Raw genomic sequence first — 54851 nt, 5'->3', positions numbered from 1 at the left:
GCGCTTGAGGCGTTGAAAATCTCGTCTAACAAGGCGAAGTCGGCCTCTACGATAGAGTTTGTATATATCCTCTTGACATTGCCTTTGAGAAGCTCTACTATGTCTATGGGGCCTATTACTTCCTCTATTTCGGTAAATTTTGTTAAAAGACGATAGAACCACCTCGCCTTTAGAAGTTTAGATATTGACGCCACTAGCATAGTTTTGGCTGTGCCAGGCGGGCCTATGAGTATGAAGTTCTCTCTTACGAACACAGCTGTTAGACTTGCAGTTATTTCATCGCTAAATTTGTAGAATAGTGAGTCTAAGGTCTTCCTTACCTGGACAACCTTTGCTATCAGCTCTTCCACATTTCATCTTGATTGCATCTTAAAAATCTTTAGGGCATCCCCTATCTTTCTCTTGGCCCCTCCCCAGGGGACTCAGGGGCCTGTCTCAGGTGTGCCAAGACGAGGGGGCTCATACGGGGTTGGGCGCCCGATTGTTCGTCTTGCAACAGTCTGGCGCCCCTGTCTGCCGCCCTAGGGGCCAGACGTTGTTCATGAGAAAAGTGTGGTTGAGGGGTCAAAAGTAAGATGGTTGTGGGACGTAGTTTTCTCTACTGAAAGTTTTAGATTACTCTCCTGCTGTATGCTTACATCGTAGCTATATAAGCACTGTAGATAAAATATGTGTGGACCACTTTTTCGATATGTTTATAACATCTGCGAGCAAGAAGTTACGAGAGTATTTAGATAGCCGTATTTACCAAGAATATCCAGTTGGAGAACTCGCCGACAGAGTTCTAAAGAGAAGTATCACGCCTGCAGATAAAGAGTTTAGAATCGCAGGGGTAGACGGCGGGGTTGGCGTTGTAAGATTAGCCAATGGACATCAGGTAATTTTGGCCAGGGCTGTTGCAGTAGGGCCGGATTTTGTAGAAAGAGAGTTTATCATCGATGTGGCTACTGTAGACTCCGCCTCTCTTCCCTGGGCGTATTTAATTATGGCGGAGTCGCTTGTTGGGATTAAAGCTTTGGAAAAACACGGCGTAGATATCTTATTAATGGACGGCTCTCTCTACGCCAAATCGCTTAGACTTGTCCACAACCTCATCTTGACTAGGGAATTCCAGAACTTGTACTACGTGCCTGAGCTTGCAACTGCTCTCTACAGCTTGGCTAAACTTGTAGAAACAGCAAGAAACCGCGGGGGTAGACTGGTCTTTGTCTCTAAAGATTACAATTTTAAATTATTGAAGGAGCATATACTTTTTGAAAAACTGAGCGAGAGATATCGAGAGGATATTTTTCACAAGGGGCTCCTCTGGTATTCTATTCTTTGGATTAGGAAGTTTAGGAAAGAGTTGCTAAAGTTGTATAAAATGGCTAAGAGACAGGATTACGAAGGGGCGCGGCTTATGGCTCTTCTCGTAGCTCAGTCTGTCACCGACTCGGAGCTTTTGTCTAGTCTCCTCCCAGCGGGTTACTACACAATGCCTATGCTTGTAGGGGGGTGCGATGCGTATATAAACTATAAGGGGCTTGCGACAGTAGATAAGTTGGTAAAAGCCGCCGAGGATAGACTTGAAGATTCCATGATTTTTAGGCTTAAGGAGAGTTTTAACAGTGATATAATTGGAGTTATTAGAGAAGCACTTGAAGCCATACCAAAGGTATATTTCTTCTACGTGAGATTTAACGCCGAAGACATGCCCATACTTGTAGAGGTGCCGGCTGAAGATACAAAGATGTTCGACGGCTCGTCCGTCAAGGCGTTTTACCCAGCGGCGCCTATAGATGACGTAGTAGCTATATTAGCAAGTCAGTATAGAGATCCTATACATTACAATACCTGGCTTTGGTATGCACATACTATGGCGTCTTTTAAATCTAGCCAACTGTCTGAATACGCCGTCTATCTCAAAAAAATGACCGAAGAGGTAGGCGTCGCTAGGAGGATTAAGCTGGCGTGGGGATTATGAGAATTGGTTACGTCGTCGCCACCGCCACGCCTTTTGAATTTATCGCCACTCTCGACCCCGAGAGACCAGTCAGCCTATATGACTATGTGGCTGTCGATCATGTTGAATATGATGCGACAAACGGCGAATATATCAATGTGAGACTCCTCGGTCAGATTGTAAAACTTTTTAGAGACCCCTATTCAGCCAAGAGGGACCTCCCTCTCTATAGTGTGATGAAAGAGGTGTCAGACAACATTCTTGAGGTACAAATTGCAAAAGTCAAGGTGTTGGGTTATATATACAATGGAGAATTAAGACAACCGAAACATCCGCCTAGAATTGGGACGCCTGTCTATTTAGCAGAAAACGAGGAGATTGCAGAGTTATTTAAAATAGATGGCGGACTCTGCGTAGGGCGGTTGGCAAGTCGCGATTTAGAAATCTGCCTAGATTTAAATGGAGTTAAACGCCATATTGCCGTCATCGCGGCAACTGGAAGTGGAAAAACGTGGTTTTCTGTTGTGTTTATAGAGGAGTTGTTGAAAAAAGGCGCCAAGATCGTAGTAGTTGACCCCCATGGCGAATATGTCCCCATTAAGGATAGTATATATAAGCTAGGCCCCTACTCGGCGACTGTTGTAAAATTATCTAGGCACCACGTAGGCGATTTGATGTATAAAATTGGCGTATTAGACAGCGATCCAGACGCGTTAGCAAATGCGGCGGGGGTCCCTCCAGGCGCTAAAAAAATACGCTACGCCATATATCTAGCCTGGTCCTATGCCAAGAAGGTTAAAAAGACAACAGGCAAAGCCTTAGGCCTTTCATTTCTCAGACAGGTGTTACATACGGCGCTTAGAGGGGAGACTGCGTTAAATAAGCTTTTTCAACAATACAAAGTTGAGGGAGATTTCCCAATGGAGGATTTAAAGCAGCTGGCAAAAAAAGACCGCCACTCTATATTCAGCGCGTTGATGTATCTAAAGAAGTTGCAGAGACTCGGCGTCTTCTCTTCAAAATCGACGCCGCTTTCTAAAATATTAGCTGATATTACAATTGTAAATCTGGCTGGAGTAAACGAGGAGGTCCAGGACTATGTCGTGTCTCATATTGTAAATCGTATATTTCAAGCTAGAGTGAGACATGTTAGATCTCTCAAAGGGTTGAAAATACCTTGGCCCGTCGTACTTGTAGTAGAAGAAGCCCACCGTTTTGCCCCACCTAAGACGCTTAGGAAGACTAAATCCTATGAAGCTCTATCTAGAGTGGCCTCTGAGGGGAGGAAATTCGGCGTCTATCTGGTGATAGTTAGCCAGAGGCCGAGCAAGGTGGATCCAGACGTCATCAGTCAGTGTCAAAGCCAAGTCATTATGCGTATTGTAAATCCCAAGGACCAAGAGGCTGTGAGAGAAAGTAGCGAACTTTTAGCACAAGAGTTTCTAGAGAATCTACCAGGCTTAGATGTGGGAGAGGCTGTAGTGTTAGGCCCTCTCACCAGACTGCCGGTGGTAATTAGACTACGTGATAGAGTTTTAGAATACGGCGGGGCCGATATAGATCTCGCCAAAGTGTGGAGAATTGATAAGACAGCAGACGTGTTACAACTCTGGAGGAGGATATATAACACACCGCCGTCTCCCAGCGTTATATTATCCGCCTCCAGGTTGAAGATATTACATAAGAGGAGGGAGAAGAATCGTATAGAGGTGTTGTTGCTAGACGGAGATAGAGAGGTGTCTGTAGTTATTGAAGATGGGAGACCGATATGTAGTGTCTGTGGCGTTGGCAAGCCATGTCCTCACGTATATAAGGCGTTGGAGGAGACTGTGGAAATTATATGAAAATTCTCCATATATCAGACGCCCACTTGGGCAGAGCCCAGTACCACCTCCCTGAAAGAGAGGAGGATTATTTCAAGGCTTTTGACGAGGCGTTAAAGAGGGGGAAGGGGGCAGATGCCGTGTTGATAACAGGCGACCTCTTCGACCTAAAAAGACCATCTACAAAAGCGCTTGTCAAATTTGTAGAGGCAATAGAGGCCGTCGATATCCCTATATATATAATTGGGGGGAACCACGACTTTAGCTACGTGCGGTATAGAGCGGAGGCGGGGAAATGTCAACGGCCGGCAGAGTGTCTCTACGACACGGCACTGAGACTTTTAGACCGGCTGAAGTTGGCAAAGCTCCTCTGTTGGGAGTCTGTAGACGCCGGTGGGGTTTACATATTTGGGGCATGTGCGACGCCTAGAGAATACACGGCGGAGTACCGCCGGGCTCTCCAGAAGATGCCGCCGGGCGCTATCCTTGCCGTACATCAAGCAATTGAAGGAGTCAAAGCGAGGTACCCTGCTGAAGACGACGAATACACCATGCCTCAGGAGGTGTACCACGGATTGCCATACATACACATCGCCGCGGGCCATATACACGACCACATGGCGAAGCATCCAATAGGCGCCGTGTGGGCGGGGTCGCTGGAGGTGTGGGACGTTGGAGAGTTTGAGACCTGGGACTATAGAGGGGGCTTTGAGAAGGCGCAAGACAGAGCTGAGAAAGGCGCAGTCTTAATAGACGTGGCAGGGAAGGCGGTTTCTCTCAGAGATATCCCGCTCTCGCCGGGGAGGCCTCTGTACAGGGTTAGGCTGTACGTCCGGGAGAGGAAAGAGGCCTATGGGGCTGTGGAGGAAGCGACGAAGCTGTTTGACAAACCGGGCGCAGTGGTTAGGGTCGAAGTGTGGGGGACTTTGGAGGAGGCTCTGAGGCCTAGGCAATTGGCTACTCTGTTTACAAAAGCCCTCTACGTCGACGTAGTAGATAGGACTGTTACTCCGCAAAGGGCTGTGGCTCTAAGGGGGTCGGCCGTGGAGGAGCTATGGCAGATAATGAAAGAGAAGCTGGGGCAGCACGCCGAGGTGGTGCTCAGAGCTATGGAGCTCCTTAGAGACGGGGAGAGGGAGGCGGCCTACAGGCTTATCTTGAAGACGCTCTATGATTAGGAAGATAGAGCTGTACAACTTCAAGGCACATGCAAAAGCCGTCTTTAAATTTGGAGAGGGAGTAAACTTTATCTACGGCCCTAACGGCTCTGGCAAAACCTCAATAATGGAGGCTGTGTCAATTGCCCTTTTTGGATCTCAGTGGGTTAGAAGGGTGGGGGGTAGGTGGTCTGATTATCTAAAGAGGGGGGCGTCGGTGGGGGAGGTAAGGCTTTTTTTAAACCATATGGGGCAAGAGGTTCTTATAGTGAGAAGATTCGGCGAGGAGGGGAGTTCAACATCTGGCACATATCTCGCCATAGATGGCGCCGTTGTGGCTAGAGGCGATATAGATGTTACCAACGCTGTTGTAACAAAATTGGGCATTAGAATTGACGAGTATAGACATCTTTTATATATCAGACAGGGGGAGTTGAGACGGATTTTACAAGAGCCTGAGTATATAGACCATATATTACGCATTGACGAATTTGATAAAGTAGATGAAGTAGTTAAAGATGTACTTAAAGAACTTGAGAGGAGACGTGAGCGAGTTGGAGGGAGAGTTGAAGAGCTTGAGAAAAGAGCGCCACAACTTAAGGCGAAAGCCGACGCGCTTAGGCAAAGGCTTGCAGAAGCTGAAAGAAAAATAAAGGAGCTTGAAGACGCCGAGATAAAATTTAGAGAGGTTGAGAAAAGGTTTTTCGAATTGAGAGAGCGCTATATATCGTTGACAAAAGAAAAGGAGTCTTTAGAACGTGGGCTTGAAGAAACAGCAAGCATGGCTCTTGAGGTCGAAAAAGACATAGAGCGGTTAGAAGAGGAGCTAGAGTTCATACGCCGTGCTGAAGAGGAGCTAAGTACACTCCCAGAGCTCGGCGATGTGGAAAGAGAGTACTATGAGGTTAAACAACTAGTCGCCACTGTTGAAAAAATCCCACCTGAGGTACGTAGTTATGACCCAAAGCTACTTGAGGAAACAAGACGTAAATATGAAGAGGTAAGTAGGAGATATGTAGAGGTGAGGTCTAGACTCGGCTTGTTAAGAGATGTATTAAGAGTTGCAAAAGCCGCTGAGAGAGGCCGTTGCCCCGTCTGTGGAGCCCCTCTGACTGAAGAAACTGTGAAGAGACACGAGCTTGAGGCTTTAGGACTTGAGAAAGAAGAGCAACGTCTCTCTAGGCTCATGGAACAGTTACAAACAGAGATTAAACAGCTGGAAACTCTAGACAAGACATATAGAGCCTACGCCCAATATCTCTCTATAGATCTACAAGCTTTAAAAAAGAGGTTAGCAGAACTGGAGACTCTATATCAGAGGAAGAGAGAAGTTGAAAAAAAGAGGGCATATCTCTCGGGAGTTGTAGCTAGGAGGGGGGAGGTAGAGAGACGACTGGAAGAGCTAAAGGCTCGGAAAGCCGCATTAGAGAAGCGCATAGGGGAAATTAACGGGAGACTAAACGTTGTTGAGACTGAGTTAAAAACGCTTGCGACCGTATTGACAAATATAGAGGCTGAATATACCGCTCTCAAAGTAAAACATGAAGAGTTTCTAGCGGCAAAGACGTTTGTCTCAGAGCTAAAACGCCAACTAGAAGATATAGAGAGAGAACTTATAGAAGTTGAGAAAGAACTTGAAAAAAATAGATATGAGGTTCAGAAATTAGATAAAGCGTTAGGCATTGCCAGAAATATTAGAGTTGTAATTGGCGAACTTAAGCCTCTAGCTAGACAGATATTGACCAAGGCAATTAACGAAGAGCTTAATTCAATATTTCTAAAACTGAGACATAAGGAGGTTTTTAGATCTGTACAACTTGTAGAGATAGATGGGAAATATAGCATTAGGGTAAATACGCCCGCCGGCTATATAGACCACAGACTTCTATCGCTTGGGGAGCAGAATCTCCTCGCTATATCCCTCCGGGTGGCGCTCGCCAGAGCCCTCCTCGGCGGTGCGCCCTTTATGATGTTTGACGAACCTACTGAGCACCTAGACGAGGAACACAGGAGAAAGATCGTGGAACTCATAAGAGACCTCACCTCTATCGTGCCGACGGTTGTCGTTACATCGCACCTCGGGGAATTCGAGGAGGTGGCTGACGTGGTAATACAGCTGTAAGCACTACGCCGCCTCTGCCTGGATCTGTTGCTCCAATACCCACACTGGAGTGGAGAGAAGCGCCACGTATCCGCCGAAGGCTTGCATCAGCGTTTTAGACTCCTCGACGCCCTTTGGCACAACCTCTACCTTAACTCCCTTCTCCTCCGCCTTCATGATCACCTCTAGAACTGCGTCTTCGCCGAGTTCCTCTGCCACTACTAGAACCTCTGCCATCCCCATCTCTAGAGCTTTAAGCGCCCTCTCTTTGCCGTATACTATATAGTCGCTCTTTCTCACTGCATAGTACATCACCTTTTCCATGACCTCCTTGGCGTGGACATATTCGCTCTCCTTGAGCTGCTCCTGGGCGTTTTTTATCGCCTCTATCACGCCGTATTCGTTGGCGCAACAAGCCGGCACCACCGCTAGAACTTTGTCCTTGAGCCTGTAGTCGAGACCTCCCTCCTCTAGGAAGTCCTCCTTGGTGGGGCCTGGCCCTGCCACTATTATGCCCTTCAGCGTCGGTATCTGGAGGAAGATCTTGTTCACCTCCTCGGCCAGCACCTTGTAGAAGGTCTCCGCCAAGTGCTCCGTCTGCCGCTTGAAGCGATTCGCCGACTGGCCGCCGGCGTGGTGTTTACCCGGCACGAAGAACTCCACAGTCTTCACAACCTCCCACTGCCCTCCCTTTAGAAGCGCAATGACAGCCTCCCCCCTCTCTACGACGACAATACCGTATACAACGCCGGCGTGTATCTGGTCCTCCAGTATCTCGGTATGGAAAGCCGTATCGCATATGTACTTAAAAGTGTAGATCGGCTGAGGAGGCACGACGACGTAATAGACCCACTCGTAATTTCCCTGATTTATCATATGGAACCCCGCGAAAATAGCCATGCCGTTTTCAGGTGCTTTAGCCTCCCCCTTCAGGTTGTTTATTATACGCTCTAGTGTGTCCTGGACATGGGTCCTGGTGGTCTTGTCTTTGATGTTAGAAGCAGTAGACCACTCCGACCTGAGAAGGTTGACCACGTCTGGTATCGGCCTCTCCGAGTTTATATAGAGGGTGATCAACGTCGTGGCGTAGCCTCTAAATTTCTTCAAGAGATTTATGAAAGCCCTAAGTTCCACTGGCGTCTTGATGTAGTAAACGCCATTTGGCGGCCTTTTAAAACTCATGGCACACACTCACAACCCCTTATAAATAATTTTGGGAAAAAAGATTTAAAAAGTCTCCTTCTAGGAGTTCCCATGTCTTTAGCCGCTAGAAGAAAAGTGAGAATTAGGCTCTATGGCACTAACCCCGCCGATGTGGAACAAGTTGCTAGGGAGATTGTAGACTTGGCAAAGAAAATGGGTGTCCAAGTGAAGGGGCCTATCCCATTGCCGACGCGAAGACTTGTGGTAACTGTGAGAAGAGCGCCGTCTGGCCAAGGCTATCACACATTTGACCACTGGGAGCTGAGAATTTCGAAACGTCTTATTGATATAGAGGCTTCTGAGAGAGTTCTTAGAAGACTTATGACAATTAGAGTGCCGGATACTGTAAAAATAGAGCTCCAACTTATATAACTAAATAAATACCTCTAGTGACGTTATTACGTGATACTCGTTACAAACGATGACGGAATTCACAGCCCTGGCCTCCGCCTTCTCTACCAATTTGTCTCAAGTCTAGACGAGGTAGACGTCGTTGCGCCAGAATCTCCTAAATCTGCCGTAGGCTTAGGTATAACGTTACACAAGCCACTCCGTATGTATAAAGTCGACATCTGCGGCTTTGTGGCATATGCGACTTCGGGCACGCCCTCGGATACAATATACCTAGCCACATACGGCCTAGGCCGTAGCTACGACCTAGTGCTCTCTGGCATAAACCAAGGAGACAACACCTCACTTCAAGTCATACTATCCTCTGGGACTTTAGGCGCCGCCTTCCAAGCGGCGCTATTGGGGATACCGGCAGTTGCATATTCTGCCTATATCGAAGATTGGGGAGAGATCTTAAACGACAAAACTGCGATAGAGATTATGGAGACTGTCGTACGGACAACCGCAGAGTATGTGCTAAAGCGAGGTATGCCCAAAGGCGTTGACGTAATAAGTGTAAACTTCCCACGTAAGTTAAGAAGAGGGGTGAAGGCACGTTTAGTAAAGGCGGCGAAAATGCGATATGCCCAACAGATAGAGCGGCGAGTAGATCCACGTGGCGCTTATTACTACTGGCTATATGGAGTAAATCTAGATCCAGAGCCTAATACAGATGTATATGTTGTGTTAAAAGAGGGCAACATAGCCGTGACCCCCCTCACTTTAAACCTAAATATTTTCGATAGCGAAAGATATGTAGATCTAGAGAGCTTAAAAGAGCTCATGGAGTTAATAAATAGCGTCATATGACTACTGTTGTAAATTACGCAATAGCTATAGCCGCTACTATATTAATCGCCGCAGTTGCTGTGTTGATGTATATCTTGTATTTACAAGCCGCAACTTCGGCCTTTGGATCTGTTACTACAATGCCAGTAGTCACAACTACAACACCTACGACGCCTATGACTACCGTCACTACGCCAGAGACATCGAGTTCACACATAATCTCAACAGTTCTCTACATAGCCACACCAAATGTGACAGAGTGTGTAAATTTGGGAAGACAGTACATTTACTATTTCAATATAACAGTAGATAGGAAAAGACTAGAGGATCCAGTTGGCCATTATATTTTCAAAGCTGTAGTTAGAAATGTCACATATAACCTCACGACAGCAACCCTACTCCCCCTCAAGAGTGTGTATTTCAAGCCGTATAGCCAGGCCGATGTTAGACGCTTAGGTATCATCAACATTTACCTAGAGCTCACTAGTAGAACCCCTCTCCAGATAGATGCCGTAGAGTACCTAGGCAAGAGATACCCAATAGATAAGATTGTCTACATTGTTTGCATAAATGGGATAAGGTTTAGTGGAGCTTTTAACAAAATTGTATCCAATTCTACGATCCTCATCCCTACTGACATCCCATATGCGATAAACGTCGCCTTACCGTCGGGCACCTACCGAATAGCAGCGCCGCCAGACGTTGAGGTATCTCCACAGATGTTACAAGGTGGCAACATCACAGTGATGATAAAGTTCGTCAATAAGCCGCTTGTCTACAACCCGCTTATTCTAGAAGTAAGTCGATAGACGCATTAGCTGAGACATAGTAGGTTACGCCGTCTTTTACGACCCTCCTCACCTTCCTATCTCTCTCTAAGACGTAGAGGTGCCACTGCACTTGTCCCCACGTCATGCCCATCGCCTTGGCGATCTGGCCCTGGGTTAAGGGGCCGTTTTCCTCAATCAACTTCAGGATTTCGGCCCTCCTCGGGTCCGAAAGCGAAGTTGCCGACTTTGCCCTCGCCATGTGTACGGCGTGTATCCATTTTAAAAAATTTTGCGTAGCGCCGTTACCCGAGGCAGTTTGCCGCTCGGCGGATGGCCCTCCTGATCTCGTCGCTCTCCGGCGCCTCTAAGCCGAAGAGCTCCGCCTCTAGGCGGGCCGCCAGCCAGTACAGCCGTAGCTTTGCCAACACCAGAGTTTTGTTGGCCATATCTACCGCCGTCTCTAGGTCTGACACGTAGACACCGCCTCTCTTTAACGGTACGTCAAGTCTCTCCTCACCCAGTATCTCGACAAAGATCCCGCCTCTGTTTATTGCTATTATGCCGCTGTGTTTATGCCCTGTCTCCCTACCCACCTCAACCAGCCGGTAGGCTGTCTTGGCGTCGACGGCCGCCAGATGTAGTATAGCCCCCCTCACCATGAGCCACGCGTTGTCCACCTGGTCGGCGGCCGCCCTCACCAGGTCGGGCGGCACTGGATGGTGCCACTTAGCCACCGGCCTAAACCCCTTGCCCTTGCTGTAGCTCGGCCTCACCGCCTCGGCCACCATTATCCTCCCGCTGCAGCTGGAAGTAGTGTATATAGCTGGGTGCCGGTTCAGGAGACGGAGGAGTGGGAGGATATCGCCGTCTACCCTCTCCTGGAGGGCCTCTCTCTCAAGCCGCTCTATGAATACGCGCTTCCGGGCCTCAAAAATCTTCCTATCTACAACTCCCATTAGATAAGGCCTAGGTCTTTGAGCAACTTCTCTAGCTCCCTTCTATCTTTGTCGTCTATCGGCGGCAGCGGCTCTCTAGGCGGCCCCATGTCTATCCCCCGCACTATCTGGGTGGCCACCTTGTAGAGGGTGGGCCATTTGCCGCCGAGCTTCCCCACGAGGCCGCAACCGCCCATGAACCTCCATAGGGGCATGAGCTTGTTGTGGAGCGCTACTGCCTCTGCGATTTTGCCCTCCTTCACCAGTCTGTACTGCTCTAGCGTGATTCTGCCGAGGAAGTTTGGCCCCGCCAGAACGCCCCCGTGTGCCCCCATGAGGAGGGAGGGGACAAACAGGAGGTCTAGGCCTTGTAGCACCGAAAGTCTCTTGCCGAGGAGGTGTATAAGGTCTAGGTGATAGCGGAAGTCCCCCGAGCTGTCTTTCACCCCCACCACCTGGCTGTACTCGTTAGCAACTAGCTCGAAGACCTCCACGGGTATGTTGTATCCGGTGGCGAGGGGGATGGTGTAGAGGATGATGGGCATATCCACCTTGTCCAACACCCTCTTATAAAAGGCGTAGATGGCGGCCCAGTCGTACTGTATGTAGTACGGCGGCGTGATGAGAAGGGCGTCTACGCCCACGTCTTTGTACCTCCTGGCAATTTCGATTGTGGAGAGGTGGTCCCCCGTGCCGGTGCCAGCAACTACTAAAGCCCTCCCCCCGGCCACCTCTTTGGCTACCTCCATCACCTTGACCCTTTCCTCGAAGGTCAACTTTGTGACCTCTCCAGTTGACGAGGTGGGGAAGACACCTTGGTACCCCTCAGACACAATTTTAGACAGGAGGGTTCTTAGACTTTCATAATTTACGCCGTCTTTTGTAAATGGAGTTACTGTTGCCACAATTACACCCTCGATACGCATAGACACTACATCTACCCTCCTTATTAAAGTTTTAATTATAGAAGATGTGATTGGTTTGTGAATCCCTATATAGTTTTACTTAAACCGAGAGTGATATGGCTTCTTATTCTTTCCAGCGTAGCTGGGTATATATACGCGGCGCAGACAGTAGATTGGAGTAAACTCATAGCGCTTATCGCTGTTGCTACCCTCGCCGTCGGGGGCTCCGCCGCATTCAACCACTATTGGGAACGCGATATAGACGCCGCAATGTCTAGAACAGCGAGGCGGCCTCTGCCGGCTGGCCTAATACCTGAGTTTAACGCCCTCGTATACTCCCTAGCTCTTTCAGCCGCTGGGATTACCCTCAGCTTTTACCTCCTCGGGCCTCTTCCCGGCTTATTTGTAGCCCTGGGGTGGTTTTTCTACGCCGTAGTCTATACGATTTGGCTCAAGAGGAAGACATGGCTAAATATCCTAGGTGGGGGGTTCGCTGGAAATGCAACATTTCTCGGCGGCTATGCCCTGGGCAAGGGAACTGTGGACCTCCCCGCTGTGCTCATCTCTTTCGCCATATATCTGTGGATACCCTCACATATATGGGCTCTGGCGTATAAATACCGACATGACTATAGAAAAGCCGGCGTGCCTATGTTACCGGCTATCATAGACGAGAAAAAATCTGTAGTTATAATCTCTATCTTAAATATAGCAAGCGCCGTATATATCCTCTGGCTTTATCTAGCCTTTGGACAGAGCCTTCTGGGACTTGCGTTAGTGTTTGCCGGCGTCGCCGGGACAGTAGCCACGAGCATTTTGGCGTTAAAAGAAAAAAGCGATAGAGCAATGTGGAAAATGTACAAGGCGTCTAGCCCCATCCTCACTCTTTTCCTACTCGCCCTGGTATTCTCATAGAGGCGGATAGTACTTCTCTCTCAGCGAGCGCACAGCCACATAAATGACAAGCGCTATTGTAAGCAAGGCGGAGGCCCACATCACCTCTATGTTTCTCAACAGATAAGCGGCGGCAGCTGTTGCGACTAGCTCCCACTTGTAGTTAGGCACCTGGCGGTAGAGTATGGCTGGTATAAAATATGGTACACAAAGCGCTGACATAACTACTGCAAACGCCATATAGACAAAATGTGCGCCCAAGGGGGCCAGCGCTATTGCCCAACGGAAGAAGAAGGCCCCAATGCCGTAGGCATCATTCAGCCGCGGTCTGGCATAGAGCGTTAGTGCTAACGATGGCAAAGCCATAGCCCAACTAAGGCCCACTTTTGTAGCCACGTATGCCGCTAGATATAGCGCCGTCAATAACAACGCGCTTGGCGCAGTAAATCTCTTTCTTGCCCGAGAGAGCTCTATCCTATAGAGTAGAGAATATACAGACGCCAGCGGGAAGGAAAATACCGCGTCTAAATGCGATGTAGATAGCGGCAATAAGAACAAGCCGGCGGCTGTTATTACATTGGGATAGTAGGTAGGTTTTCCCCAAAGCCCTCTTAAATACAACACTATGTGTAGAAGAGAATAGGGCAGATATGCCAAATAGCCAAAGCTGATATAGCCGATAAGACCTAGGAAAAAGAGAGCGAGGAGAAGCCATGTGAAAACTCTGCGGGGCGTTGCGTTTATAAAACCAGGTAGTTGCATATACATCACAGCGTGGTAAAAGGCGAGAAGGCCGGCGATCATTAAATAACCATGGAGTTGTTGCATATGGCCGGCTGTAGATACGCCAAGTATAAACAACGCCCCGGAAAGAAACAACGTTATACGTGTAGATAGAACTAAGTCGAGAGTTGCCTTGAAAAAGGCAGATTCGTCAGATTTGCCGATTACATACCACATCGACATCACAATAAGCTATATTTTTTATACATAAATCAATACTCTCGACTATGGAGCTACTTGTAAAAGCGCTCGACTACGGTCGTTCTCTAGGTGCTACATATGTTGAAGTGAGGTGGCAAAAAGACTATGGCTCCGTGGCGGCTGTGAGAAACGGCCAGTTTGAATTCTTAGCTACGTTCTCTTCCGAGGGGATTGCAATAAGAGCAATTGCAGAAGGCGGCTTGGGATTTGCGGCTACTCCAGAACTAGAGCTAGACAAAGTTCTAAAAGCTGTTGAAAAAGCTGTAAAACTTGCTAAAGCCGCCGGCAGAGTTAGAAAAACGCCTGTGACTTTGAGCGAGGAGAAACTAGCAAAAATCAACTACAGCCTACCTGAGCTAGATCTAGACCCTCTAGACCTCGTAAAAACTCTTGATAGCCACACAGCGCCGGGATTGTCAGTGAGAAGATTCTATGCCTCTGTTTGGATAACTGAAAAACATATTTTAACAAGTGATGGGGCGGATGTATACAGCAGGGTGCCCAGGGTGTATCTCTTCGGCATGTTTATAGCCCATGAGCCCTCTCTAGGTAGTCTCCAGAGGGATATATTCCTCGGCGGGACCTCCCCCGACTCCCTTAGAAACGCTGAAAAAATAGTAGAAGAAGAGTCAAAGAAGACTCTAGTCCTTCTAGAGAAGGCCAGATCTGTTTCGCCGGGGAGATACGACATTGTTTTTGGCCCCGAGATGACTGGCATATTAGTACATGAATCAGTGGGGCACCCCTTTGAGTTAGATAGAATCTACGGCCGCGAGGGCGCCGAGGCCGGCGAGTCATATATAAAACCAAACAATCTAAAAGTTAGAATAGGTAGCGAGTTTGTTAATATCACAGACTACCCAGCTGTGCCAGGTACATACGGCTTTTATCTTGTCGACGATGAGGGGGTTGTAGCAAGACCAAAGAAACTCGTCAGCAACGGGTGGGCCACGGAGTTTATTACAAATAGACAATATGCGGCGGCAATCGGCGCCCATAGCAACGCAGGAGCTAGAGCCTCGGCATTTGACAGAGAGCCTATCCCCAGGATGTCTAACACATATCTAGAGCCAGGCGATTGGCGCCCCGATGAAATAATTAGAGACACACGCCGCGGGATTTATGTAGTGTCTTACACAGAGTGGAATATCAACGACACTAGATACTCTGGGAGGTACGGAATTTTTGAGGGATATTTAATCGAGGGGGGCGAGCTTAAACAGCCAGTGAAGGGCTTTATAGAGGTGGACACGCCAGAGCTTTGGGGCGGCGTAGACGCCGTCGGCAGAGACTTCCAACTGTTTATAGGTACATGTGGCAAAGGCAACCCGCCCCAAGGCGTGCCAGTTACAATGGGAGGCCCCACGTTTAGAAGTAGGGGGCTTAGGGTAGTGGTATGATGTTACTTAAGTTCATTAGGGAGAGAGTAGACGAGGCGGCAGTTGTAAAAACCGTAGTAGAAAACTATATGGCTAGATTTGCCAATAATGAAATTACTGTATTTAAAAACTGGACTATAGAAAATACATATCTATACCTTGCAAAAGGTAGAAAAACGACATTTCTTAGCGCCACCGGGTCTCTCTCTGTAGACCAAGTGGAGAAAGCCATCTCCCGTCTCATGTCGTTACCTGAGGACCCTCTATATGTGCCAGTAGGCGGGCCTAAGCCGTCTGACTACAGCGAGCCGCCTGAGGATTTTGAAAAAATACCTGATCTTGTCAAAAAGGCGATAGACGCCGCCGAAGGAGTTGAGAGAAACGCCGGAGTTATCCACTTAACATATACCAAGGCCTGGTATGAAGATACAACTGGGCGTGAGGGGTCTTATTCGGTGAATAGAGTATATATGACTGTTAGGTCTTTCCTCGGAGAGCTCTCTGCGACTGGCGCCATCGCCGGCCGTAGGCTTTCTGAAATCAGAGCCGAGGCTGTGGGTAGGGAGAATTCACAAATTCTCTCACTGGCGAGAGGCCTACCACATATACGTGTAGAGTCTGGCGTCGTTGATCTTGTACTTTCGCCGCTTGTCCTCGGCCACTTAATAGGACAAGTTGTCCAAATGTGGGCAAATGGGCTTGAGATCTTGAGCGGAAGCTCGCGATATTCAAAAGAAGATTTGGGGAAGGAGACAGCGTCTCCCCTTCTCACTGTAGTAGAGAAGACATATGACCCCTCTGTATATGGTTATGTACCTTTTGATTTTGAAGGCATAACGCCGAGACTTGTGGAGGTATATAAACGCGGCATACTCGGCGGATTTATACACAACAGAAGGACAGCTAATGCGTTTGGCACAGAATCTACAGGACACGCCTTATATGGCTGGGCGAGGCCAGCTGCTGGACATATAGATATAGCGCCGGGAGACGGGCCTAGAGAGCTAGACGCGCTTTTCTTAGATCTAAAAAACGGCTTCTATATCCACAATAATTGGTATACTAGGTATCAAAATGTAAAAACAGGCCAGTTTTCAACTGTAGGTAGAGATATAGTTCTACAGATAAAAGATGGAAAGCCGGCGGCTGTTGTTAAATACATCAGGATTGCAGACACGCTTGAAAACGTAGTAAAAAACGTGGCAGAGCTTTCTAAAGAGGCGAGACAGATATATTGGTGGGACATGCCAGTCCCCTCGACAGCCCCCTACGCAGTTCTGAGAAATATCGGCGTAACTACTTAATAAACCCTAGGTAAAGTCTCCCCAACTCTTTTTCCTCCAGAAGTTTGTCTGCTGGGCCTACCCAATGGACGCGGCCGCTGACTAATAAATAGGCTTTATCTGAAACCTCAAGCGCCTTTTTCGCATTTTGCTCTACTAAAACAACAGTATAGCCCGCTTCTCTTAGTTTCAAAACCACGTCCAAAACTTGGTTTGCCATCTTAGGCGCTAGTTGTGCCGTCGGTTCATCTAACATAAAAATAGTGGCACGTCTTACAAGAGCCATAGCTATTGCCACAAGCTGTCTCCAACCGCCGCTTAACTCGCCGGCACGTCTATTTAGAATTTCGCGAAGCGGCACGATATCTGAGACTTCTCTTAGCCTTTCTTCAAACTCTACGCTAGACATCTGATAGGCAGCCATACGTAAGTTTTCTAATACCGTAAGTGTGGAGAATACGTTTCTAAGTTGAGAGACGTACGCAACTCCCAGCCTCGCTCTCTCATGTGTCGGAAGTTTTGTCACATCTCTATCTCCTATGTATATGCGGCCGTTGTATACCCTTGCTATACCGAATATTGCTTTAAGTAGTGTAGATTTTCCAGAGCCATTTGGGCCTAGTACTGCGGTTATCTCCCCCGGAAATGCCTCGAAATTTACATCGAATAACACTTGTAGCTTTCCATATCCTGCCTCTAAGTTTACAGTCTTGATCATAGCATAAACGCCTGAATTACCTGTGGATTAGATAAGACTTCGGCCGGCTCTCCCTCTGCTAACACTCTGCCGTTGTAAAGCACATACATATAATCGCCATAATCAGCTGCTATATCTAGCCTATGTTCCACAACAAGGAGAGAAAGACCTCGGCGTGATAAATCACGCATAAATTGGAAAAGCTCATGTGCAAGAGTGGGGTTCAGCCCTGCGCCAGGCTCGTCCATTAATATAAGCTTAGAGTTAGCCATTAAAGCCCTAGCTATTTCCAAAAGCTTTAACTGGCCGCCACTTAATTGACTTGCCGGCCTATCCCACATATGGTCAAGTTTTACTAATTTTAAAACCTCAAATGCCCTCTTGACAAGTTCTCTCTCTCTCGCTTTCCACTTAAAGTCAAGAGGAGTATCTTTACTTACATAGCCAAATATAACGTTGTCAAGCACAGACATTTTATATGCAACACGCGGCGTTTGAAAAGTTCTCGCGATGCCGAGTTGCGCCCTTATATACGGCTTTGTGTATGTGATATCACGCCCTTCAAATATCACCTTGCCTCTGTCTGGTTGATAAATACCGGAGATTACATTAAGTAAGGTAGTTTTACCAGAGCCATTGGGGCCTGCTAAAATAACAAAAGAGTTGGGGGGTACTGCGATGGTTGCACCGTCAAGCGCCGTAAGCCCGCCGAATTTTTTTACTATGTCACTAGCTACCAACAAGTGCCCAGAGTGCATAATCTGCGGTGTCTCTATCGTGGTTTTGGTTAAGCTTTGTTAATCCAGAGGCGCCAAAGTAGTTGGCGGCTACCTCTGGGAATTTGGCAAAGAACTTCGTCGTGTCCGGATCTCCACCGTTTTGTAATATAGTGTATGTTATTAGCCAAACTGCATCATATGCATTATAGGCATACGCGTCTGGCTCCCTACCGTATTTGCTTAATATATAGTTTCTAACACGGTCGTAATACTGGCTTTTTGCTGGGGCAAATTTCGTGCTAACAAAACCGCCAACTTTCAATACAAATTGACAAACCTTGGGGTCTGTCAACTCTTTTAGGCCTGTAGAGCCGTCAGTGCCGTACCATCTCACTTGACTTAATACTGGATAGTTAGCTGCAGTTAGAAAGATCGCTTGTAATTCTGCAAAACCTGGCGCCACAACAGCTACTTTATCCGCGCCGTATTTATTAACTGCGTAAGATACCTTTTCTGCCAAAGTGCTTACCTCTGCAGAAAATTCTGACTTCTGAGGGTCATATGCGGCCGCGGCGATAACTTCCATTTCGTCTTTTAGGAGATTCTGCAACTGTGTGGCTATGCCGCGCCCCCAGTCGTCGTTGCGGAATATTAACACAACGGCCTTAGCGCCTTGTTGTTTAAGCACCGCGGCTAAAGCCTTTGCTTGTCTTGTGTCATCTGGCGGCAGACGGAAGACATAGTCGCTCGATGTTACTAAGCCAGGCGCTGTAGAAGAAACAGATATTAAAACTAATTTGTTCTCATTTGCATAAGGCTTCATTTGTCTAACTTCGCCAGAGGTTCTCACGATATAATACTTCACGCCTTTTGCATGTAGCGACTTTAACTTCTCTAGTGCTAGAGCGGGATCTGCCTGTGTGTCATCTGCCAAAATTCTAACTCTAAACGGCGCGCCAATTTTAGTAAGATAGCGGTTGACGTCTTCAGCCGCTAATTCAGCCGCAGCTCTCGCAAGCTCGCCTAACGAACCAAGCCTACCTGAGAGAGGTTGAAGCACGCCAATGTCAATAAACTTGTCGGCAGGTGTTACAGTGATATTTACAATGACCGGCGTCAATACGCCCTGAGGCGGTGTTACTGGTTGAGGTTCGCCATATATAACTCTGTCCTGAGATGCTATATACATGCCGACGAGCTTCCATGTACAATTCGTAGTAGGCTGTGGAGGCGTAGTGGTTTGTTTGGCGGCAGGTGGTGTGCCAATTAGTAAAAATATCGCTACTGCTAGAATTACTAATATACCAATTATTATGCCTAGAGTTTTTGAACTCATAGAAAGGATAATGAAAAATATTTTAAAGTATTTTCTTCTTTCGCGCACTTATGAACAAATCTACTGTCTTTTGGCTTATTGTTATTCTACTGGCGGCGGGTTGGCTTTTCTCACTTATATATTCCACACGTTTGGCGGTCGACGGCGTGATGTACTCAAGCATATTGGCATTAGCTGCCGTAGGTTTGGCAATGACCTACATCACTACAAAAGTTCCCAACTTTGCACACGGCGCTATAATGGGAGTAGGCACACTTACCGCGCTTGCGTTAAGCCAGAAATTTGGAATCTCGCCCTACGTCGCTGGACTTATTGCATTGCCTTTTTCTATCACCATCTCGGTTGTATTGTATTATACACTCATGCCAATATATAAGCGCGGCGCCTCTCCCACAATTCTCATGATGGCGTCTATGGCGTATAACATCATAATTCTAGGCGCGTTAAATGCAATAGCAGATTACCTCGGCAGAATATGGGGTATCTTCACCAGAGGCTATACGCTTAGGAGTATGGATTTTAACATAGGAGACTTTCCAGGCCTTGCAATTATTGGCCCGCTTTCTGTTGCCCTCACCTCAGCGGTTTTATATATTTTTCTCGTAAAAACTAAGCTTGGCATAGCGTTAAGAGCTGCTGTAGAAAACGAAGAACTCGCCAGGTCTTTAGGTATAGACGTAGATAGAGCCTATCTAGTGGCTTGGATTATCGCCGGCGTATTAGCTGGATACTCCGGTGCTGTGTTAACTCTTTATCTCTCCGTAGAGCCAGATACAGGTTGGATGATTCTTGCAAATATCTTCGCCGCTAGTATAGCTGGCGGCCTTAGTAATATATTTGGAGCTGTATTAGGCGCCTTCTTCATGGGCTTTGTGGAAGTACCACTTGCCACATATATTGCGTCTATTGTTGCCATAGAGCCGTATGTAGTACTTCAGTATAGGCCTCTCCTACCGCTTATAGCAGTGGCTCTTTTCCTAATTATAATACCACAGGGATTGACCTCTCTTAGAAGGAGATGAAGCCGCTTAGTTTAATTGGGCTGTATATTTACCTCCTTTCGGTTCTAGCCGTCGCTTTAACGGGTTTAGACGTCGTATCGTATGTATTAGGTACTATCATAGATGTGGCAATATTCACAATTATAGCACTTTCAGTAAATCTAGAGGCGGGAATTGGTGGGATACCAAATTTTGGAAAAGTTCTAACAGTAACAGCAGGCGCTTTTATAGTCGGCGGAGTTATATCTAGGATAGCTATGGCTATGTATGGCGTAAGTGGCGACTTTGTCTACGACAATCCAACTATCGTATCTACTTTGTCGAGAGTAATGGACTTCCAAGGCGCTTTTCTATTGCTTCTAACCTCACTCGTAATATCGCTTATTGTAGGCGCTGTTATCGGCGTCGCTATGTCAGCGCCGGCGGTTAGACTTCGCGAAGATTATCTCGCAATTACTCTACTTGCCTTTGGCGATTTTCTATTCTACATCGGGAGGTATTATGAACCTCTCGTGGGAGGTACTTTTGGCGTATCAATTCCGCCTATATTTGAAAAAATCTTTGGCGGCGGCGTTGCTAGATATATAGGTGCTGCAGCTTTAAGCGGCGCTATCGCACTCCTCATATATCTAGCGCTAGAGAGAATTATACAATCTCCCTACGGCAGAGCTCTCAAAGTACATAGAGAAGATCCTGAACTTGTAGAGGTATTCGGCCGCAAAGCCACGGCGCTGAGACTATGGGCTATGGCTATAGGCGGTGCTGTGTCTGCTGTAGCAGGGGCTTTATATGCACTTTATGCGGGGGCTGTGCACCCGAGTTCTTTTACTAGAATAACCTTCACCTTCTACCCATGGCTTATAATGATCCTAGGCGGCATGGGTAATAACCTCGGTGTCGTAAATGGGGTTTTCATTTTTGTAACTATGCGCCGCCTGGTAGACATGTATAAATATGAGCTATCTGCAGTGTTGGGCTTCGACCCCGTGTGGTTGGCGTATATGGTTTTCGGCGCACTTGCGCTAGCGATAATAGCCATAAAGCCAGAGGGCTTGGTGCCAGAAGAATCCACGCCACTTGCAGTTAAGAGGAAAGTAACAAAATTAGATAGACAAGGAGGTGGTGCGGCCGCCGGGATTTGAACCCGGGCCCGCCCGTTGAAGGCTCGGCGAGCTGTCTTCAGCCGGGCGCTCTCCCGCTGAGCTACGGCCGCCTATGTGTTTAAATCTTGTAGATTTTTAAGCTTTTTACGCCAATTTATAACTCAAGCCGCCGAAAGTTTTGTAATTTGGCATACGACGAGCGACAGCTAAACCTCTTTTATCTATAGTGATATTTCATTCAAATATTCTCAGTTGGCCACTATCTATTTTTCGAAATGTATTTAGACGAATTTTTAAACAGATCTTTGAGAGTCACCATGCTCTGGGTTTTTCTAGTTACTACGGTACTTTTAGTCGCCGCGGTTTTAAAAACCAGAGATAATATACTGGCCTCTATCTCCTTAACTTTTCTAGGGGTAGTTGTAGCAGGAGCTGTCTGGGCTTTTCATCCTGCGCTATCTATAGCGTTTATACTTATAGCTCTAGTGTATATAGTTGCTGCTTTAACTCTTGTAATTATCGCCGCTGCGTCAATTGCCGAAGATAGAAGACCTACCGAGGCAAGAGCCATCGCGCTTGCCTCATTGGCTGCCATTCCCTTAGTTCTATTGCCCACTTACCCCATTCAAAAAACGCCAAATGTCACACTAGACATTTGGCTTATCCCTCTTCTAGCGGTGTTACTTCTCTACTCCTTCATAATAGCCGCTAGGTTAACTCATGATTGAGGTGGCGTTAATTATAGTGCTTTTGGTCGGCGGCATGGCTGTTGTAGCAACAGCCGTATCACTTGTACGTGTCATAATCGGCGTTGAGATGGCGGTAATGGCCGGCATATTGGGCGCCGCTATGTCTGAAGATATCTCGCTTGTGGCTATAGCATCTGTAGCCGGGGTTGCCGAGACTGTGCTCATGGTAGCCGTATTATTTAAAATGGCAAAGGAGGGCTATGTATAGCGAATTGTTCATATTGGCTACAGCACTATCGGTATTGTTAGCACTTGTCGCATTAAGGCTGGGACACTTGGCGGCTCTCGTGTCTATAGCGTTAATGCTACTCTTCCTAACCCCCGGCTCCGCCGTCTTAACCACTCTGCCGTATGTAGGACAAGTTGCAGTAGCCATGGATGGACATAAACTACCCTTTATAGCCACCGCAATACTGTTGGGTCTGCTTGTGACTTTCTACGCGCCTCGGTATCTAAAACACTTGGGCGCCCCCAACTGGTACTACGGCGTCCACGCGTTATACGTCCTCTCCTTCGTCTACATTATACTGTTTGAGAATCTCTTCTTCGTCTTCCTGGCGCTGGAGCTCAGCATCGTCACTAGCTTCCTCCTCATATGGTACTTCGGCTACGGCAACAGAAGGTTTGTGGGACTGCTATACTTCATATGGGCCCAGATTGGGTCGATACTATTCTTAATAGGGGTCGCCCTCACTGGCAGATTTACGGCGGGAGAATTCACGGCAACTAGCCTAGCCTCTTTCCTCGTGTTGCTGGGCCTTCTGGTTAAGATGGGCACGGCGGGCGTCCACTTCTGGCTTCCATATGCACACGCCGAGGCGCCCACTCCCCTCAGCGCGCTCTTGTCGCCTATACACGTGGGTCTCATGGCCTACTGGATATGGCGTCTTAAGACCGGCGTCGGGTGGCCGCTTGAGGCCTTGTTTTTATACGGCTTGGCCACCGCCGTCTACGGCTCCCTACTTGTGTTTAGAGAGGCCGACTTCAAACGCGCGCTGGCGGACTCAACAATCGCCAACATGGGCCTACTGCTAGCGGCGGCCTCTATTAAGGCGGACTTCGGCTACACGGCCGTTGCTCTCCTCTTTGTAGGCCACGCCTTCGCCAAGGCGGCTCTCTTCATGTTGGCCGGGATTTACATTGTCTCTTTACATACTAGAGAGATAGACGCTGTCAGGTGGGACCGCCACCTTCTGGCTGTCGAGATTCTCGGCTTCGTGGCTCTGGCCGGTCTTTTTGGCATAAACCTCCTAGGCAAGGCGTACGTCGCCGCCGGGGTTCCCGCGACCTTTTCGGCAGCGGCTCTGGCTGTCTTTGCGTTTCTCTCCACCGCGGTCTATAGCTTCTACCTGCTCAACCGGTTGTATAGAGCCGGCGAAGCACAGGTGGAGTACCCGCTTGACATGTACGCCGCAACTCTAGCGGCGGCCGCCGCGCCTTACGTCCTGCTAGCGGCTCTGCCCCTATGGCTACACTAGAGCTTCTCTTGGCGCTTGCCTATACCGCAGCGCTAGCTGACCTTCTAGTCTCTAGAGGCTATGCCGCGGTGGCCGCAGGCACCACCTTTCTCCTAGGCGTCCTCCTAGGTGCCAACCCCTCCACGCCGTATCTAACGGCAAAGTACCTAGAGCCGGCGGCCTTCGTTGCCGGCGTCTACCTAGCCATTGTCGTCTACTCCCACTTCTACATGAAAGGCTTTGAGAGGCCCGGCTGGTTCTGGGGATGGATGGGGGTGTTCTTCGCCTCCATGGAGCTGTTTCTCCTCGCCGACCACTGGGCCCTTCTGGTGGCGGGGTGGGCTGGGCTGGATCTAGCCAGCTGGGGCCTCATCTTGACGTATAGAGACGGCTACGAGATGGGCTATGTGGGTGACGGCGAATACGCCGCCGGGATGAAGTGGCTGTGGCCTCCCTCCGCGTCGGCGTTGCGCGCCATATTGACTGTGGAGGTGGGCACCGCCGCCATCCTCATCGGGCTGGCCACCACGGCAGTCCAATACGGCGACTACTTGAGCAGGTGGGGGCCCTTGGGGGACGTAGCCGCGGCGCTTATACTGCTAGCCGCCTTTGTAAAAGCCGCCCAGCTACCCTTCACTGACTGGCTTATGACGGCCATGTCGGCCCCCACGCCTGTGAGCGCTCTGTTGCACAGCTCTACCATGGTTAAGGCGGGGCCCATCCTCCTCCTCAAGCTTGGTCACGTGATGCCACACTGGACCGCGGGGGTTGCACTAGCGGTGGGCGCCGCAACTGCCTTTATCTCCGGCTTAATCGCGCTGGGTCAGAGGGAGCCCAAGCTCACGTTGGCCGCGTCGACAGCCTCTTACCTCGGCATGATCACAGCACTGGCCCTGGAGAAACCCCACGAGGCGCTCCTCCTTATATACGCCCACGGCTTTGCAAAGGCGACGCTGTTTATGGCAGTTGGTCACGCAATTCATGTAAGCCACAGCCGCTTCCCCCAGGCTTACCCTTTAGTTGCTAAAGTCGCGATAGCGCTTGCCATGTTCACGCTCCTTGGCATAACGCCTGTGGGGGCATTGGCTAAAAACGATGCACCTCTGTGGACTGTGGCAGTTTCAGTCTTGACTGCTGGCTACCTCGGAAAACTATTGATAAAGCCGACAGAAGGAGATTGGGAACCTATGTGGATGCCCTATCTAGCCCTAGTAGTAGTGCCAAATTTCTTCCTCTTCACATTGCCAAAGCCTATACTCCTGGGGTCACTCGCCGGTTTTATATTGGCATTTGCCGGAGAGCCTAATTTGCTAAGGCGTAGGCTTTATCTGCCGATCCTCTTTGATAAAATAGCGCCTGTGTTTTATACGGCGTTGTGGAAGGCGGTGGCAGATTTCGACCACTTTGTAGATGAGGTGTTGAAAAGAGTTGCGCCAGCTTGGCGTCTTTTAACAGATGTTGTAACCATAGGAGACAAACTCTTAGACACTGCGCTTCACGGCGGTTTTGTTGAAATAGTGCGTAGAGTTTCGGCTAGAGTATCTAGTTTAAGCCTTGACTACTATCTCTACCTAGTGGGTATCGCAACGGCATTTATCCTATTGGTGGCACTATGGCAAGCATAGAGCTTGTTTTACCAACTTACTTTGCCATAAGAGTAGCCGTCGGCTTTAACAGATGGGGGGCTGTCGCCGATGTGACATATATAACATTAGTCGCCTTCCTCATGTGGCAGAACTCCCCGCTATACCTCCTGTCTCTACCATTCTATTTGGCTGTCGTAGCTATAGGCGGCGGCGTGTTTAGGAACTACGCCGGCCTTGCCTCAGCCCTATCTATAAGTGGAGTCTACTTGATGTTTCAACAACCGACATATCTAAAGGGGCTTGGATTTCTTTTTGCAATACTAGCACCGGCGGCACTTGTCGCAACTGTTAGAGACAGGGGAAGTTTAGAGGGCTTTTTTAGATATCTAGTAGTATCCACCTTCGCCTCTTCTTTCTTATTCATTGGACTTGGCCAAAGAAGCACGGCAATGGGCGAAGCGTTTATATTAATGGCGGTAGCGTTAGAACTAGGCGTAGCCCCTATGTTTCTATGGGTTCCAGATGTCTACGGCAGGACACATCCAGCTGGCCTGGCCATACTGGCGAGTTTGCCCAAGCTTTCCGCAACTTTTGCACTACTTGCAATAAGACCAGAGACGCCGGCTGTTTTATTTTACGCACTGGGCGCTCTCTCAATGGCCGTGGGTAACCTCGGCGCTTTGACTAGCGTAGAACCTAGGCGGATACTAGCCTACTCTACTGTGACACATACAGGTTTCGCCATTTTTATATATCCAATTGCGCCCGAGGTCACTTTGGCATTAGTATTAGCCGACGCATTCGGAAAAATGGGCTTGTTCTACGCGTTAAACACAGGAACGTACCGTTGGACAACGAGAATTCTGGTGCTACACCAGATAGGCTTGCCCCCGCTCTTTGGCTTTTGGCCTAAAGCCGCCCTGGTGATTTTAGTCGCAGAAAAAATGGGCACTGTTTATGCACTCTACGTCTTGGCTAATATTGTAGCGATGGCCCCCTACTACTTTAGACTTATGGAAGTAATAACAGAGGGCAGAGACGTCTTTCCAGCCGCCGTCGGAATAATTATAGCCGCTATAGGCGTAACCGCACCTCTTTGGTTTATTTATCATGTTAGTTCGTTATTATAAAATAAAATTTCTACTAGGTTATCCGTAGAAATAAGAAAACAAAGAACTTAACATATTTTAAATCTACACGCCTTCTTAACACGTGCGTATAGAAACTATCTGGCTTGGCCGTGGGGGTCAGGGAATCGTCACTGCTACATACATCATCGCAAATGCCGCTGTTATGGACGGATTCTACGCCATTGCAAACCCAGAGTTTGGCGCAGAGAGAAGAGGCGCGCCTGTCAAGGCCTTTCTCACTATAGATAAAAACCCCATTGAGGATTTAGAGCCCATCAAGACGCCGGATGCCGTCATTATATTTGACGATAAACTTATCGACTCCATGAGATTTGCTATAGATGCTGTAAAGCCCGGTGGCTATGTCATTGTAAACAGCGCTAAGCAACCCGAAGAGGTGCGGAAGATTGTAGGGAGAAACGACGTCTATATCGTAGTGGTGGACGCAGTCGGCATCGCCATGAAACACGTGGGTCTCCCCGTTCCAAACGGTCCGCTGGCTGGCGCCTTCTCCAAGGTGATGGGCTTCCCCAGGCTTGAGTCGATAAAAACCGCATTTGAGAACCAGCTGGGCAAGGCCGTGGAGGAGAACTTCGCCGCCACGAAGGAGGCTTACGAGGTGGCCGTTGTCCTCAAGCCCGAGAAGGTGGAGGCCTCCGCGAAGCCGAAAGGGGTAATATCCACCACATCGGCCTTCTTGACCGGGCCCTACGAGCTGGTGGGTTGGCAACAGGTGAACAAGGGCGGCGCCGTCGGCCCCGGCAGCAGCTTGCAGTATCTCACGGGCGGCTGGAGGATAGAGAAGCCCATTATAGACCACTCCAAGTGTATAATGTGCAGAAAGTGCTGGCTGTATTGTCCAGACGACGCCATAATAGAGGCTTGGAGGGAGGCGCCGGGGCCGAGAGGCCGCATCTTTAGGACTAAGGTCATCGACATCGACTACCAGTACTGCAAGGGCTGTGGGATCTGCGCAGAGGTCTGTCCAACAAGGGCAATACAGATGGTGAGAGAGATATGACAGCCCAAGCCCTGGTCCCGAGAGAGAAGAAAATAGCCCAGAAGAGGATAGCGCTAACTGGAAACCATGCAGTTGCCCTAGCCGTCAAGATGTGCAGACCCGATGTCATCGCAGCCTACCCAATCACCCCACAGACCCCAGTGGTGGAGAAGCTGGCCGAATATGTAAACAACGGCGAGCTAGACGCCGAATATATACCGGTCGAGAGCGAGCACAGCGCGATGTCTGCTGTTATTGGAGCATCGGCAATGGGCGCCCGCACCTTTACAGAGACCTCATCACAAGGCTTGATGCATATGTATGAAAACCTCCCCATCGCTGTAGGTCTAAGACTGCCAATAGTCATGGGGGTTGCGGCAAGAACAATATCTGCGCCTATCAATGTGTGGGGCGACTACAGCGATGTGATGACTATGAGAGAGCTGGGTTGGATCATATACATAGTCCAAAATGCTCAAGAGGCCTTTGATACAATCATACAAGCATACCGCGTTGCAGAAGACCAGAGAGTCCACCTACCTGCCGTAGTGGCTTACGACGGCTTTTGGACAAGCCACGTCCTTCAGCCGCTTGATGTACCGGAGGACGAGGAGGATGTCATGAGATTTGCCCCCATCACCAGATCTTGGGTTAAGCTCGATGTTGACAACCCGCTTCAACTTGGTGCTGTAGGGACGCCTGAGTGGTACTGGGAAATAAGATGGCAAGCAGTTGAAGCCTTGAGAGAGTCTCTTAAAGTGATAGAGGAGATAGATAGGGAGTTCGACAAGTGGTTTGGCAGGAGCTATGGCCTTTTTGACACATACAGACTAGAAGATGCAGAGCTGGCCATAGTGACGTATGGCTCCATATACGGCTTGGTGAAGAAGGTAGTAGATAGGCTTAGGGAGGGGGGCGTCAAGGCCGGCGCCTTGAGGTTACGCGTGATTAGGCCTTGGCCCGGCGACAAGTTACGTAAAGCGCTAGACGACATAGAAAAAGTCTTCGTGATAGATAGGGCAATTAACCACGGCGGACCTCTTATAGGGCCGATGGCAACTGAAGTTGCGGCTACTCTACAGAGGCCTGTCTACAACGCGTTGGCGACTATCGGCATGAGGGCGATAGACAGCGACATGATATACGAAGCGGCTGTAAAGGTTGCCAAGGGGCTGTGGGCCCCTAACCAGACCTACACAATCGGCTTGAGGGGCGGCTATGAGTAGCGGAGGCCGCTTCGCTAAGATCCCTGTCTACATCCGAAAGAACTACATGGTGAAAACTGCGGTGAAGGCGGCTGAGGAGTATGAGGGACAGTACGAATATGCAACCTTTGAGCTTCCAAATGAGGAGCTCTTTCTGCCAGGGCATGGGCTTTGCGCCGGCTGTACTATCGGAGTAATTGCAAGGCACATGCTGAAGGTCTTCGGCCCAGACACCATCATTATAAACCCGACGGGCTGCGCCGAGGTCTCCACGGTGGTCTACCCGCGCACCAACTGGGCTGTGCCGTGGATCCACGTCGCTTTTGGAAACGGCGGATCGGTGGCCTCTGGCATAGAGGCTGCGATCAAGGCATTGAAGAGGAGGGGCGTTATTGACCCCAATAGGAGGATAAACGTGGTGGTCTTCGCCGGCGACGGAGGAACTGCAGACATCGGCTTCCAAGCCCTCAGCGGAATGTTGGAGCGGGGCCACAAGGTGATCTACATCATGTACGACAACGAGGGCTATATGAACACCGGCATACAACGTAGCGGGACAACGCCCTTCGGCGCCTCTACCACTACCTCGCCTGCGGGCAAGGTGGTTCCTGGCAACATAAGGCATAAGAAGCCCATGGCAGCGATCGCGGCCGCCCACGGCATCCCGTATGTCGCTACGGCAAATCCTGCCTACGTGCACGACATGGTGTACAAGTTCAAGAAGGCAATGGAGGTGGACGGCCCCTCCTTCATACACATACTACAATCCTGCACCCCCGGCTGGCGCTTCGAGCCGAAGTACGCCATCAGGGTGCTGGAGTTGGCAACGGAGACCGGCTACTGGGTAAACTACGAAATAGAAAACGGCGAATTCAGAGTCACACTGCCGGTACCCAGGAGAAAACACGTCAAGTGTTTCCTCCAGCTTCAGGGCAGATTTAGACACCTTAAGCCAGACGAGATAGAGTACATACAGAAAGTAATTGATCGCGACGTCGAGGAGATAAATCGGCTCATGGGAAGGGAAGTCATAGGCCCCCTCGACCCTTCTCTGCCCTGTCTCACCGAGCGGAAATGATAACCCACCTAAAGATATTTGGAGTAGCGCTGAAATACGTCTTCCAACGCCCCATCACAGTAAGGTGGCCGGAGGAGAGGAGAGACTACGGAGATCGTATTAGGGGCTTTATAATAAACGACAGGACTAAGTGTATAAGTTGCCAGCTGTGCGAATCCGTCTGTCCCGCCAAAGCCATAAGGTTCCACTTGGAAGCGGATGGGAAGAGATATCCTGGCATTGACTGGGGCCGCTGTATCCTCTGCGGCTACTGCGTAGATGCATGTCCCACCGGTTCTCTTAGACATACAAATAACACAGAGATCGTCTGGACAGATCTAAATGTATATCGTAAACCAAATGAGATGGATCCCGACGACGTAAGTCCTATCGTTGGCACAAAATCGCTTGTATAATATGCCCATCCCAAGCGATATATTTGCCGCCGTTGTATTTCCAGGGGTAATGGGAGTCTTCGGATTTTTAGTAGTGGCTATTTGGCTAGAGAGAAAACTTGTGGCTAGAGTCCAATGGCGCTACGGTCCCCTATATGTGTCTAGAAGATTTGGCGGATTTCTCCAGCCGATCGCCGACCTTGTCAAACTTGTTTTTTCCGAACTTGTGTTACCTACTCACACCAATAGAGCTCTCTTCGCCGTCGCCCCCATTATCTTATTTTTCGCAGAGGCCATCCCCCTGGTTTTTATAGCGGCGGCGCCGGGGTTTGTCGTTGTTTATCATCCCCACGGCTTAGCTATCGCCCTGGTGTTAATACTGCTCGTGGCCGTGCTTGTGGTGGCTATGGCTTGGACTGAAGCAGATAAGTTCACCTACATTGGGGCGGTGAGAGAAATACTTCTAACCGCGGCGTATGAAGTACCCCTCCTCCTATCGGCTTTAGCCATGTTTCTACTCTATAAATCTGCGGATCCCTTTGGCGTTGTAGAGACCCAGAGAGAGCTATGGGGCATCTTCTTAAACCCGCTGGCGTTTGTCACATATTTTGTGGCTCTACTCATGGCTACGACTAGGCTACCTTTTGAAATACCAGAGGCCGAGCCCGAGGTAGTGTTAGGGCCATATACAGAATACGGCTCCACACTTTTTATCTACGCCTTTGGCTCTAACTATGTCAAACTATACACTCTTTCGTTACTCGGCACGGTGTTATTTCTCGGCAGCTGGACTCCAGCAGATGGCCTCCTTGGCGTGGTTATTACAGCAGTAAAAATGGCAGTGTTTATCATCCCTGCCCTCTTGGTAAGAGCTATCTACCCCCGCTACAGAATTGACCAGGCGCTGGCGTTAGGCTGGGGCAAGTTATTAGTGCTCTCAATAGTTGCTGTGGCCTGGTCTCTTGTATTACTATGGTTGCGTTAGTACTCTTCATACTCCTCTTTATAACACTTCTAACGGCTCTTGTGGCAATAAGCTACTTTCTAGCCCCCCGAAGGCCCTCTGAGGTAAAGCAGAGGAGATTTGAGGCAGGGGGGCCGCCTTATGGAACTATTCAGAGGAGGTTAGTTATGCAATACATTGGCTACATCTACCTAGTGACTACTGTAGAAGCCACACTAGGCCTGGCCATAGTTGCCGTTTTAACAAATGAAAATATGCTACCGCTTAGTCTCTCCCTAGCGCTCCTAATGGCTATACTAGCCGCAATTGTAGCCAGATATTTCAAAATCCTAGCTGACGTGAGAAAATGGAGTTAACAACCTCTGTATCAACCTCTAGAATATTAGACGATTGGCTGATATCTATCTCGAATTTGACGAATTTTTAATTATATAAAATTTCAGAAATTCTTATATAAAGAAAAAGAGGCGAAACTAATGAGGGGGGCTATCTCTCAAGCTGTTTCTAGAGTGGCCAGATGGGGCACGAAATGGTCTCTCTGGCCGCCACATTTAGTTACCGCTTGTTGTGGCGTCGAGTTTGCACACACCTTTGGCCCCGCTTATGACGCCGAGAGATTCGGCATGTTGCCTATAGGTAGCCTTAGGCAGAGCAATATCCTAATCTTGGAGGGCACTATAACGCTTAAGATGGCTAAATTTGTAAAATATATATACGACCAAATGCCTGAGCCTAAGTACGTAATCGCCATGGGGGCCTGTGCCATTAAGGGAGGCGTCTTCTATGGGAGTTATCACATGGTTCCCGCCTCCAAAGTTGTCCCAGTTAACGTATACGTCTCCGGCTGTCCGCCGACTCCAGAAGCTGTTTTAAAGGCTGTGGAAAAGATACAGAAGCAGATAGACCATGCAGAGAGTTGAGTGGCCCTTTAACCTACAGTTTGGCAACACCTTCTATATACAGAACGAGGAGGAGCTGAGAAGAGGCGAGAGGGGACTTGTCGTGGTCGTCGGCCCGCAACATCCAGGCTCAGGCCACATGAGACTATTCGTGGTTTTAGACGGCGATATCATAAAGGAGGTGGTACCGGACCCCGGCTTCGTCCATAGAGGCATGGAGAAGCTGGCTGAAAACAGGCCCTACTGGACCCTTATCCCCCTGGTAGAGAAGGCCTCGATAATGGACAGTATGAACATAACCCTCCCCATCACCCTAGCCCTTGAGAAAGCCCTAGGTCTAGAGCCGCCTCCCAGAGCAAAGTACTTAAGGACATTAATGGCGGAGCTATCACGTATAAGAACACACCTCTACGACCTCGCGCTGTTGGGTATATTTCTCGGGCACTCCACGGCCTTTATGTGGAGCTTCGCTCTCATGGATCTCTACGCCGAGGTCTTTGCGAAGATCACCGGCGCTAGGACAACAGTGGCCTACCCAGTCCCCGGCGGCGTGAGACGAGACATAAAGAGGGAACACCTCGAGGCCGTGGAGAGGTTGCTCAAGAAGACGGAAGAGAAGCTGAGAGACCTCAAAACTATCTTCCTCGACAACCCAGTGACCAAGGCCCGCCTAGAGGGCGTCGGCGTGATAGACGCAAAACGCGCCGCAGAGCTAGGCGTCGTGGGACCCTTCGCCAGAGCCGCCGGGATAGACTACGATATAAGAAAGATATATCCATATGATGCATACCCAGAGATAGAGTTTGAAATAGCGACAGAGAAGGAGGGAGACGCACTTGCTAGAGTAATAGTTAGATGGCGAGAGATTTACGAATCTATAAAAATAGTTAAACAGATTATAAAAGAGTTGCCTCAAGGCGATGTAATAGACGAGGCTCTGTTGTTTAAAAACCCTGAATATCGTAGAGAAGGCATAGGAGGCGTATTGGGCGTCTACACCTACATATATCCTGAGCCGGGAGAGTACGCCGCAGTTGCCGAGGCAGCCAGAGGTACCACCTACATCCACCTCTGGACAACCGGCGCCCAGAGGGTCTACCGCATGCGCTACGTCACCCCGAGCTGGCGCAACCTAAAGGCCATGGTGGAGGCCATGAAAGGCGAGAGACTCGCCGACATGCCCGCCGTGTACATGTCATTCGGGTACTTCCCACCAGAGGCGGATAGGTGAGTATGCAGATCCGCCTCTTCGACCTAGACCAGCGCCGGGAGGTCATCGTCGACATAGACGGCAAAGCCCACGTCACAGAGCTGATAAGACGCCTGAAGGAGATGGGCGTCTTGAGACAAAACGAGGCGGCTATGATAGGCGTCCCACTAGATGAGAAGAGGATAGCCTACGTACCAGCCGCGAACGTAGAACAGCTAGTGGCCTACGCCAACCAGAAGAAAACAGTAATCGCATTCAGACGATACCCGCTCTACGGACTCACCACCACGTAAACCGAAACTCACCACAACAGACTTCTAACCCCCAAACCCAGACAAACCGGTAGCAACACAGCTACACATGCGCCTACTACATACCATAGATGTAGATAAACGACGGGAGAAGATTCCCCCGGGTTGCTACAGACGTACGCCTAGTGAAAAGCTATCGCAGTCTATGTATACCAAGTTAAAGCCGCCGGCCTGCAGACGCCAGCCTAGGCACCGTGTACACAATCAACGGGCGCCTGCGCTACACGATACCTACATCTCTACAAACCTACAGCAGACTCATAAATAGAAACCGCCGTGTGAACCTACGTCAAAACCTTCTTGAGCAGATAATCCAGCCATGACGCACAGATACGACAGAGGTGAGAAAAAGACAACCCCCTCCCCACCCTAAAGGGTGAGGCTTTCGGTTATAACGAACTTTACTATCCTAGGGTTTAGCCCATCAGTCCCCAGTCTGGCACTTTGAAGTCCTTACGTAGTGGGTAGAGGGGTTTGCCTGTTTTTTCGTCTATGCAACAGTCTGGGTCTAGTAAGAAGCGTTTGCCCATGTGTGGGTTTCCTTCGAACCATATGCCGAACATCTCGTGGCACTCTCTCTCGTCATAGTCCGCCGAGGGATATATATCGGCTATAGAGGCTATCTTGGGGTCGTTGCGCGGGATCTCGGCTCTGACGTGTAGGAGCTGGTTTTTGAGGTCTGGGTTTAGGTATGAAGCGTAGACATACGTCACCAAGAACTTGCCTTCGGCCATGTAGTCCACGGCGCTTAGGGAAAGGACATGATCGAAGCCCAACTCCTTTAGCTTGGTAGCGACTTCTCTCACCTTTCCGGGGGGCACCATGAGACATAGGTGACCCTCTGGCGTCACGCCGTGGTTCAAGATGGCGTCTCCCAACGCCGCCTTTAGTTTCTCAAGCAACGGGTGGTCGGCAGGGGGTGGGCACTTGGGTGGTATTTTCGCCGACATATTACCCAGCCTGTTGAGCCATGGGTTTTGGCTGTGGCTTTGGCGGAGGCGGTAGGTACGGCGTTAAGTCCACCTTTGTCGGCTCGACGTAGGGCCCTGGCTGGCCCTTGATCTTGTTGTGAAGCATTATAAAGGCTCTAATTACAGCCTCAGGCGTCGGCGGGCAGCCGGCTATGTAGACGTCTACAGGCACTACTGTGTCCACCTGAACCACGTGATAAGAGTTCCAGAAGAGGCCTCCTCTGACAGCGCAAGCCCCCATGGCGATTACGTACTTAGGCTCGGGCATTTGTTCATACACCATCTTGAGAACCTTTGCCATCTTCTTAGTTATAGTTCCCTCCACCAATATGACGTTGCTCTGGCGCATAGTGTGGAAGGGCAGAACTCCCCATCTCTCGGCGTCGAAGCCCGGGCCTGAGGTGTGCGCCACCTCTACTCCACAACAAGACGTGACTAAGTGTACTGGCCAAAGACTCCACCTCACGCCCCATTTAAATAACTTCTCAAGTTTGGCCTTCTTAAGTAAAAACTCTCTTAAAGCTTGTGACATACAGATTAGGGTAGAAAACCCTTTATATACGTTGTTATCTACATTTGATGACTGAATGGTTCGGCGCTGATATATGACGATTAGCCCTACACGAGGATAGTTAGCCCCCTTTTGCGGCTCCCGGCCCTCTCCGGGAGGGCTCAGGGCCCGCCCGGAGTCGCTTGGGCGATCGCGGGCGAGGGGCTCGGGTCATTGGGGGCTGGCGGCGCCGAGGCCCAGGACCAGGGATGTGGTTCATAGGTGGAAGAGTTTATAAAGTGAGATAGCCGCCGAGAGGGGAAAAGCAAGTTGTTTTACCTTTCGGAAGATCTCCCAATAACGTCTCTTGGCCCATATCGACGGTATATTGTCTCTGTGGTCGTTGAAGCTGTAGGAGGGGCGTGTCGTCTTCCTGTTCTTCAACTCCTGTAGCTTCGCGCCGTATCTCAAACAGACTGTTGAATACAACTCTAGACACGGCAACCCGTACCGCCGTGCGGGCTTGTACTCCATCACCAACTTGACGATCTCTCCGGCGATCTGCTCCACGGCGCCACGTATCTTCGCGTAGCGCTTCGACTTGAGGTATCTCGCGATCTTCTCCAAACGTGCCTTCTTGGCCGAGTCCCCTACGGCTCGTTCGACAAAATGTGAGATCCTTTCGTGGAGTCTCCTCAACTCCTTGATTGCGCCCTCGTCTGGGAGCCTCATCCGCTTGACGATGTTGCCGTCTTTTACTACACCCGCCACGATGCCGCTGTCCAATCTATTCATGTCCATGACCACTATCGCCTTGGGTTCCACCAGTTGGACCTCTCTAGCGAAGATGAGAGCGACGTAAAGCTTTCCATACGTTGGCCCTTTGCCCCTCCGCTTCTCTACGCCTAAGAAGGCGAGTCTCAACTTGGCGCCTTCCTCATCTCTCTTCCTTATCCATTCGACGGTTTGACTCTTGAGACGGACTACGAGCGTGCTCTGTAATCTCCTCACTCTAATAACGCCGTTTCTCAAGTCGACGAAGATGGCCGCACTAGTATCTTTCTCGTTTTTAACTCTCAACTGGGCATCAAGAGGAATCGCTCTGTGGAATGCCACCTCACGCTAGAACACTTTGGCTTGCTTTATGAAGTACTTCTTGAGACCGTATTTGGGAAACGTCTCCTCAATTCCCCCGTCTCTTTCTCGCCACACTTGACTTTCAGCGACGATGAAGGTCAGGTGTGGCGTGTCTCTCGCCTTTCTCATTCTGTCTCCTCTGCCATATGAGCAAACTAAGCGGTGTACGCGACCGCGGGCTCGCCGACGCGTTAACTATGGCGGCTCTCTAGGGGTTTATCCACTATTGACGCGTCTTGGCTCGTCGCGGTGGCCATGGCCGCGGTGGTGCTGAGCGGCGCCGCGTGAGCAACATACTGATACTCGCAGGCATAAGAGACACACCGCTGTTGTCGCCCCAAGCCCTATCCCTGCCGGCGCCGATAATTGCGGCGTTGGCGGTAGACGCCGTGAGAACCACCGTAAAACAACCCCGTTTTTTAACCCACTTCCCATAAGCACCTCTCTACTGGCGGGGTGTCAACACGCCGACGGCCGTATGCTCGGATATTCCGTGTGACAGTTGAGAGAGCGGGTCGTGTCTCTCCCAACGACCTAGCTTTTCTCCCTTGCGTCATAGACGTCCATGAGCCAAACGTACAGAACATTGAAAGTGGTAACCGCCACAAAAGGATAGTTACCACATCACATATACCACCTTTTGAGAGATTTCCCAGCCGAGACGGTCTAGTTTTCTCCAGTCGTCGTCTTTAAGCATCCACCCAACTGCCCCTGCGTTTTCTACCACTTGTTCGGGGGTTTTGGCGCCTGGTATTGGATATATCCAGGGGTCTCTAATAAGCCAGTTTAAGGCAATTTGCGCTGGCGTTTTGCCATATACGGCGGCTAGGCGCTTGAGCTCCTCTATGAGCGGTTGCGCCAGCTTGAGGTTCTGTGGCGTATATAGGGGGTCGTTTCTCCTTATGTCTTCAAAGGCAGGCGGATTCTCAACACTGTATTTCCCAGTTAGAAGGCCCTTGGCGAGAGGGCTCCAAGCTATGAGGACTATGCCCTCTCTCCTGAGATATGGCAGAAGTTCTTTGTCGGCTTCTCTCTCCAGTAGATTATATCTATTTTGAGACGTGGCTATGTCTATTCTCGAGAGACAGCTCCTGGCGTAATCCAGGAGCTGGACTGGGAAATTGCTCACGCCCAAATATCTCACAAGCCCGCGGTTCACTAACTCCTCCAGTGTCCTCATCGTTTCGCATATAGGCGTGTTATGCCAACAAGCTGGCCAGTGGATTTGGTAAAGGTCGATAGCGTCTACCCCAAGCCTCCTCCGCTGGTTCTCTACAGAGGTTAGGATGTCTATTCTTCTCAGCCAGTCCCCATGTATCTTCGTAGCTATATATACTTGGTCTCGAAGGCCGAGCTCTCTTAGCGCTCTGCCAAGGTACTCCTCGCTTCTACCCCTCCCATATATAGCCGCTGTGTCGAAGAAGTTTATTCCAACCTCAACAGCTTTTGCCACCACGGCCTTTGCTTGTTCGTATGTAAAGGCCCCCCATGCATCTCCAGAAAATTGCCAGGCGCCTATGCCAATCCGCGACACCCTCATGTCTGTTTTGCCAAGTTTTACCAACTCCATAGAGACTTTCTGAATTCTATATTTATCTCTTTACCGTTTATCTCTTCACCGACCTCCTCTGCCTGTCCCTAGGCTGTTACGCCTAGGGGCTTTCTTCTCGCTCGTGTCCTTCATTGGCATCTATGACGTGCCAGGGGCCGGGCGGCTCTCCCCCAGCGCAGGGCAGAGCCCTACAACACGGCTGTTGCCGGGGTTAGTGGGCGGCAGACGTCCCCCGCCAGAGCCGTCCTCAAGCGACCCGCCCAACCGTACTAAACACATCTCTTTCTTCACCACTCTGCCATGAAAAATATAGTCTACAAGACATCCCCGCCTTAAAGGGCGAGACTTTCGGTTGTAAAGCTTTAATAGTGGGGGGTATCACCTAAATGGCGGCGGTAGTCTAGCCTGGTTTAGGATGGCGGCCTTCCACGCCAACGGCGAGGAAAGCCGTTGATCCCGGGTTCAAATCCCGGCCGCCGCATCTTTACCCCCAGATCACTAAAGCTCTGTGGTGTTTTCCCTCTCTTAGGTTTTGATATGCTTGGTTTATCTCGTCTGGCGTATATCTATGAGATATGAGTCTACCCGGCTGTATTTTGCCGGAGGCCGCCAAGGCTAAGAGCTCTGGTATGTCAACTCTTGGTCTATAGCCGAGACTTCCCACAATTTTTATGCCGTTCATAACTAGGTGGTTTGCTGGAATTTCTATTTTAGAAGAGCCAAGCCCTGTCACTAGGATTGTCCCGCCTCTTCTCACAATTTCTATCGCAAGTTTAAGATCGGGGGTTGGCTTGGTTTCATATACCACGTCTGCGCCTTGTGGCAATATGTCTCTTATGCTCGATGTTGGATCCTCCGTTACAGCGTTAACAACATGAGTAGCGCCCAACTCCTTTGCTTTTTTAAGCGCCATCTCTCTTATATCGATTGCTATTATAGGATAAGCGCCGAGAGCATTGGCAAGTTCTACCGCCGCCAGCCCAACTCCTCCTACGCCAATTACCACAAGCGAAATACCTGGCCTTACCTCAGCCTCTTTTAGCGCTCTGTAGGCTGTTCCATAGGCACATGAAATTACCGCGGCAGTGTATACGTCCAGACCCTTTGGTATTGGAAAAACTGCGGTCTCAGGCACTACCATATACTCGGCATGTCCTCCATTGAGTCCGAGAATTCCAGGCATTCTTGTTGCAGCATATGGGCAGTAATTTTCTTGGCCGTGGACACACCAATAGCATTTTCCACATGGGATTATCCATGATACTACAACAGGATCTCCTGGAGATAGACCGTGCGGGTTTTCGCATCTAGGGCCGAATTCTACAACCCAGCCCGACACCTCATGTCCTAATATAAAACCATCGGGCGGCGGTATCATTTCGCCGTCTAATATATGTAAGTCTGAGTGACATACGCCGGTTGCTGCGACTTTTATAAGCACCTCGCCTTCGCCTGGCATCGGCGTTGGAATTTCTGACAATTCTAGATTGCGGGTTGACGATCTGTAGAGAGCTGCCCTTATTCTTATAGGTATTTTCATTCTATACCAACCTTTTGTGCTACTTTTATCATAGCCAGTGCTGCTGAGGCGTATTGAGCTAGCGTTGCAAAACTGCCTTTTTTGACTTTGATTTTGCCTAAAACCATGGCTGGTATTGGCTGTAATTTCCCAGATATTACATCAAGCCACGTCTTGTAATCAGCTTCAAGGATATATGGCGCGTCGGCTTGTGATATAGACTCGCCTGTGTATACCTCTACTCCGTGGCAGTAGCCATGTTTAAGATATAGTTTCATAGCCGATCTCTCGCCAACGCCAAGTTGAGAAGGTGTGTTTGTCACTAAGAAGATTATATCGCCCTCCCATCTAGTGGCAGCGCTTCTATACTCAGCAGATTCGTTTAGAGCCCTACAGAATTCTTCAGCCCATTCTTTGCTTGGAAACTTCGCCATATATAAAAATTCAGACTTATTTAAATACATTGTTTATTTTTAGAAATTTTTAAGTTGAGAAATTGCTAAGGTGAAAAATTTTGATACAGTAGCATATCCGTTTTCACGTGGTATTTAGGACATATATATCTTATAGGTGCTTTAGAAAATAATTTCTGACGGAGATTTCCGTCTCTCTAGTTTACTTTGTTTTAGCTGAAGATGTTGTATATAACATGGACGTGTGAAGGTCTCTCTTATACACGGCAATGTGTCTACCGTTCGATCGATCTTGCTATCTTATCTATGATTACCGCCACGACGCTTAAATCTAGGCAGACGCCTTAGTGTTTTCTCTCTAGTAGAAGGTCGAGAGATTTCCTCTCTAAAGTGCTGAGAGCTTCTTTTAAGGCTTTGCATCCTGCCGTATCGCTCTCTTTACATTTCTTATAGCGTGCTAACGCTTTCTCTGCCAACTCTTTGTTGACCTCTGTGCTTCTCCTGGCCAATGCTTTGAGAATCATGGCTGTCTCTGTGACGCACTCCAAGTCGGGGCCCTGCGTTTTTTCAATTGTGCCGTCTCTTCTATAGGTGGTTAGATATACTGAGCATGTGTCGTAGTCGTAAGAGATCTCGACTTTTTCTATCTTAGACCTCGCCGGCAGCTCAACGCCGGTTTTAAAAGTCTCTTCTATTCCAACGGCATATTTAAGTAGCTTCATACCTAATCTTACAGATTTCTTGTCTAGTCTACCGAGTAGTTTATACGCCACTCTTTTCAAGTCGGTTATTTCTTCAAAGGTGAGTTGAGAGGGGTCTTTGTTTAATATCTCATCTATTTTATCTAAGTCTTCTACTGTCAGAGGTTCTGTCGTAGATATTTTCTTTAGAGCATCTGCCTCTACTTGTGTAACTAAGCCTTTTGATACTAATAGCGAGGTTAAAAACTCCATTAAGATATAGTCTCTTTCTCTCTTCCTAATTATCTCGGCGTAGAGAGGAATTAGATATATCTCAAGCGATTTAACTAGCCTATACATTATGAGACCTAGTATTGTAATTGAGACAGCAATTGTAGTGATAAACAGAAGCGTTAAGTCCACAGAGAGCTACTTGTCTATCTATAAAAATGTTTTATAAAATGTCTTTAGAGAGGTCTATGAGTTGGAATTTAGTTGTAGCCACCGGCTGGCGGCAGGAGAGACTATGTTTGGAGGAGTTGTATAGAGTTGGCGATATCGTTGGAAGACGAGTTGAGGAGGTTTGGTTCACTGGGTTTGACGGCTTGTTAACTGCCAAAGTAGAGGGGGACCCCGTGGAGTTTGTCAAAATGCTCATAGATGTGGTTAAAAGCGGCTATTATATACCTAGGTATATCCTTAGAGTGACGCCTATTATGACTGTTGTAAAGACCGATTTAGACGAAATACAGAAGGCCGTGGGCGAGCTGGCCGAACGCTATATTGCGCCACAGGAGAGTTTCAAAATTGAGCTTAAGAAGAGGGGCGTAAAGTTCGACCGCATGTCGGTTATTGAATATGTCGCCAGAGCGGTCAACCGGAGGGTAGATTTGACAAAACCTGACAAAGTCGTGTGGATTGAGATGTTCCCTAGCAGAACCGGCATCTCTGTAATTAGAGAGGATGAGACCTTCTCACTTATGAGATCTAGATCTGCCACATGAGAGAGGAATACGTAGAGGTCGGGGGTAGGAGAGTAAGATATATCGCTGGGGGAGTTGGCAAGCCGTTGGTCTTGCTACATGGCTGGTCTTTTAATGCAGATACTTGGGTTGAAAGCGGGATTTTTCCCGCTCTGGCTAAACACTACACTCTATATGCAATAGATATGCCATATGGCACAAAGACAAAAAGCGAAAGATTTAGCGCCCCCCGCCAGGAATATGCCGAATTTCTCCGAGGAATTTTAGACACGCTGGGTCTTGTAGATCCGCCGCTCGTAGGGCCGAGCGCCTCTGGTGAAGTTGTTTTATGGTATGTAGCGCGGCGGCTTCCGACAAAGGCTGTGATTGTAGTAGGCCCAGTGGGTCTCACAGAGGAGTTGCTCACGGCAGTTGCAGAAATAGATGTGCCTATTCTAGCCATATGGGGTGAGAGAGACGAAATCTCGCCCTCCTCTAATGCCAAATTGTTAAGGGGTAAGAGGGTAAAGATAGCGATTTTAAAAGAGGCCGGACACGCCGCATATTTAGACAAGCCCAGCGAGTTTATAGACGTCGTCTTAAGCTTTTTGAAAGAGTTTTACTAAACTCTCGGCAAGGCGAACTGCCTGTCTAGTCTCGCAGGGATTGTGTGTCCTTACTACGTGGGCGCCGTTAAGAACGGCTATTGTCTCGGCGGCTAGAGAGGCCGGTAACACTTCGTCTGGGCTTTCTACGCCAGTTATCTTCCTGAGGAAGGATTTTCTAGACACGCCTATTAAAATAGGCTTATTTAACGCCCTGAGTTTGGCTAGATTAGCTATTATGTATAGATCCCACCTCCACCACGGCCATTGTTCATCTCCGTGTCTATACTCGCCTCTGACTACATAAGGTTCGTCTCTCTGTGGAAGTAATGGAAAGCCTATCCCAGGGTCTACGACTATTTTTCTCTGATCTACGCCACATTTTTCAAAATGTTCTAGGGATTCTCTTAACGCATAGACAACTCTAGCCACAGGGTCTACGCCTCTTCTCGCCTCTTTTTCTCTAGCTACTACCACCACCGAGGCGCCGTAATCTGCAATAATGCGGCATATCTCTGGGTATAGCTTCCCCCCTGTGACGTCGTTTATTATAGAGGCGCCTACCTTCAAGGCGTATTCAGCCACTTGGGGCCTGTATGTATCTACGCTTATTGGAACCTTTACGTTTTTTATAATGTCTGGCAAAACGGCCTTAAGTCTCTCTAGCTCTTTTTCCGGCGGGATCCATGTCTCTAAATACGGCGCCGTCGACATTGCTCCAATGTCTATTACATCGCTATATTTCTCTAATTCCATAGCTTTTTCAACGGCATTGTGTATCGCCACAGAGCCTTTGAAAAACGACTCTGGCGATATGTTAAGCACAGCCATTATTCTCACTGGATGTCTATCTCCGACTTTAAGGCCACCTAGTTCACCCGCTATCATATGCATAAACTATATATTTTTGTTGTAGATAAAGATTATGCAAAAAGTTATTCGTAGTAAATCTTATGTATTTGAGGGAGAGTTGCCAGAAGAGATATCAACATTACTAGAGAAGTGGGGGAGGTTAGTAAAAAGAGGCGAGGTCGCCGTTTATACGATAGACTCCGGTGAGATAAAGATGCGTAAAATCTCTGAAAATCCGACGCAAGTAGTGAGGAGGATCTATATCCACCCATCTTGTGGATGTATGTTAGAAATTGACGAAACTAGAGATTTTGAACAAGGGAAAACAACCTACACCTTGTATATGAAAAAGCTCTGTCAGGAGCATAAATCTTAAGTTTAGAATTCCCACACTCTCCCGTGGGCCGTATCTATGTAGAGACATATGGCTGTTGGCTAGCTAAAGCAGATGCCGAAATTTTACGACAGAGACTAGGCTACGAACAAGTTTCTAATGTAGATGAGGCAGACGTAATTTTAGTATATACATGTGCTGTTAGAGAAGATGGAGAAGTGCGACAGTTGGCTAGAATTAGAGAACTTGTAAAACTGGGGAAAGAGCTTATAGTGGCTGGGTGTCTCGCAAGACTTAGGCCATATACAATAAAATCTCTAGCCCCACATGCCAAGTTGATCTACCCCTCGGAGATAGAGGGCGGGAAAGAGCGCAGCATGAAAACATTGCCTAAATACGAGAGGGGGCTTATATATACAGTGCCACTACAAGTGGGTTGTCTTGGCAATTGTACCTTTTGTGCAACTAAATACACTAGGGGAGGCGCGGGGTATGTAAAAAGCGCAGATCCAGACGATGTAGTACGCCATATAAAAGAGGCTGTAGCTAAAGGCGCGCGCGAGATTTATCTAACGGGACAAGACGTTATTACCTACGGTTTTGATGCCGGTTGGAGAGGCGGCTGGACGCTTCCAGATCTACTCGATAGAATCCTAAAGGAGGTCGAAGGTGAGTATAGAGTGAGAATTGGAATGTCTGAGCCTTGGATATTTGAAAAATTTGTAGACCAGCTATTAGACATTATAAAGAGAGACCACAGAGTCTATAGATATTTCCACCTCCCTGTCCAATCTGGAAGCGACAAAGTGCTTGTCGCGATGGGTAGGAAGTACACTGTAGAGGAATATAGAGGTCTCATACGTAGGATAAGACGGGAGCTCGGCGACAACGTCTTTATAGCCACTGACATAATTGTGGGATTTCCCGGCGAAACAGAAGAAGACTTTCAGGAAACTATCAAGCTTGTGGAGGAGCTACAGTTTGACAAAATCCACGTGGCGAGATTTAGCCCTAGGCCTTTTACAGAAGCCGCAGTAATGCCTAGACAAGTGCCAGACGCCGAGAAGAAGAGGCGGAGTAAAATCTTGTCGGAAGTAGCCATGAGGATTGCCCATTTGAGAAACGGCGCTCAAGTGGGAAAGAGAGATGTTGTGTTAATAGATGAGGTAGACCACGGCCTTGTGGTGGGGAGGGCGAGCGACTATAGACAAGTGGTGGTTAAGAGAGGAGCTGGCGACGGACTATTGGGAGAGTTTGTAAACGTTAGGATAGCCGCAGCAAGTCCAGTGTACCTTTACGGCGAAATCCTCTAGAGCAACACTTGTTCCCAGGGGTATTTCTTAGAGGCTCTCTGGCTTCTCAACTCCTCAAGCTTCTTCAACATGTCTTTTACCTCTTCCTCTGTGAATTTTCTAAACAACGGCCTTACATCTCCCAGCGGAGTACCTGGCGTCGGTGGTTTATAGGCCTCGTCCCAACTTGGCTGTGAAATGCCAAGCATCTTCCAGAGCTCAGCGGCGCTTCTCGGCGTAACTGGCGTTAAGCCGGCAGCTATAGTTTTAAGCGACCAATAGGCGCGGTACATAACTGCGTTTGCGACTTCTATGTCTCTACGTAGGAGCTCCCAGGGAGCTCTGGCGTTAAGATACCGGTTGCCCTCTCTAGCTATTTCTACCACGGTGTGGAGGGCGTCTTTTAGCTCTATGGCGTCGTAATGTTTCTCTGCCTTCTTAAACAACTGTATTACTCTATCGATAAACTCCTCATCTTCTCTAGTAGGCGCGCCAGGCGGAGGCACAACCCCACCCATTCTATTTTTGATGAAAGTAAGCACTCTATTTATGTAGTTTCCCACGTCGTCATTCATGATTTTATTTATGATCTCCAACGCAAGAGCCCAGGTAAAACTTGTGTCTCTATTTTCTGGGCGGATATAGATGAGGATAAAGCGCCAGTAGTCTGGCGGCATAAGTTGGAGAGCTTCGTCTATCCATATACCCCACCTCCTGCTTTTAGAAAACTTGTCACCTTCATATAAGAGATATTCGGTAGATGCAGTAGTGGTCGGGAGGGTGTAGCCTTCGCCATTTGCAAGAAGAAGTGCAGGTAGTATAATGACGTGAAATGGAATGTTGTCTTTGCCTACGAAAAATACGATTTTTGTCTCTGGGTCTTTCCAATAGCGTTCCCATTTACCGGCGTCTTCTCTAAAGAGCTCAACTACGGCGGATATATACCCAAGCACGGCCTCAAACCAAACATATATAGTCTTACCCTCCGCCCCTGGAAATGGCGCAGGTATGCCCCATTTGTTATCTCTTGTAATTGCCCGCGGCTTTAGCCCCTCTTTCAACATCCCTAGAGACATCTCTTTGGCATTGGGCGGAAGATGGGGGTTCTCCTCTACATATTTCCTTATTCTATCCTCTAGTTTTCTCAAGTCGAGATACCAGTGTTTTGTAATACGCCACTCTGGTCTTGAGCCACATATGGCGCATCTCGGCTCTATCAACTGTTTGGGATCTAGAAGGCGGCCGCAGTTTTCACATTGGTCTCCCCTAGCTCTCTCGTAACCACAGTAGGGACATTTGCCAATGATAAATCTATCGGGTAGATATATCTTGTCTCTGGGACAGTATGGCACCTCTTCTTCTTTTGTAAATATATAGCCATTATTATATATCTTTAGAAAGAAGTTTTGGACAAATTTTATATGAGTGTCTGAGTGAGTGTGAGTATAGAGATCGAAAGATATGTCCCATCTTTTAAAAAGTTCGGCGACGATTTGGTGCATTTTTTTCGCATACTCCTCTGGGTCTACCCCCAGTTGTATAGCCTCCACCTCTATTGGCGTTCCATGCATATCGCTACCAGATACGAATACCACGTCGTGGCCACGGAAACGTAGATATCTGGCGTATACATCGGCGGATAGGACAGAGCCTATTAAATTGCCGAGATGGGGCACCGTCTGGACGTAGGGCCACGCAGATCCAATTACGTATTTAGCCACGGAGAGAGAAACGTCGAAGTTTAAATTACTTCTGCCTTACTATTGATCTAAGAGCTTCACGTATAGCGCTCTTTAGCCCCCCGCTTTCATACGCCACGAGAACTCTTGACCACTTTATCCTAAGTACTAATATCGTCACCACTAGAGTGGCCACAGCTACGATCGCTATAGACAGCCTAACGTCGCCTAGGTATCTATCAACGGCCATTAACGCCGCGTCTGTAAATAACGCTATGGCTGAGGCGAGAAGAAGCTTTCCAGCAAATACAGCGAGGAAAAACCGCCTTATGCTATAGCCGGCGGCTCCCAGAGGGATATATAAAACGTCGTCTGCCAACGGAGATGCCGCAAATATAAAGACCGCCACGTCTATGCCCCATTTCGATATTTTATCAAAAAACTTCTTTGCGTATTGAAACTCCTCGCCCATGACTACTCTCCCAATTCCATAGCCGTAGAAAAACACCAACACCTTTCCAAGAGTTGCGCCAAGCGCCGTCGTTAAAACGGCGGCTGTCACACTGACGACGTCACTGTGTGTAGCAACATAGGTCACTGTGGCCAAGTAGCCGGGGAGTGGGATAAATGGTATGAAATGCGATATAAAAACTGCTAGGAAGACGCCGAGTAGTCCGACGTAATCCACGGCGCGTTATTTACCAAACCTCCTTTGTCTTCTGGAGTATTCCTCAACTATGTAGACAAGATCTTCTCTCTCTATCTCAGGCCATAGCTTGTCGAGGAAGATAAGCTCAGAGTAGGCAGATTGATAAAGTAGGAAGTTGCTTAATCTCTTCTCGCCGCCTGTTCTTACAACTACGTCAGGCTCGGGGTTTGGTAAATCTTTAGTGTCTAGACACTGAAATAGCGTCTCTTCGTTTATATCAGCAATTTTAACCTCGCCGTTTAAAAGCCGTTTTACACAACGTACAATTTCTGCCCTACCGCCGTAGCCTAAGGCGAAGGTTAAGTTATACGACGAATAACTTCTTGTGACAGATTCCAACTCATCCATTAGCTTCACTACCCTCCCAGGTAGTAACGATCTGTCGCCAATAAACCTAATTCTCACCTTATTTTCGTGGATCAAGGGGTCTTCGAGAGATTTTCTAAACTCCTCCTCAAATATCCTAAATAAAATCTCCAACTCTAGCCTACTCCTCTGGAGGTTCTCTGTAGAAAGCGCATAGAAGGTAACGTTTCTAATTTCTCTAAACTCAAGCGCCCAGAGAAGAAAACTACGCACTTTTTCCACGCCGCGTTTGTAGGCGTGGTAAAAATCGAGCCCTGCTTTTTTTGCAAATCTCCTATTGCCGTCTGGAATTACAGCGATATGACTGGGTATTTTAACAGACCCGCTCTCCCACATGTTCATCACCCCCCTTCTCTATTGTAAGAAGCACAGGCTTGTCACAAGTGGCAAGTATCATTCCTTGACTCTCCACGCCCATTAATCTCTTGGGCTCTAGATTTGCCACAACCACGACGTATTTACCCACTAGATCCTCAGGCTTGTAATACTCAGCCAAGCCGGCGACGATCTGTCTCTTTTCGGCACCTAGGTCGACCACTAGTTTTATAAGCTTTCTAGAGCCCTCGACTCTCGCCGCCTCTAAGACCTTACCCACGCGAAGGTCAATACGTCTAAATTCGTCAATCGAAACTAACGACATCACAACGCCGTGTATACGTATATTTAAAGGTTTAGTTTAAAATCTCGGTAGGCGTTGCCAACGCTGTATATTACCACCTCCGCCAACTTAGGCCCGGCGCCCAGTTCGTATTTAAAATAAACAGCAACGCCTTGGACTAGATGGATATAACTCCTTTTCTCTACAAACCCCTCTTTAATCTCCTCACTAGGCGGGAGGACGTTTACAAAGTCTCCGTTGGCAGTCGCTAGATATACATCTACCCGCTCCACGACATCTCTAGTTACTTTACATTCTAAATATAGCGGGGTGTCTAAATGCATATGTCTAATAGATGCACCTATTTGCTTTAGTCTGCCAACTACATAGTTCACAGTCTGTAGTACCTGCTCTTTTGATGCAAGAGGCAAGACTATCACAGCCGGCGGGATTGCTAACACACTGTCTAAATCCCTCTCTTTAATATTCGTTTCGTTGCCACTGCAGCAATAAAACCTATGGCCAACGGCATTAGGTATACGGCTAGGAGAAACACGGGTATACCAAAGTAGCTCGTCTCTACAGTTACAACAACGACGTTAGATCTATTTGATAAGAGATAGTCATTACCTAAAAACTCCGCGTATATCATATACACGCCGGTGTTTTTAAACCTAAGTGTGACAACCGTCGATTTTTCAACCAATACATCTTCAACATCTGTAGAGTTGTATGTCTTGTTTATCTTATATATCAAAACGCGGCCTTCCTCTTGCCCCACCGGGCTTTCTAAATTAACCACAAGCGGAAGGCCGCCGTCTATAAGCGCCATTTTTCTCTCGGCTCTAATCTCTATTTTGGCGGGGTTTTTAACCGCTAAATAGAATTGGGAAGTCCAACATGGGTAGTAACTATCATCGCCTGGGAAAAAGACTGTAATATTGTATACCCCAGTTTTGTTAAAAACGAGCTGAGGCCCTGCTACACTTCCGTTGATGTATATATATGTTGGAAAAGAGACTAACGGTTGGACTACGTATCTCCTAAGTACATATACTGTGTTATTAACGACTTCGCCTCTTAAAACAAAATGTATTACACACTGCGCCCTGTCTATAAATACATATGTGATATTTTCTACACTTGAATAGTTGGGATCAAAGCTATCAAATCTTGCAGTAATCTTAAAAACGCCGCCACGTGGAGGCAGCCACATGCCTTGGTAAGACGAGGAGTTTCCCGAGTAGACCACCGTGCCGTTTATTATGAGGTATAGTCTACCAGCCACCCCGCTGGGTTGTAGAAACATTCTAACAGGCAACGCCTCTCCATAAACACCTCTCTTTGGCACGTCGAGAATTAGTTTAACAATTGCACTACTTACAAAAACGTTAAATGTGGCCTTTGTACTAAGAAGCCCAGGGGCCTCGGCTATAGATACTGTACCGAGATATGTGCCGGCGGGTATGCCAACTATTTTCAAAACGCCCACGCCGTTTGTCACTCTGACCGTGTAGTTAAAGACGTGGAATCTCCCCATTAGCTCTACACGTGCCGTGGCGTTTATAGGCCTTCCATATAGCCGTAGAAATATCGGTATGTCCAGTTCTTGTCCATAGACCGTAGAGAACGTTTTGTTAACTATAATCTCCGGCGTCGAGGGGGCGACGAAAACTAGCATAGAGAGTTTTGCATTTCGAAAGTTCCTAGTGGTCGGGGTAAATACGACTGTCAAATTGTGAAGGCCAGGCCCGATCTTTAGCGTATCAACGAGGGGGCCGCTTGGCGCTCCGTTTACAAACACCGTCAGTAACCCACGCGGTTCTACTAACGATAGAGCCTTTGCTGATATAGACAACAGCTTGCCATACTCTACCACATAGGGGTTAGAGAAAGTCCCATTGATTTTTACATCTAGTTGAACAGGTGCTGGAGATACCTGGAGAACTCTGTTGACGCCTATCGACGTAATATTTCTATCTTCTGCCACAGCCACATAGAGCTGGTAGACGCCTACGTCTAAGAGTCTAAATATTAGAGAGCTTGGAGACTTCACTAGAATTGGCGACGACCGATTCATAACTATAGAAACAGTAGCTCTATAGTCCCTACGTCCTACAAATACTCTCACTGTGATGTTGATAGACTCGCCGTATGTATATTCATCTTTATGAATCACCTGTAGGTTTGGCACAGCCTTTTTGACGGTCAGGTTGTAAGTCGTAACTATGTCTCCCATAGTTAACGTCAATGTGTAACTACCCGCGCCAAGACTCCACGTGTCTACTGCAATAAGCTCAGACGCAGGTAATACAAAAGTGCCTATTGAAACTAAGCCGCGTCGGGGCGGCGGATGGAGGTTTATTTTCATCACCTCTCCAAAGACATTGTTAACAACTGAGATATTCGGAATGACTACGACTTTTGTCTTTTGGTAAAATACGCCGTCTGTAGCCACTAGGTGGTACAGCCCGGAGTATTGTGGAATAAATGCCGTAGTAGGAGCCTTAGACCCATTTACATAGAGCATAACTGTTCCACATCCCCTCTCTGTCATATTAACCGAAATTTTTGAAGTCATATTTGCTGCGTTTATCTCTATTCTACATTTATCAACGACAGGTAGTTTAACAACTTTGCCATTTATCCTCAATGTGATATCGCCTGTTGTTTTCAATGGCCTCACGCCGAGATAGATCGTACTATCAGAAGTAATATTGAAATCCACGACGGCGCCCTCTACTACCTCCACTTGTTTAGCCCCGCGGATTGTGAGATTTGTATATGTATATGCGTTAACGTACTCTGGTTCGATACTTACAGCGACGACTATAGCCACTATTGCCACTGTAAATATGAGACAGCGATGCACATACATCTATGTGGTCTGTTATAAATTTTTCGCGGCACAAAATTAAATATATTGAAATTTACATGTCGTGGCTAAGATAATTACAATAGATGTGTGGGGCACCTTAGTGCCTGTGGAGCCGGCTATAAAAGCTGTCGTCGATGTATTACACAAGAGTCTTGGGGGGAGGATCCCCTACCAGACTGTTCAAGCTCTTATAAATGAGGAGAGGAGAAAGATGAAGCTTGCAAGACGGGAGAAACATGAAGTTGTGCCACCCATATACACATTACTTGACATACAGAGACAACTACGTAATAGGGGTATAAATACATTTTTTGACGTATATCAAACACAAGATGCTATAGACGACGCTATTTCTCGTCTTGAAATTACGCCTTATGAAGACGCTGTTGAGGCGATAAAACACGCCAAAGCCGAAGGCTATAGAATTGGAATAATTTCAAATGTCCTACTCTGGAGATCTCGCGCAACTAGAAAGTTATTGGAAACCCTCGGCATTTCACAACTAGTAGATTTACAGCTATATGCCGACGACATTGGTTATGTAAAACCTGCTGTACAAATTTTTGAAGCTGCCAAAACGCTTTTATTAGGCGATGTAGAACCCGATGTATATCTACACATAGGTGACGACTTCTATGAGGATTTCCTCGGCGCGTTAATGGCTGGCTACGGCGCTGTGTTGATAGATAGAAGAGAGCAACACACAAAGAGAGAATTGACAGAGGCAGTGCCCTGTAGGGCATATATCGTAAGGAGTTTAAAGGCTCTACCGTTAGTGCTACATGAAGCAGAAAGCTGTATTAAGCCAGGTTAGACATCAAATACTTCACATATTCAATAATCGATTTTACAGCCGGCGACTCCGTAGGCTTAAGCTTTAACACCTCTATTTCCAACGCTTGTCTTGCAGCTTGTAGAAGTTTATCAAAAGGCACGATGTGTGGAGGCTCTCCAAACGTCTTTTCTACTACACGTTCCCACGGCATTGAGTGGACGGCACTTATGGAGTACTCGGGAATATACATATTGAGCACTGGCCTAAGCCTTCTGCCTCCTAACAACTCTACGTAGCTCTTTGTCGTTTCAATAGCCGATATATCGGGCGTTACAACAGGCACTACATAATCCACAAGACCCGCCGCCAAACTCCCAAATGGAGATGGGGGCATGTCGATAATAAGCACCCCCGGCTTTAGCCTAGATTCAACTATCTGTAAGACATGTTCTAATTGCCGCTTGGTGAGAAAGCCGTCTCTACCTAGAAATGTAAAGACGAGTTGAAAAGCGCCCTTTTCTGTATTCCACCTCCTTAGGTAAAACGCCCTAATTGGGTCGGCAAGTTTACCTATGACGTAGTCAGATAGAGAGGGCCTTCCCCAAGTTGCAAGAGACTCCCCTATGAGTATAAGCGCCGCCGTACCTATATTAGGTGTAAGATCTATAAAAACTACGGGGTAGTAGGACACATTTCTCCAGGCATAAGCTAATAAAACCGCTGTGTTTAACGCTAACGTAGTCTTGCCAGTGCCTCCCTTAGTTCCAGAGGAGAAGACAAGCCTCTTCATACCTCTGGCGCAGAGACAGGCCTCCTCTTTATTTCTTCCGGGGTGATCTCCCTCTTGGTCTCTACTTTCTCCTCTTTCTTCTTTTCTCGCCTAGGCATTATTAAAACAAGACTAGCCACATAGAATAAAATTGCGGCAATAGGCCATTGACATAAGACGGCCAGTGTAAACGCCGTGATATTGAGCACTATGCCTATGGCGAATTTCACGTAATCTACAAGCGACAACTTATTTATCTATTTCAGCTATTTAACCACTTTAGAATAGTTGTATAACACGCCTTCTATAATTTCACAAAGCCCCTCTACGTCCCCCGCCTTGGCTTTCACCCACAACGGCGTGTCTCTCCTTAGTATATACTTTTTTCCGATTTTCTCAAGATATCCGGCTATGAGCAAGGCCTCAGACATATTAGCTACTTTAAATACTATAGATCTCGTTGGCCTTATCTTTGTCTCAGCCCACTTTGAGACGTCGCCAACGACAAAACTAACTACATTGCCGCGGGCCCCCTCTACAAGTTCTACTAGAAACCTAGCCAATATCTCGCACATTCTCACATTTTAAAAACGCGTATCGTATATATATATCTTTCTATCGGCTTATATGCGCGTTCTTATCATCGGCACCACAGGCCTAAATATGAAGGCCTTGGCGTCTTCACTAGAGAAGTTCCATAGAGAACAGAGCCGTGGAAAGCTCGGCTTGTACTTCGTAGAGGAGGAGTTAAAGAAAGAAGTAGACTGGGTTATTTTTCTTGACAGCGACGATTATTATTGGCAAGAACGCGTCTGGAGAGAGGCAGTGGCTAAAACAGTTGCTAGGGTAGAGGAAGAGGCGCCAGACCACGCGGCCATATTTATGAACTTGCCATATTTTCGCAAAAGCCGCTTTTTCCCAGCTGTCGACATCTCAGTATTACGGGCATTTAAGCCAGATCTCCTCATGACTTTGATAGAGGAGGCGCATGTCATTTGGCGTAGAATACAAATACGGGAGGGCCGTGAGAAAACTGGCGCAACTCTCAGACTTAAAGACGTATTCGCTTGGCGTACAGCCTCTATTCTCATAGGCGACACAATAGCTAAGGCGCTAGGCGTACAAAATGTAGTGGTTGCAGTAAAACACCCAACTAAGACCATATACGGCATAGCCATAGGCGCCGCAAGACCTAGGTTCTACCTCTCGTTTCCAATAACATATACTAGAGGAGATCCAGAAGCGCGGCGGGAGATAGACGCCTTTAGAGCCGAGATGCACAAAAGATTTTACGCCTTCGACCCTTTGACAATGGACGAAAGAGTACTGCGGACGGCGAAAAGACAGGGAAATATCGTAGTCATAGAGGCGGAGGACCGCTGGCTTCTGCCAGAGGGCGTGAGGCCGGCTGTCGAAGACGAGCCAGAGCTCTATCCAATGGAGATACCCGTGGATCAAGTAGAGGAGGTTTTAATAGATATAGACAACTTAATCAGATTTAAAGACTTCCGCTTTATACTCCAGTCAGACGCCGTCGTCGTTTATAGACCATTTATGAAAAAAATGTTTCACAAGGGGGTCTTCAGCGAGATTATGTACGCCTCGAATACCGCCCACAAGAGACTTTTTATCTATCTACCACCTGACGACAGAACTACAGGCATGGACTCTCCCTTTGATCCCGGCGTTGGAACAATTGAGGAGAGATTAGAAAAGTTTTTCGAAGTTATTGAGAGATTTGCCGCCCGTTTTTCAGCTGAGTGATAAACTCAACAATTTTCTCACGGCCGCGAATCTCGAGGAACCCCCTTCTCTCATCTACCACATAGAGCACATCTTCGTCTACGAAAGGCATATACAACACCTTGATCTCCCCCGGCCATTCCCCCTGGGGATTTCTAGTTACTAAATAGGCTCTCACGACATATGTATCCTAAAACAAGTTAATAACTCCATTGTTTATAGACAGAATCGCCAAGTTAGATAAAACTTTCAGCGTCGTCTAGCCTCTTCATCTATCAAGCCGACCGAACCTCAACATCAAATTATAGATTATCCATATATAAAAACTATGAGAACCCCGCCATTAATCTGGCAAGAGTTCTACATTTCGGCCATAATATCTTAACTCTGGGGAGAACAAAAATACTTAAAATAAGCGTATATACCCATATGGACTACAAACTTGCCGCGGGGGTTGCCATAGGGCTTATAATCGGAGTTATAGCGACCATATTATTTATCCCCCAGCCACAGTCTCAACAACAGAGCGCTCCGCCTTGTCCAACTTCTCTAGATTTGATAAAGAAGAGGGGGAAACTTATAGTTGGAACCTCCGCCGACTGGCCGCCTTATGAATATATAGAAAGTGGAAAAGTCGTGGGTATTGATATAGATATCGCCAGAAGAATTGCGGATAGTCTCGGAGTCCAGCTTGAAATACGTGATATGAAGTTTTCAGCACTTATAGAAGCTGTCAGAAAGGGAGATGTCGATTTTGTTATAGCCGACATGGCTATAACACCTGAGAGAGAAAAACAAGTCCTCTTTTCTATTCCATATCAGGTAGATTCGTCTACTGTTGTTGTAAAGAAGGGAACACAAATTAGAAGCGTAGAGGATCTAAGAGGCAAGACCATCGGCGTACAAGTGGGAACTGTACAGGAGGATTGGGCTGTTAGAACCCTCGGCAACTATTCAAAAATTGTGAGATATGACAGAGTGTATCCCTATATGGTTGAGGCTTTGCGTAAAGGCGATGTCGATGCGATTGTCGTCGGGGGAGTTGTTGGAGATGCAGTAGTTAAAAGATTTCCAGAGTTTGAAAAAGCGTTTTCAGTAGGAGTGCGCTACAGCGCTGTTGCAATGCCGATATGTGCCTACGATTTAAAACTAC

The 54851-nt window shown here is 48.1% G+C and carries 62 protein-coding genes and 2 tRNA genes (2 of these 64 cut by a window edge); 35 read left to right on the top strand and 29 right to left on the bottom strand.

Annotated features, from left to right (window positions below; genetic code table 11):
* On the bottom strand, window positions 1–350 hold the start of the coding sequence (locus ACZ49R_RS08105; RefSeq protein WP_464732646.1) for an AAA family ATPase. 757 nt of this gene lie to the left of the window's left edge; only the first 350 of its 1107 coding nucleotides appear in the window; it begins with the start codon at window positions 348–350; its stop codon lies off the left edge, out of view.
* Between the two features lie 341 nt (window positions 351–691).
* Here ACZ49R_RS08105 and ACZ49R_RS08100 point away from each other — a divergent pair, with 341 nt between their 5' ends.
* The 4 genes from ACZ49R_RS08100 to ACZ49R_RS08085 are packed head-to-tail and all read left to right on the top strand — an operon-like array spanning window position 692 to window position 7044.
* On the top strand, window positions 692–1963 hold the full coding sequence (locus ACZ49R_RS08100; protein ID WP_464734112.1) for a DNA double-strand break repair nuclease NurA: 1272 nt from the start codon (window positions 692–694) through the stop codon (window positions 1961–1963).
* A complete protein-coding gene (locus ACZ49R_RS08095; protein WP_464732645.1) occupies window positions 1960–3786 on the top strand; it encodes a helicase HerA domain-containing protein in 1827 nt (608 codons plus the stop codon). The genes ACZ49R_RS08100 and ACZ49R_RS08095 overlap by 4 nt, the downstream gene beginning before the upstream one ends.
* Window positions 3783–4943, top strand: a complete 1161-nt coding sequence (locus ACZ49R_RS08090; RefSeq protein ID WP_464732644.1) for a DNA repair exonuclease — start codon at window positions 3783–3785, stop codon at window positions 4941–4943. Before ACZ49R_RS08095 ends, ACZ49R_RS08090 begins: the two co-directional genes overlap by 4 nt.
* Complete coding sequence (locus ACZ49R_RS08085) at window positions 4936–7044, top strand: AAA family ATPase (protein ID WP_464732643.1); 2109 nt, start codon at window positions 4936–4938, stop codon at window positions 7042–7044. Before ACZ49R_RS08090 ends, ACZ49R_RS08085 begins: the two co-directional genes overlap by 8 nt.
* A 3-nt stretch (window positions 7045–7047) precedes the next feature.
* On the opposite strand, the gene prf1 is transcribed toward ACZ49R_RS08085, so the two are convergent.
* Window positions 7048–8205 carry a peptide chain release factor aRF-1 gene (gene prf1 / locus ACZ49R_RS08080; RefSeq protein ID WP_011762058.1) on the bottom strand — a complete coding sequence of 386 codons (1158 nt, stop codon included), beginning with the start codon at window positions 8203–8205 and terminating at the stop codon, window positions 7048–7050.
* A 72-nt stretch (window positions 8206–8277) separates the two neighbouring features.
* Between prf1 and rpsJ the strand changes: the two genes are divergently transcribed.
* From rpsJ to ACZ49R_RS08065, 3 genes are read left to right on the top strand one after another with little or no spacing between them, the layout of a single operon-like run.
* Window positions 8278–8598: a 30S ribosomal protein S10 gene (gene rpsJ / locus ACZ49R_RS08075; protein WP_011762059.1), complete on the top strand. Its 321-nt coding sequence runs from the start codon at window positions 8278–8280 to the stop codon at window positions 8596–8598.
* Between the two features lie 30 nt (window positions 8599–8628).
* On the top strand, window positions 8629–9426 hold the full coding sequence (surE, locus tag ACZ49R_RS08070) for a 5'/3'-nucleotidase SurE (RefSeq protein WP_464732642.1): 798 nt from the start codon (window positions 8629–8631) through the stop codon (window positions 9424–9426).
* Window positions 9423–10214, top strand: coding sequence for a hypothetical protein (locus ACZ49R_RS08065; protein ID WP_464732641.1), 792 nt, complete (start codon window positions 9423–9425; stop codon window positions 10212–10214). Before surE ends, ACZ49R_RS08065 begins: the two co-directional genes overlap by 4 nt.
* On the opposite strand, the gene ACZ49R_RS08060 is transcribed toward ACZ49R_RS08065, so the two are convergent.
* Genes ACZ49R_RS08060 through ACZ49R_RS08050 form a run of 3 tightly spaced genes read right to left on the bottom strand, consistent with a single transcriptional unit; the run spans window position 10192 to window position 12036 of the window.
* Complete coding sequence (locus ACZ49R_RS08060; protein WP_464732640.1) at window positions 10192–10434, bottom strand: winged helix-turn-helix transcriptional regulator; 243 nt, start codon at window positions 10432–10434, stop codon at window positions 10192–10194. The two genes, ACZ49R_RS08065 and ACZ49R_RS08060, sit on opposite strands and share 23 nt — an antisense overlap.
* A gap of 43 nt (window positions 10435–10477) precedes the next feature.
* Window positions 10478–11131 carry a tRNA(Phe) 7-((3-amino-3-carboxypropyl)-4-demethylwyosine(37)-N(4))-methyltransferase gene (locus ACZ49R_RS08055; protein WP_464732639.1) on the bottom strand — a complete coding sequence of 218 codons (654 nt, stop codon included), beginning with the start codon at window positions 11129–11131 and terminating at the stop codon, window positions 10478–10480.
* On the bottom strand, window positions 11131–12036 hold the full coding sequence (locus ACZ49R_RS08050; RefSeq protein ID WP_464732638.1) for a dihydrodipicolinate synthase family protein: 906 nt from the start codon (window positions 12034–12036) through the stop codon (window positions 11131–11133). The genes ACZ49R_RS08055 and ACZ49R_RS08050 overlap by 1 nt, the downstream gene beginning before the upstream one ends.
* A gap of 57 nt (window positions 12037–12093) precedes the next feature.
* Here ACZ49R_RS08050 and cyoE point away from each other — a divergent pair, with 57 nt between their 5' ends.
* Entirely contained in the window at window positions 12094–12930 is an 837-nt protein-coding gene (gene cyoE, locus ACZ49R_RS08045) for a heme o synthase (RefSeq protein ID WP_464732637.1), read from the top strand.
* Here cyoE and ACZ49R_RS08040 read toward each other — a convergent pair.
* Entirely contained in the window at window positions 12925–13869 is a 945-nt protein-coding gene (locus tag ACZ49R_RS08040) for a hypothetical protein (protein ID WP_464732636.1), read from the bottom strand. The genes cyoE and ACZ49R_RS08040 overlap by 6 nt on opposite strands.
* Before the next feature lie 50 nt (window positions 13870–13919).
* Between ACZ49R_RS08040 and ACZ49R_RS08035 the strand changes: the two genes are divergently transcribed.
* Window positions 13920–15293, top strand: coding sequence for a TldD/PmbA family protein (locus tag ACZ49R_RS08035; protein WP_464732635.1), 1374 nt, complete (start codon window positions 13920–13922; stop codon window positions 15291–15293).
* Entirely contained in the window at window positions 15293–16576 is a 1284-nt protein-coding gene (locus ACZ49R_RS08030) for a TldD/PmbA family protein (RefSeq protein WP_464734111.1), read from the top strand. Before ACZ49R_RS08035 ends, ACZ49R_RS08030 begins: the two co-directional genes overlap by 1 nt.
* Here ACZ49R_RS08030 and ACZ49R_RS08025 read toward each other — a convergent pair.
* The 3 genes from ACZ49R_RS08025 to ACZ49R_RS08015 are packed head-to-tail and all read right to left on the bottom strand — an operon-like array spanning window position 16569 to window position 19307.
* Window positions 16569–17273 (bottom strand): branched-chain amino acid ABC transporter ATP-binding protein, encoded by a 705-nt coding sequence (locus ACZ49R_RS08025; protein WP_011762069.1) that lies wholly within the window; start codon window positions 17271–17273, stop codon window positions 16569–16571. The genes ACZ49R_RS08030 and ACZ49R_RS08025 overlap by 8 nt on opposite strands.
* Window positions 17270–18010 (bottom strand): ABC transporter ATP-binding protein, encoded by a 741-nt coding sequence (locus tag ACZ49R_RS08020; RefSeq protein ID WP_464732634.1) that lies wholly within the window; start codon window positions 18008–18010, stop codon window positions 17270–17272. Before ACZ49R_RS08020 ends, ACZ49R_RS08025 begins: the two co-directional genes overlap by 4 nt.
* Window positions 17982–19307, bottom strand: coding sequence for an ABC transporter substrate-binding protein (locus ACZ49R_RS08015; RefSeq protein ID WP_464732633.1), 1326 nt, complete (start codon window positions 19305–19307; stop codon window positions 17982–17984). The genes ACZ49R_RS08020 and ACZ49R_RS08015 overlap by 29 nt, the downstream gene beginning before the upstream one ends.
* Before the next feature lie 50 nt (window positions 19308–19357).
* On the opposite strand from ACZ49R_RS08015, the gene ACZ49R_RS08010 reads away from it, so the two are divergent.
* Together ACZ49R_RS08010 and ACZ49R_RS08005 are read left to right on the top strand one after the other, a co-directional pair.
* Window positions 19358–20329: a branched-chain amino acid ABC transporter permease gene (locus ACZ49R_RS08010; protein ID WP_464732632.1), complete on the top strand. Its 972-nt coding sequence runs from the start codon at window positions 19358–19360 to the stop codon at window positions 20327–20329.
* Entirely contained in the window at window positions 20326–21450 is a 1125-nt protein-coding gene (locus tag ACZ49R_RS08005; RefSeq protein WP_011762073.1) for a branched-chain amino acid ABC transporter permease, read from the top strand. The genes ACZ49R_RS08010 and ACZ49R_RS08005 overlap by 4 nt, the downstream gene beginning before the upstream one ends.
* Here the strand turns inward: ACZ49R_RS08005 and ACZ49R_RS08000 are convergent.
* A tRNA-Phe gene (locus ACZ49R_RS08000) sits at window positions 21429–21521 on the bottom strand. The two genes, ACZ49R_RS08005 and ACZ49R_RS08000, sit on opposite strands and share 22 nt — an antisense overlap.
* 207 nt (window positions 21522–21728) lie before the next feature.
* Here ACZ49R_RS08000 and ACZ49R_RS07995 point away from each other — a divergent pair.
* From ACZ49R_RS07995 to ACZ49R_RS07930, 14 genes are all read left to right on the top strand, one after another.
* Entirely contained in the window at window positions 21729–22139 is a 411-nt protein-coding gene (locus ACZ49R_RS07995) for a hypothetical protein (RefSeq protein WP_464732631.1), read from the top strand.
* Window positions 22132–22368 (top strand): ferredoxin:quinone oxidoreductase, encoded by a 237-nt coding sequence (locus ACZ49R_RS07990; RefSeq protein WP_464732630.1) that lies wholly within the window; start codon window positions 22132–22134, stop codon window positions 22366–22368. The genes ACZ49R_RS07995 and ACZ49R_RS07990 overlap by 8 nt, the downstream gene beginning before the upstream one ends.
* Window positions 22361–23638, top strand: coding sequence for a proton-conducting transporter transmembrane domain-containing protein (locus ACZ49R_RS07985; RefSeq protein ID WP_464732629.1), 1278 nt, complete (start codon window positions 22361–22363; stop codon window positions 23636–23638). The genes ACZ49R_RS07990 and ACZ49R_RS07985 overlap by 8 nt, the downstream gene beginning before the upstream one ends.
* On the top strand, window positions 23626–25242 hold the full coding sequence (locus ACZ49R_RS07980) for a proton-conducting transporter transmembrane domain-containing protein (RefSeq protein ID WP_464732628.1): 1617 nt from the start codon (window positions 23626–23628) through the stop codon (window positions 25240–25242). Before ACZ49R_RS07985 ends, ACZ49R_RS07980 begins: the two co-directional genes overlap by 13 nt.
* Window positions 25230–26333, top strand: coding sequence for a proton-conducting transporter transmembrane domain-containing protein (locus tag ACZ49R_RS07975; RefSeq protein WP_464732627.1), 1104 nt, complete (start codon window positions 25230–25232; stop codon window positions 26331–26333). The genes ACZ49R_RS07980 and ACZ49R_RS07975 overlap by 13 nt, the downstream gene beginning before the upstream one ends.
* An 82-nt stretch (window positions 26334–26415) precedes the next feature.
* A complete protein-coding gene (locus ACZ49R_RS07970; RefSeq protein WP_464732626.1) occupies window positions 26416–27354 on the top strand; it encodes a 2-oxoacid:acceptor oxidoreductase family protein in 939 nt (312 codons plus the stop codon).
* Window positions 27351–28559, top strand: a complete 1209-nt coding sequence (locus tag ACZ49R_RS07965) for a transketolase C-terminal domain-containing protein (protein ID WP_464732625.1) — start codon at window positions 27351–27353, stop codon at window positions 28557–28559. Before ACZ49R_RS07970 ends, ACZ49R_RS07965 begins: the two co-directional genes overlap by 4 nt.
* A 46-nt stretch (window positions 28560–28605) precedes the next feature.
* On the top strand, window positions 28606–29616 hold the full coding sequence (locus ACZ49R_RS07960; RefSeq protein ID WP_464734110.1) for a thiamine pyrophosphate-dependent enzyme: 1011 nt from the start codon (window positions 28606–28608) through the stop codon (window positions 29614–29616).
* Complete coding sequence (locus ACZ49R_RS07955) at window positions 29613–30011, top strand: 4Fe-4S binding protein (protein ID WP_464732624.1); 399 nt, start codon at window positions 29613–29615, stop codon at window positions 30009–30011. Before ACZ49R_RS07960 ends, ACZ49R_RS07955 begins: the two co-directional genes overlap by 4 nt.
* A gap of 1 nt (window position 30012) precedes the next feature.
* A complete protein-coding gene (gene nuoH, locus ACZ49R_RS07950) occupies window positions 30013–30975 on the top strand; it encodes an NADH-quinone oxidoreductase subunit NuoH (RefSeq protein WP_464732623.1) in 963 nt (320 codons plus the stop codon).
* Window positions 30963–31310: an NADH-quinone oxidoreductase subunit A gene (gene ndhC, locus ACZ49R_RS07945; RefSeq protein ID WP_464732622.1), complete on the top strand. Its 348-nt coding sequence runs from the start codon at window positions 30963–30965 to the stop codon at window positions 31308–31310. The genes nuoH and ndhC overlap by 13 nt, the downstream gene beginning before the upstream one ends.
* 120 nt (window positions 31311–31430) lie before the next feature.
* Window positions 31431–31874: an NADH-quinone oxidoreductase subunit B gene (locus ACZ49R_RS07940; protein WP_464732621.1), complete on the top strand. Its 444-nt coding sequence runs from the start codon at window positions 31431–31433 to the stop codon at window positions 31872–31874.
* Window positions 31861–33084 (top strand): NADH-quinone oxidoreductase subunit D, encoded by a 1224-nt coding sequence (locus tag ACZ49R_RS07935; protein WP_464732620.1) that lies wholly within the window; start codon window positions 31861–31863, stop codon window positions 33082–33084. Before ACZ49R_RS07940 ends, ACZ49R_RS07935 begins: the two co-directional genes overlap by 14 nt.
* Window positions 33085–33086: 2 nt before the next feature.
* Window positions 33087–33356: a hypothetical protein gene (locus tag ACZ49R_RS07930; RefSeq protein WP_148682436.1), complete on the top strand. Its 270-nt coding sequence runs from the start codon at window positions 33087–33089 to the stop codon at window positions 33354–33356.
* A 434-nt stretch (window positions 33357–33790) separates the two neighbouring features.
* On the opposite strand, the gene ACZ49R_RS07925 is transcribed toward ACZ49R_RS07930, so the two are convergent.
* The 4 genes from ACZ49R_RS07925 to ACZ49R_RS07910 form a co-directional block, all read right to left on the bottom strand.
* On the bottom strand, window positions 33791–34324 hold the full coding sequence (locus ACZ49R_RS07925) for an NADH-quinone oxidoreductase subunit C (RefSeq protein WP_011762090.1): 534 nt from the start codon (window positions 34322–34324) through the stop codon (window positions 33791–33793).
* A gap of 1 nt (window position 34325) precedes the next feature.
* On the bottom strand, window positions 34326–34877 hold the full coding sequence (locus ACZ49R_RS07920) for an NADH-quinone oxidoreductase subunit B (RefSeq protein ID WP_011762091.1): 552 nt from the start codon (window positions 34875–34877) through the stop codon (window positions 34326–34328).
* Between the two features lie 234 nt (window positions 34878–35111).
* Entirely contained in the window at window positions 35112–35951 is an 840-nt protein-coding gene (locus tag ACZ49R_RS07915) for a zinc ribbon domain-containing protein (RefSeq protein WP_464732619.1), read from the bottom strand.
* Window positions 35952–35957: 6 nt separating this feature from the next.
* Window positions 35958–36101 carry a hypothetical protein gene (locus ACZ49R_RS07910; protein WP_464732618.1) on the bottom strand — a complete coding sequence of 48 codons (144 nt, stop codon included), beginning with the start codon at window positions 36099–36101 and terminating at the stop codon, window positions 35958–35960.
* Between the two features lie 155 nt (window positions 36102–36256).
* On the opposite strand from ACZ49R_RS07910, the gene ACZ49R_RS07905 reads away from it, so the two are divergent.
* A complete protein-coding gene (locus tag ACZ49R_RS07905) occupies window positions 36257–36409 on the top strand; it encodes a hypothetical protein (protein WP_464732617.1) in 153 nt (50 codons plus the stop codon).
* A gap of 179 nt (window positions 36410–36588) precedes the next feature.
* Here the strand turns inward: ACZ49R_RS07905 and ACZ49R_RS07900 are convergent, their stop codons facing one another.
* Entirely contained in the window at window positions 36589–37542 is a 954-nt protein-coding gene (locus ACZ49R_RS07900) for an aldo/keto reductase (RefSeq protein WP_464732616.1), read from the bottom strand.
* A 371-nt stretch (window positions 37543–37913) separates the two neighbouring features.
* On the opposite strand from ACZ49R_RS07900, the gene ACZ49R_RS07895 reads away from it, so the two are divergent.
* Window positions 37914–38005 (top strand) — tRNA-Gly (locus tag ACZ49R_RS07895).
* A gap of 3 nt (window positions 38006–38008) precedes the next feature.
* Here the strand turns inward: ACZ49R_RS07895 and ACZ49R_RS07890 are convergent.
* The 3 genes from ACZ49R_RS07890 to ACZ49R_RS07880 all read right to left on the bottom strand — a co-directional run bounded on the left by ACZ49R_RS07890 (window position 38009) and on the right by ACZ49R_RS07880 (window position 40559).
* Entirely contained in the window at window positions 38009–39064 is a 1056-nt protein-coding gene (locus tag ACZ49R_RS07890) for an alcohol dehydrogenase catalytic domain-containing protein (RefSeq protein ID WP_464732615.1), read from the bottom strand.
* Complete coding sequence (locus tag ACZ49R_RS07885; protein ID WP_464732614.1) at window positions 39061–39477, bottom strand: SCP2 sterol-binding domain-containing protein; 417 nt, start codon at window positions 39475–39477, stop codon at window positions 39061–39063. Before ACZ49R_RS07885 ends, ACZ49R_RS07890 begins: the two co-directional genes overlap by 4 nt.
* Before the next feature lie 323 nt (window positions 39478–39800).
* Window positions 39801–40559: a hypothetical protein gene (locus ACZ49R_RS07880; protein WP_464732613.1), complete on the bottom strand. Its 759-nt coding sequence runs from the start codon at window positions 40557–40559 to the stop codon at window positions 39801–39803.
* Between the two features lie 56 nt (window positions 40560–40615).
* Here ACZ49R_RS07880 and ACZ49R_RS07875 point away from each other — a divergent pair, with 56 nt between their 5' ends.
* Together ACZ49R_RS07875 and ACZ49R_RS07870 are read left to right on the top strand one after the other, a co-directional pair.
* On the top strand, window positions 40616–41140 hold the full coding sequence (locus tag ACZ49R_RS07875) for a THUMP domain-containing protein (RefSeq protein WP_053240266.1): 525 nt from the start codon (window positions 40616–40618) through the stop codon (window positions 41138–41140).
* Window positions 41137–41724 carry an alpha/beta fold hydrolase gene (locus ACZ49R_RS07870; RefSeq protein ID WP_464732612.1) on the top strand — a complete coding sequence of 196 codons (588 nt, stop codon included), beginning with the start codon at window positions 41137–41139 and terminating at the stop codon, window positions 41722–41724. The genes ACZ49R_RS07875 and ACZ49R_RS07870 overlap by 4 nt, the downstream gene beginning before the upstream one ends.
* Here the strand turns inward: ACZ49R_RS07870 and ACZ49R_RS07865 are convergent.
* Window positions 41698–42597: a dihydropteroate synthase gene (locus tag ACZ49R_RS07865; protein WP_464732611.1), complete on the bottom strand. Its 900-nt coding sequence runs from the start codon at window positions 42595–42597 to the stop codon at window positions 41698–41700. The genes ACZ49R_RS07870 and ACZ49R_RS07865 overlap by 27 nt on opposite strands.
* A 31-nt stretch (window positions 42598–42628) precedes the next feature.
* Here ACZ49R_RS07865 and ACZ49R_RS07860 point away from each other — a divergent pair, with 31 nt between their 5' ends.
* Both ACZ49R_RS07860 and ACZ49R_RS07855 read left to right on the top strand, forming a co-directional pair.
* Window positions 42629–42931 (top strand): hypothetical protein, encoded by a 303-nt coding sequence (locus tag ACZ49R_RS07860; RefSeq protein WP_464732610.1) that lies wholly within the window; start codon window positions 42629–42631, stop codon window positions 42929–42931.
* Window positions 42932–42954: 23 nt separating this feature from the next.
* On the top strand, window positions 42955–44202 hold the full coding sequence (locus tag ACZ49R_RS07855) for a tRNA (N(6)-L-threonylcarbamoyladenosine(37)-C(2))-methylthiotransferase (protein WP_464732609.1): 1248 nt from the start codon (window positions 42955–42957) through the stop codon (window positions 44200–44202).
* On the opposite strand, the gene metG (ACZ49R_RS07850) is transcribed toward ACZ49R_RS07855, so the two are convergent.
* From metG (ACZ49R_RS07850) to ACZ49R_RS07825, 6 genes are read right to left on the bottom strand one after another with little or no spacing between them, the layout of a single operon-like run.
* Entirely contained in the window at window positions 44199–45902 is a 1704-nt protein-coding gene (gene metG / locus ACZ49R_RS07850; RefSeq protein WP_464732608.1) for a methionine--tRNA ligase, read from the bottom strand. The two genes, ACZ49R_RS07855 and metG (ACZ49R_RS07850), sit on opposite strands and share 4 nt — an antisense overlap.
* Before the next feature lie 25 nt (window positions 45903–45927).
* Window positions 45928–46548: a DedA family protein gene (locus ACZ49R_RS07845; protein WP_464732607.1), complete on the bottom strand. Its 621-nt coding sequence runs from the start codon at window positions 46546–46548 to the stop codon at window positions 45928–45930.
* 6 nt (window positions 46549–46554) lie between these two features.
* Window positions 46555–47271 carry a polyprenyl diphosphate synthase gene (uppS, locus tag ACZ49R_RS07840; protein ID WP_464734109.1) on the bottom strand — a complete coding sequence of 239 codons (717 nt, stop codon included), beginning with the start codon at window positions 47269–47271 and terminating at the stop codon, window positions 46555–46557.
* Window positions 47249–47575 carry a methionine--tRNA ligase subunit beta gene (gene metG / locus ACZ49R_RS07835; RefSeq protein WP_464732606.1) on the bottom strand — a complete coding sequence of 109 codons (327 nt, stop codon included), beginning with the start codon at window positions 47573–47575 and terminating at the stop codon, window positions 47249–47251. The genes uppS and metG (ACZ49R_RS07835) overlap by 23 nt, the downstream gene beginning before the upstream one ends.
* A 23-nt stretch (window positions 47576–47598) precedes the next feature.
* Window positions 47599–47994 (bottom strand): hypothetical protein, encoded by a 396-nt coding sequence (locus ACZ49R_RS07830; protein WP_464732605.1) that lies wholly within the window; start codon window positions 47992–47994, stop codon window positions 47599–47601.
* Between the two features lie 5 nt (window positions 47995–47999).
* Entirely contained in the window at window positions 48000–50411 is a 2412-nt protein-coding gene (locus tag ACZ49R_RS07825) for a hypothetical protein (RefSeq protein ID WP_464732604.1), read from the bottom strand.
* Between the two features lie 61 nt (window positions 50412–50472).
* Here ACZ49R_RS07825 and ACZ49R_RS07820 point away from each other — a divergent pair, with 61 nt between their 5' ends.
* On the top strand, window positions 50473–51225 hold the full coding sequence (locus ACZ49R_RS07820; RefSeq protein ID WP_464732603.1) for an HAD family hydrolase: 753 nt from the start codon (window positions 50473–50475) through the stop codon (window positions 51223–51225).
* On the opposite strand, the gene ACZ49R_RS07815 is transcribed toward ACZ49R_RS07820, so the two are convergent.
* Genes ACZ49R_RS07815 through ACZ49R_RS07805 form a run of 3 tightly spaced genes read right to left on the bottom strand, consistent with a single transcriptional unit; the run spans window position 51212 to window position 52530 of the window.
* Window positions 51212–51976, bottom strand: a complete 765-nt coding sequence (locus ACZ49R_RS07815) for a P-loop NTPase family protein (protein WP_011762108.1) — start codon at window positions 51974–51976, stop codon at window positions 51212–51214. The genes ACZ49R_RS07820 and ACZ49R_RS07815 overlap by 14 nt on opposite strands.
* Window positions 51973–52185, bottom strand: coding sequence for a hypothetical protein (locus ACZ49R_RS07810; RefSeq protein WP_167827600.1), 213 nt, complete (start codon window positions 52183–52185; stop codon window positions 51973–51975). Before ACZ49R_RS07810 ends, ACZ49R_RS07815 begins: the two co-directional genes overlap by 4 nt.
* Before the next feature lie 36 nt (window positions 52186–52221).
* Complete coding sequence (locus tag ACZ49R_RS07805; protein ID WP_464734108.1) at window positions 52222–52530, bottom strand: DNA-binding protein; 309 nt, start codon at window positions 52528–52530, stop codon at window positions 52222–52224.
* Window positions 52531–52582: 52 nt separating this feature from the next.
* Between ACZ49R_RS07805 and ACZ49R_RS07800 the strand changes: the two genes are divergently transcribed.
* Entirely contained in the window at window positions 52583–53719 is a 1137-nt protein-coding gene (locus tag ACZ49R_RS07800) for a hypothetical protein (RefSeq protein ID WP_464732602.1), read from the top strand.
* Here ACZ49R_RS07800 and ACZ49R_RS07795 read toward each other — a convergent pair.
* Entirely contained in the window at window positions 53682–53876 is a 195-nt protein-coding gene (locus ACZ49R_RS07795; RefSeq protein ID WP_053240268.1) for a hypothetical protein, read from the bottom strand. The genes ACZ49R_RS07800 and ACZ49R_RS07795 overlap by 38 nt on opposite strands.
* A 251-nt stretch (window positions 53877–54127) precedes the next feature.
* Here ACZ49R_RS07795 and ACZ49R_RS07790 point away from each other — a divergent pair, with 251 nt between their 5' ends.
* A protein-coding gene (locus tag ACZ49R_RS07790; protein ID WP_464732601.1) for an ABC transporter substrate-binding protein crosses the window boundary here: on the top strand, window positions 54128–54851 show its 5' portion. Its footprint extends 89 nt past the window's final position; 724 of the gene's 813 nt are visible here — the first part of the coding sequence; it begins with the start codon at window positions 54128–54130; its stop codon lies off the right edge, out of view.

Source organism: Pyrobaculum organotrophum (assembly GCF_055384425.1).
This window is presented reverse-complemented; position numbering and strand designations above follow the sequence as displayed.

What these genes read in the sequence shown, in the direction of transcription:
- ACZ49R_RS07800 (WP_464732602.1), top strand. Translation starts at nt 52,583, where the DNA reads ATGCGCGTTCTTATCATCGGCACCACAGGCCTAAATATGAAGGCCTTG.
- ACZ49R_RS08040 (WP_464732636.1), bottom strand. Translation starts at nt 13,869, where the DNA reads ATGTGGTATGTAATCGGCAAATCTGACGAATCTGCCTTTTTCAAGGCA.
- ACZ49R_RS07960 (WP_464734110.1), top strand. Translation starts at nt 28,606, where the DNA reads ATGGTGAAAACTGCGGTGAAGGCGGCTGAGGAGTATGAGGGACAGTAC.
- ACZ49R_RS07990 (WP_464732630.1), top strand. Translation starts at nt 22,132, where the DNA reads ATGATTGAGGTGGCGTTAATTATAGTGCTTTTGGTCGGCGGCATGGCT.
- ACZ49R_RS07815 (WP_011762108.1), bottom strand. Translation starts at nt 51,976, where the DNA reads ATGAAGAGGCTTGTCTTCTCCTCTGGAACTAAGGGAGGCACTGGCAAG.
- ACZ49R_RS08090 (WP_464732644.1), top strand. Translation starts at nt 3,783, where the DNA reads ATGAAAATTCTCCATATATCAGACGCCCACTTGGGCAGAGCCCAGTAC.
- ACZ49R_RS07865 (WP_464732611.1), bottom strand. Translation starts at nt 42,597, where the DNA reads ATGCATATGATAGCGGGTGAACTAGGTGGCCTTAAAGTCGGAGATAGA.
- ACZ49R_RS07900 (WP_464732616.1), bottom strand. Translation starts at nt 37,542, where the DNA reads ATGGAGTTGGTAAAACTTGGCAAAACAGACATGAGGGTGTCGCGGATT.
- uppS (WP_464734109.1), bottom strand. Translation starts at nt 47,271, where the DNA reads ATGTGGGAGAGCGGGTCTGTTAAAATACCCAGTCATATCGCTGTAATT.
- ACZ49R_RS08030 (WP_464734111.1), top strand. Translation starts at nt 15,293, where the DNA reads ATGTTACTTAAGTTCATTAGGGAGAGAGTAGACGAGGCGGCAGTTGTA.
- ACZ49R_RS08035 (WP_464732635.1), top strand. Translation starts at nt 13,920, where the DNA reads ATGGAGCTACTTGTAAAAGCGCTCGACTACGGTCGTTCTCTAGGTGCT.
- ACZ49R_RS08085 (WP_464732643.1), top strand. Translation starts at nt 4,936, where the DNA reads ATGATTAGGAAGATAGAGCTGTACAACTTCAAGGCACATGCAAAAGCC.
- ACZ49R_RS07940 (WP_464732621.1), top strand. Translation starts at nt 31,431, where the DNA reads ATGAGGGGGGCTATCTCTCAAGCTGTTTCTAGAGTGGCCAGATGGGGC.
- ACZ49R_RS07920 (WP_011762091.1), bottom strand. Translation starts at nt 34,877, where the DNA reads ATGTCACAAGCTTTAAGAGAGTTTTTACTTAAGAAGGCCAAACTTGAG.
- ACZ49R_RS08050 (WP_464732638.1), bottom strand. Translation starts at nt 12,036, where the DNA reads ATGCGTATCGAGGGTGTAATTGTGGCAACAGTAACTCCATTTACAAAA.
- ACZ49R_RS08100 (WP_464734112.1), top strand. Translation starts at nt 692, where the DNA reads ATGTTTATAACATCTGCGAGCAAGAAGTTACGAGAGTATTTAGATAGC.
- ACZ49R_RS07975 (WP_464732627.1), top strand. Translation starts at nt 25,230, where the DNA reads ATGGCAAGCATAGAGCTTGTTTTACCAACTTACTTTGCCATAAGAGTA.
- ACZ49R_RS08005 (WP_011762073.1), top strand. Translation starts at nt 20,326, where the DNA reads ATGAAGCCGCTTAGTTTAATTGGGCTGTATATTTACCTCCTTTCGGTT.
- ACZ49R_RS07995 (WP_464732631.1), top strand. Translation starts at nt 21,729, where the DNA reads ATGCTCTGGGTTTTTCTAGTTACTACGGTACTTTTAGTCGCCGCGGTT.
- ACZ49R_RS07985 (WP_464732629.1), top strand. Translation starts at nt 22,361, where the DNA reads ATGTATAGCGAATTGTTCATATTGGCTACAGCACTATCGGTATTGTTA.
- nuoH (WP_464732623.1), top strand. Translation starts at nt 30,013, where the DNA reads ATGCCCATCCCAAGCGATATATTTGCCGCCGTTGTATTTCCAGGGGTA.
- ACZ49R_RS07965 (WP_464732625.1), top strand. Translation starts at nt 27,351, where the DNA reads ATGACAGCCCAAGCCCTGGTCCCGAGAGAGAAGAAAATAGCCCAGAAG.
- ACZ49R_RS07935 (WP_464732620.1), top strand. Translation starts at nt 31,861, where the DNA reads ATGCAGAGAGTTGAGTGGCCCTTTAACCTACAGTTTGGCAACACCTTC.
- ACZ49R_RS07825 (WP_464732604.1), bottom strand. Translation starts at nt 50,411, where the DNA reads ATGTATGTGCATCGCTGTCTCATATTTACAGTGGCAATAGTGGCTATA.
- rpsJ (WP_011762059.1), top strand. Translation starts at nt 8,278, where the DNA reads ATGTCTTTAGCCGCTAGAAGAAAAGTGAGAATTAGGCTCTATGGCACT.
- ACZ49R_RS08065 (WP_464732641.1), top strand. Translation starts at nt 9,423, where the DNA reads ATGACTACTGTTGTAAATTACGCAATAGCTATAGCCGCTACTATATTA.
- prf1 (WP_011762058.1), bottom strand. Translation starts at nt 8,205, where the DNA reads ATGAGTTTTAAAAGGCCGCCAAATGGCGTTTACTACATCAAGACGCCA.
- ACZ49R_RS07890 (WP_464732615.1), bottom strand. Translation starts at nt 39,064, where the DNA reads ATGAAAATACCTATAAGAATAAGGGCAGCTCTCTACAGATCGTCAACC.
- ACZ49R_RS08055 (WP_464732639.1), bottom strand. Translation starts at nt 11,131, where the DNA reads ATGGGAGTTGTAGATAGGAAGATTTTTGAGGCCCGGAAGCGCGTATTC.
- ACZ49R_RS08010 (WP_464732632.1), top strand. Translation starts at nt 19,358, where the DNA reads ATGAACAAATCTACTGTCTTTTGGCTTATTGTTATTCTACTGGCGGCG.
- ACZ49R_RS08020 (WP_464732634.1), bottom strand. Translation starts at nt 18,010, where the DNA reads ATGCACTCTGGGCACTTGTTGGTAGCTAGTGACATAGTAAAAAAATTC.
- ACZ49R_RS07860 (WP_464732610.1), top strand. Translation starts at nt 42,629, where the DNA reads ATGCAAAAAGTTATTCGTAGTAAATCTTATGTATTTGAGGGAGAGTTG.
- ACZ49R_RS07885 (WP_464732614.1), bottom strand. Translation starts at nt 39,477, where the DNA reads ATGGCGAAGTTTCCAAGCAAAGAATGGGCTGAAGAATTCTGTAGGGCT.
- ACZ49R_RS07875 (WP_053240266.1), top strand. Translation starts at nt 40,616, where the DNA reads ATGAGTTGGAATTTAGTTGTAGCCACCGGCTGGCGGCAGGAGAGACTA.
- ACZ49R_RS08025 (WP_011762069.1), bottom strand. Translation starts at nt 17,273, where the DNA reads ATGATCAAGACTGTAAACTTAGAGGCAGGATATGGAAAGCTACAAGTG.
- ndhC (WP_464732622.1), top strand. Translation starts at nt 30,963, where the DNA reads ATGGTTGCGTTAGTACTCTTCATACTCCTCTTTATAACACTTCTAACG.
- ACZ49R_RS08015 (WP_464732633.1), bottom strand. Translation starts at nt 19,307, where the DNA reads ATGAGTTCAAAAACTCTAGGCATAATAATTGGTATATTAGTAATTCTA.
- ACZ49R_RS08060 (WP_464732640.1), bottom strand. Translation starts at nt 10,434, where the DNA reads ATGGCGAGGGCAAAGTCGGCAACTTCGCTTTCGGACCCGAGGAGGGCC.
- ACZ49R_RS07955 (WP_464732624.1), top strand. Translation starts at nt 29,613, where the DNA reads ATGATAACCCACCTAAAGATATTTGGAGTAGCGCTGAAATACGTCTTC.
- ACZ49R_RS07805 (WP_464734108.1), bottom strand. Translation starts at nt 52,530, where the DNA reads ATGTGCGAGATATTGGCTAGGTTTCTAGTAGAACTTGTAGAGGGGGCC.
- ACZ49R_RS07870 (WP_464732612.1), top strand. Translation starts at nt 41,137, where the DNA reads ATGAGAGAGGAATACGTAGAGGTCGGGGGTAGGAGAGTAAGATATATC.
- metG (WP_464732606.1), bottom strand. Translation starts at nt 47,575, where the DNA reads ATGTCGTTAGTTTCGATTGACGAATTTAGACGTATTGACCTTCGCGTG.
- ACZ49R_RS07930 (WP_148682436.1), top strand. Translation starts at nt 33,087, where the DNA reads ATGCAGATCCGCCTCTTCGACCTAGACCAGCGCCGGGAGGTCATCGTC.
- ACZ49R_RS07910 (WP_464732618.1), bottom strand. Translation starts at nt 36,101, where the DNA reads ATGAGAAAGGCGAGAGACACGCCACACCTGACCTTCATCGTCGCTGAA.
- ACZ49R_RS07925 (WP_011762090.1), bottom strand. Translation starts at nt 34,324, where the DNA reads ATGTCGGCGAAAATACCACCCAAGTGCCCACCCCCTGCCGACCACCCG.
- ACZ49R_RS08095 (WP_464732645.1), top strand. Translation starts at nt 1,960, where the DNA reads ATGAGAATTGGTTACGTCGTCGCCACCGCCACGCCTTTTGAATTTATC.
- ACZ49R_RS07980 (WP_464732628.1), top strand. Translation starts at nt 23,626, where the DNA reads ATGGCTACACTAGAGCTTCTCTTGGCGCTTGCCTATACCGCAGCGCTA.